Genomic DNA, 57671 nt, shown 5'->3' on the forward strand with positions numbered 1-57671 from the left:
TTGGCATACATTTTGCAATATAGAAGAGCGGTTACAAAAAATACCCTTACTTGAAATTAGTGGAGCGGAATAAGCGAAGGGAAAGTTTGCGGTAGGACAGATGTAACCAAGAAGTACTTAAGGAGGGGAAAGCATGTCAGAAGAGTTTAACAAGGAGCTTTACAAAACAGCAGCCCGTTGGCAAGAAGGGGAATATGAAGTAACACGTACTGCGGTATGGACTGCACCCGGGTGCCATTGCAGCTGCGGCGTACTTTTGTACACTAAAGATGGCAAGCTGGAAAAGATTGAGGGTGACCCCAATTCACCGGTTAATCGTGGCAGATTGTGCTTGCGTTGCATCAACATGGTTGAGCAGGTGTACAGCCCTGAACGTCTAAAATGGCCGCTCAAAAGAGTTGGTGAAAGAGGCGAAAATAAGTGGGAACGTATAACTTGGGATGAAGCCTATAAGCTAATCGAAGAAAAATACTACGAACTCAAGAAAAACTATGGTGAGCAAACCATCGTTACCCTAGTTGGTACAGGCCGCAATGCTATGTGGCAGCCAGCTGTCATTACCCGTACTATTTTTGGCAGCCCGAACGTTTCCTTCGGATTCCTCAGTGCGGACTCTTGCTACCAGCCCCGGATGACTGCCAATCTGATCAAAGCCGGTGACTGCCTGATTGCAGACTGTTCACAGACCCACCCGCTGCGTGAAGCTCGTCCTGAATGGCAAAAACCAGAGGTAATTCTTGTTTGGGGCAATAACCCGCTTGTATCCAATGGAGACGGGTTCCTTGGCCACTGGATTGTTGACATGATGAAATTAGGGACAAAATTGATCGTTGTTGACCCTGCTTTGACCTGGTTGGCAGCCAGAGCCGAGTTATGGCTTAAGATTCGTCCGGGAACCGATGCTGCCCTTGCTCTTGGAATTCTCAATGTAGTAATTAACGAAAAACTTTATGATAAAGAGTTTGTTGAAAATTGGACATACGGTTTTGATGAGCTAGTTGAAAGAGTACAAGAATATCCGGTAGAAAAAGTGTCGGAAATTACCTGGATTCCGAAAGAACAGATTATCCAAGCCGCCCGTATGTATGCAAACGCCAAAAACGGCGCTATTCAATGGGGGCTGGCCATTGATATGCAAATGGCGGCAATGGAAGCTTCCTGCTTGATCACCGACCTGATGGCGATCACTGGCAACATTGACGTTCCCGGTGGTATGGTTTTACAACGCTATGCCTACAATCGTGGTAAAAAGTATGGCAGTGGCTTGGAAAACATCCCCGAAGAAATGCTTTTGAAACGGATCGGAACTTATGAGTCCCCCATCCATGAATCTGGTTATACACCGTTTATCCCGCCGGATAAACTTTTAGAAACACTGGAAAGCGGCAAGCCATACCCGGTGCAAATGCTGTGGATGCAAGGGACCAACCCCATTACCAATATGGCTGGTGAAGCTCCTCGTGTATATGCCGCTATGAAAAAAGTTCCTTTCAACGTAGTAGTCGACCTATTCATGACGCCGACAGCGGTTGCCTGTGCCGACTTGGTATTGCCGGTTGCCATGAGTGTTGAGCGTAATAGCTTCAGATCGTGGTGGACACCGTTACGCGCACTGACGAAAGCCGCTGACAGATACGAAGATACTAAAACGGATGAAGAGATTGTTCTTGATCTTGGTAAACGGATTCGGCCCGACCGGTTCGAACAATACAATACCGCCGAAGACTTCCTGGATGACTTCCTGAAAGATGACGAAGGCGTCGATTATGACTTTAAGGACCTTGTGGAGAAGGTACAAGACTGGTGGGACTGGGATTACACCTATAAGAAATACGAAAAAGGCCTGCTGCGTGCAGACGGTCAGCCTGGTTTCGTAACCCCGACCGGCAAATATGAAATTACGTCAACGTTATTTGATGTTTGGGGCTTTGATTCTCTCGGATTCCATATCGAACCGGCAGAAGGGCCCAATACCACGCCCGAGCTTATGAAAGAATATCCGCTCATTCTTACAACCGGTAATCGTCTCTGGGGCTGCTTCCACTCCGAGCATAGACAATTTCCCACGATGCGTGAAATTCATCAACAACCTATGATGGATATTCATCCGGAAACGGCGAAAGCGCTCGGAATTATCGAAGGAGATTGGGTATGGCTGGAAAACCGTCGCGGCAAATGTAAGCAAATAGCACGATTTAATGAAGGTCTTGATCCGAAAGTAGTTCGTGGTGAACATGGCTGGTGGTTCCCTGAAAAAGAAGGTGCCGAACCGGTACTGTTTGGCGTATTCGATAGCAATATCAATAACTTAACAACCATGGGGGTACATGGACCTACGCACTATGGCGCTCCCTATAAATCAACAATTTGTAAGGTATATAAAGTTACTCCGGAGAACGACAAAGTAACACCGTCGGCAATTGTGACCAAGATGGGAGGATTTGGCTATGTCAAAAAGTAAAGAGCGCTATGGATTATTAATTGATTATGAATATTGCACGAATTGCCATAGCTGCGAAGTGGCATGTAAGAAAGAATTGGGATTAGAGCCGGGGCAGTACGGGATTAAGGTTTTGGAAGAAGGCCCCCGTCAAAATCCTGATGGCAGTTGGGAATTAAACTACATTCCTGTACCCACTTCACTTTGCGATCTTTGCGCAAAACGGGTGCAAGAAGGCCGAAAACCGACCTGCGTACATCATTGCCAGAGCGGTGCTGTGTACTATGGTACCTTGGAAGAACTGGCTGAGAAAGCGGCTGAAAAACCTAGAATGGTTTTGTTCTCTAAATAAATATAAAAAATTGATAATTACTAAAAGGGGGGAACTTTTATGTGTTTTAGACCACCAGCATTAAACAAAATGATGACGCAGTGTCCAGCTTGTAAACAATTTAATCCACCCAAGCTTACCAAATGTAAAAAATGCGGTGCGGATTTGCCCAAGCCGGAAGAAACTGAAGAAAAAGCAAAATAAAAAAGTAGGCCGCGTGCGGGCTAGATGGACAGAAGGTTCGCCATTTCAAAAGAAAGGCGAACTTTCTTGTTAACCATAATATAAAAGAAATGTAGAGACGGAATCCATAAAAACCTCTATTCGCAACTATCTCTAGCTAAGCTAAAAGTTAAAAAGAGGGATGATATATGGCTTTGTTGAGCTTGTTAACATTGTTGCCGATTATTATAATTTTCTTACTGTTAACGTGGAAAAATGTCACGACCCACACGAGTGCCATTATTGGATGGGTGTTATGCGTTCTGGTTGGTTTTCTGTTTTTTCATACCCCGTTAGAAATGAGTATGCGTGCGAGTGCCGCAGGGATAATAGCTTCTTTCCCTATTAGTCTTATGGCGGTTACGTCCATTTTACAAATTAGTTTTATGGAGTCTACCGGTGCGCTAAGACGTATTGCTGTTTTTTTGAAAACATTAGCGCCTACTGATAAGCCCACACAGATTATGACTGTGAATCTTGGTTCAGGAATGATGTTGGTATCAGCAGGAGCGACACCGGTAACAGTTTTACCGCCTATTATGATGGCGATGGGTTATTCTAAATTTATGTCAATAGCCTTACCGGCCTTAGGCTTCGATGCGCTGTGTACTTATTCTATGTTAGGGGCTCCGTTGGTAACCTACTCAGATTTTACCGGCGTTCCATTAGCTGAGGCGGCCAAAGTATTTGCCCAATATCTGCCCTTGATATCCACGTTAATTGCATTTGCTATGATGTGGCTTGTAGGCGGCGTAAAGCTGATGAAAGAAGGTTTTTTCCCTTGCTTGCTAGCGGGACTCACCGCAGGATGTACTGCTGTTGCAATTGCCCACATCCCGGCCCTTAGCTCAGGTGTTGTGCTAACCGGAATCATTGCTGGTATTCTAGTTATGCTGGTAATGATGCTTTATCTTAAAATAATAGGCAAACCGATCATTGACAAAAGCCGATTGACATCGGAAGAGCAACAGATAGAACAGGAGATGTCATTGCTTACGGCGTTTTCCCCCTGGATCATTTTGATTGCATCCTTACTTATTGTCAACTTTTATAAACCATTAAATGACGTTCTCTTTAAAGATTTAGCCATGCCGGTTTCCGTAATACCAGGACAAGTGATCAAAATCAGGCCAATTTGGAACGCCTATACCTGGGTGTTAATTAGCACAATATTATCAGCCGTCTTTCTTAAACCCAAGCGTAAGACTGTTCAAGAAGCGGTAGCTAGCTGGTTGAGAAGGGCACCTAAACCGGTATTATCACTAGCCGTTTTCTTTATGTTAGGTTTGTTGATGAACAATACCGGTTTGGAAAATGTCGGCGGTATCTGGAAAGTTGTTGATCCCACCCATAACATGGTTTCTGTTTTGGCGTTAGAATCCGCCGAACTATTTGGTACTCTCTACCCACTCATTACTGCTCCGCTTGGCTTATTTGGCGGGTTTGTCACTTCAAGCGAGGCTTCGGCCTTGGCTATGTTTGCGAAATACAATGTAATGACTTCTGAATTAATAAAGGTAGATCCCCGGATAGTAACTGCTGCCACAGGTATTGGCGCAGGTCTAGCCAGCGTATGTTCTCCGGGAAAACTGCAAAATGCGGCCTACGTTATAGAAGCTTTTGGAGAAGAAAATAAAGTTATGAAAGCAACCTTTCCGATCTCCCTAGTGTTAGTAGTAATAACTTCTGTGATGTGTTACTTGTTGGCTTAAAAAACTATAACTCCGTTTAAAGGATAGGTAGCCAACCAAGATATTACCTAGTTCATTATTTCGTATATAACATAGTAAAGATCTCAACTTACGTCGACATGCCCATAAACAGCCTTTTTGCCCGAGATCTTTCGTATGTTATATATTCGAACTGCTTTCCGGACAGAACACAATGTTATTTCAGCAACAAACAATAAAGAATCATGAATAGAGGAGTGAGGGAATATTGTGTTGGGTCTGTAATCCAGCTTGCGGTAAATGTAAACCGCCACTAAAAATAGTCAAATGCTTAACATGCCAAACCCATAATATAGCCACCAACACAAAGTGCAAAAAATGTGGCGCAGATCTACCGGTATTAGTTAAGCAACCGCCTGTTTTGTGTTCGTATAGCGGATTGATGTGTGCTAATCCTTGCAACCGCCACAAAACAGTCCCCCAAAATGGTGTTACAAAACCCTGCAAGCGGAATACTCCCCCGGAAAAAATATAGGGCTTATGTAACCCAACAGAGTTTTGTAGCGGCAAAGGAGATAGTGATGAACAGTATCAAGACGAAACTGATGATTCTCGTTATTACGCTGGTTATAGTGGCTCTTGCTATATTGGCTGGTCTAAATTATTGGCAGGCAAAAAAATTGCTATCACAAGATATTGAAACAGAAATTGTTTCCCGAGTGCAGGATAATAGTAAAGACATCGGTGCTTGGCTGAATGTAACCATGACGGAAATGCAGACTATCGCGCGCTCGCCGGTCTTAATCAGCGGCGACCGGGAAGTCATTGCATCTTACCTTGGCGTAGAGTTAAAAAGAAACAAGATATATGAAAACATACTGTGGATTGATGATAAAGGAAATTATTTTGATTCTAAAGGTGAAACAGGAAACTTGGCCAATCGTGAATATTTTACATGTGGGATTAAAGGAGAAAGCGTAATTTCCGATCCGGTAATTTCCAAGGGTACCGGTAAAACGATTGTCGTTATGGCTAGCCCGATTCGCATCAATAACCGGATAATCGGTGTTCTGGCCGGACCTGTTAATATAGAGGAATTGGAGAAGCGCATCCTTAGTATCAAAGTTGGTAAGACAGGCTATGCTTTTTTACTGCGCTCTGATGGACTTACAATCGTTCATCCCAACAAAGAAGTTGAGAATAAGGTAAATCTGCTTACCGATCCTAACGCCAACCCTGCCTTACAGGCAGCAGAAGCAAAGATGGTTCAAGGTCAAGAAGGAATTGCCAGTTATGAGTATGCAGGTGAGAGCAAATACCTTGCTTACGCGCCAGTGCTGGGTACTAAGTGGTCCATCGGGATAAACGTACCGATGAGTGAGGTAAACGACAGATTAACCGTTTTCACGCAGACAGCAGTCATTACGATTATTGCTGTGCTTATGGTCACAAGTTTTATTGTGCTGCAAATTTCCAATCGTTTTGCTAGACCTATAAAAATACTGGAGTCAGCCGCAATCAATATTTCTAGCGGAGATTTAAGCGTAAGAAACATTGCCGTAACTTCACGGGACGAACTGGGACATTTAGCCAGAGCTTTTGAAATGATGGTTGAAAATTTACGTAATATGGTTTTGAAAATAAACGCTACCTCAAAACAAGTAGCCGCTGCTTCTGAGGAATTAAACGCTAATTCTGAACAATCGGCTCAAGCTGCCGGTCAAGTGGCTGGATCTATTGGTGAAACAGCTCAGGGAGCAATGCGGCAAGTGGATGCTGTTACTAAATCCGTGGATTTCATGACGCGGATCACCAGTGAGGCCCTATTACAGTCCGATAAAACCAGGAGTGTTGTGGATATCGCCGCTAAAGCGGTTGACGCAGCCAGTGCGGGTAACGCGGCGGTACATACCGCTGTTAGTCAAATGGATAACATTCGGCAAACTGTTGATCAATCATCGCAGGTAATTACTGAGCTAGGTGAGCGGTCCCAAAAAATCGGACAAATTATTGAAACGATATCAGGAATTGCCAGTCAGACAAATTTATTGGCATTAAACGCCGCCATTGAGGCGGCAAGGGCCGGTGAGCAAGGCCGAGGATTTGCCGTAGTAGCGGAAGAAGTACGTAAGTTAGCGGAACAGTCGCGGGACGCAACCAAGGAAATCTCTGAACTTATAGGTGATATTCAGGTTAATACGGATAAAGCCGTTGATGCAATGATTACTGGTATTCAGGAGGTTAAACGGGGATCGGATATCGTCGATGAGGCTGGCATAGCCTTCCGGAAGATCGATGAGTACGTCAAAGAAGTTGCAGCTATTGCTAAAGGGACTGATAGCGGGATGAATAGGCTGGCTGCCAATAGTAAGCAGGTACTTGAAGGGGTTAAAGAAATTGAGAAAATCAGTCGGGAGATTTCTAGTCAGGCGCAAACCATTTCCGCAGCAACTGAGGAACAGACGGCATCTGTAGAAGAAATTGCATCTTCAAGTCAAAGTTTAGCAGAATTCGCGGAACAGTTACAAAACGAAATTAATAAGTTTAGGATGTCAACATGAGTTAGTGTGCGCAAACTAGCAGATAAAAGAGGAGCGGTAGCATGGGCGGCAAAAATAAAATTACATTACCCAGACTGTTGGAATTGCTTGAAATTGAAGAACTTCCGGGTGGAAGACTGCTGGAAGCTTTTGTACTAAGTACTGCAACTAGGCTTATAGAAGAACACGGTGAAGATTGGATTCGGGAACAGCGGGTCAGATTAGTAGAGGAATTAGAATATATTATCAAACAGAATACCGGTGAAAAACAAATAATCCTATAATCCTATCAAACCAAGAGGCAAGAAGTAACCTGCTTCTGCCTTTATCATTTTGACAATATGCCGAGAAATCCCGTCTCGTCGGAAGGTTGTGGCGTAGGCAAACAGTTGACGAAAAAGGAACATTCCCCATTTGTCTAAACAAAGCAGGTTTTTTTGTAAGAGTATAGAATTATATTAAAATTAAAAGGTTGACTAAAAATTAAAATAAGTTTAACGTCAATTTGCATCTTTTCCTGTTTCTTTATCAAACAGGAAAAGATGCTTTTTAATTTACATGAACTTGTAAAAGTCGGGCTTATACAAGGTTTTAGCATCATAGAAAAATGTTTAAGATTGGTTGATGGACTTTTCCGTGGCGTGACAAAGCTACTTATTAAATTGCTAATGATTATATCGTTGTATAGTTGACTGTCTGCCAATCCGAATAGTCTATTGAGCTAAAGGTACACTCAGTTTGTAAAATTTATAAAGAAAGGTTGCGGTAATATAAATACACAAGATGATTGAAAATGCTATGTGATAATGTAGAGTAGACAGACAACAGCAGGAAGTCAAATTTAATTAAAGAATTGCTCGTGCTAGGGCGCCCAGCAAGACATGGGGACGGCGGATTTCTTGGATTCGCTCATGGATGAAATTTAAACGTTTTGTCCGTTTATGAGAAGGAGAACATTTCCTCTTGACGAAATATATTTGCAAACATCTATATACAAATAGAGGAGGATTGAGTTTAATATGGCAGTTACAAAGATTGGAGTTCTTATAGGCAGTTTACGCAAAGATTCGTTTAATAGAAAAATATATATGGCATTAAAATCTATGGTACCTGCATCTTTCGAAATGGAAGAAATAAAAATTGGTGATTTGCCAATTTACAACCAAGATTTTGATGATGAGGGTAACCCGCCTGAGGCCTGGTCAACTTTTCGAAAAAATGCGAAGGCTTTTGATGCGTTTCTTTTTGTAACGCCAGAATACAACAGATCAATTCCTGCTGTAATCAAGAATGCGATAGACGTCGGGTCACGGCCTTATGGCAAAAGTGTATGGGACGGAAAACCAGGTGCTGTTGTAAGCGTATCGCCAGGAAGATTAAGTGCCTTTGGCGCAAATCATCATCTAAGGCAGTCGTTGGTATTTTTGAATATACCAGTGATGCAGCAGCCTGAAGCCTATATTGGCGACGTTGCATCAATTTTTGATGATCGCGGTGCTATTACTGATGAGAGAACACGTGAATTTTTACAAAAGTTTGTCGATGCGTTTATTAACTGGATAAAAATAATTGCCTCTAAATAAATCGTGAAATTATTTTTGATGTGTAACCGTCCGAATAGGGCGGTTATATTTTGCAGGAATTAGTTTCTTTTCCCAAAAAATTAAAGCCGACTAAATTAGACGGTGCGTGTTAACACGGCATCCAAATGGAAAACAAACACGTTCACTATCTCTGTGAGGATAGCAGGATCTACGAAAATGGCACAAACGAGCGGCTCTTTTATTATCAGACACCTAATTAAAACCTGGGCAGTAAGCCCAGGCTAAAGAGGTTAGTCTCGGTGATAGATTTGATAGTGATGAAAAGCTTTTAACCCAACATACACTAGGGCACCTACAGCCAAGACTTTTAATAATGGTGAATCGCCACAGCAGCAATCGCGATGCAAATGATGATGATGACACATTATTAATCACCTCCTGGCTTAGCTTGCCACTAATATATAATAATTATTTCCGGAGATGTCCCAATTGACACTATGATGTATAGATAGGGCCATTAGGCGGATAATGACCCACGTCACAACGGCATGGGCCATTTTTTATGCTTTTTCATTCGTCTGTTTAATGAACTGTTTTTCGAAGTATATAGAAAGACTATTTTTTGCTGAGGGTCGGTATATTTTTGATTTGTTTTTTTTCAGAAGTACTTTTATATTATATTCCCTGGTATACGTACTTTTTCTTTGCTTTCATTCTGTAAATGTGTTATATTGTTAAACGGTATGAAAGCCATTTCGTGTCTTAGAATGAGTTCTAAAATATGCCACCATTAACCTCACTAGAAAAGAAGGTACTTACATGAATTTTTTTCGCACAAAATCCCTTTCCTCTTTGTCGGGGAATTGCCAGCAGCAAAACCTGAAGAAAAACCTTGGAGCCTTGGATATGGTATTGCTGGGTGTTGGCTGCATTGTCGGCACAGGTATTTTCGTTTTTACAGGTGTCGTTGCCGCTAAATACGCCGGCCCTGGTATTATTATATCTTTACTTTTGTCTGCTATTGCCTGCGCTTTCTGCGCGTTATGCTACTCCGAGATGGCCTCTACCGTACCTGTTGCCGGAAGCTCCTATACGTATGCTTATACAACAATGGGGGAAGTTTTTGCCTGGCTTGTAGGCTGGAGCCTTGTTCTGGAATATTCTCTGGCTGCCAGTCTGGTAGCTGCCGGTTGGTCAGCCTATACGGTCGGACTCTTTAAGTCAGCAGGTTTCGAGATTCCTAAAGCCTTTACCGCTGTTGCCGCTGATGGCGGCATGGTTGACGTACCGGCCATGCTAATTCTATTGTTCTTGAGTGTACTCTTAGTACGGGGTACAAAAGAAAGCGCCACTATCAATAAAATCCTCGTAGGTGTAAAACTAACGGCTGTGTTTATTTTTTTATTTCTGGCAGGTCCCAAAGTCAATCCAGTCAATTGGTCTCCTTTTTTGCCCTTTGGTTTTTCCGGAGTAATGACTGGCGCGGCAACTATCTTTCTGGCATATATTGGTTTTGACTGTGTAGCGACAGCCGCCGAAGAATGCAAACGCCCCAATCGTGACTTGCCTATCGGTATTATCGGTTCTCTTATCGTCTGCGCCATATTATATATGTTGGTGGCAGCAGTGCTTACAGGGGTAATCCCCTATCAAGAATTGAATAATGCTGAACCTGTAGCATTTGCTTTGCGCCAGATAGGGTACAACATCGGGTCGGCCCTTGTTGGCACCGGAGCCATTGCCGGTCTTACTACCGTGTTAATGGCTGTTATGTACGGTCAAACCCGTGTTTTTTTTGCCATGTCGCGTGACGGTTTGATCCCCGCCAGCATCTGTAAAGTTCATCCGAAATATGGAACTCCTCATATTATAACCATCGTATCCGGTATTAGTGTTGCTGTTATTGCCGGCCTGACTCCTGTCGATATTCTTGCTGAGCTAGTTAATATCGGTACTCTTCTTGCCTTTTTAACAACCGCAATTGGTGTGCTAATTCTGCGTAAAATCGCGCCGGGTGCCCATCGTCCCTTCCGCTGCCCGGCCGTCAATTTCGTAGCGCCGGCGGCTATTCTCTGCTGCGTCTATCTCATGTATAGCCTGCCTATTCAGACCTGGATTCGGTATTCAATATGGACAGCCGTCGGTCTAGTTATTTATTTTGGTTATGGCTATCGGCACAGTACCTTAGGACAAACAGAAAAAGATTCCGCAAAAGAGGAGACGTACTTAATTAGAGGGTAGAAAGGCATACAACTAAATAGTATTTTCAAATACAATTAAAACAAATTTGCCAGATAATAAAGAAAATGGAATAAGGGGGGATTTTAATGTCGATTTCGGCTGTTTCTTCAGCAACAAGTTTATATCAGAATTTATATTCTACCGGCACTAGTTCTGTAGGAGAACAAAGCGGTGTTGCCAATACTTCGGGTGTAGATACCGTGGAATTGAGTGCTGCAGGGAAAAGTGCCAGTGCGTCATCAGGTACCGGTGCATCCTCCAGTACGTCATCTTGCCCGTTAGGCAATGAAACTTGTACCGGCTGTGGGGTCTGTAAACAGATAGCGGCTAACGGCGCTCTTGCCGGCGTGAGTGGCACAAGCGGGATAAGCAGTATTACTGGTATAAGCAACACCAAAAACATAACTGACCAAGCAGATTATACAACTGATACGAATACGTTGCAGGCAATTAATTCTTATGAAAGCCAAATCAAATATCTGTAATCTTAAAAAACATCATATTTTCAGTTATAAAATTAGCAGGTTATTTGGCCAATGTCATTAAGTTAAGGAATTAATCAGGTCTCGCAAAAAGAACCGAGTACGAAAAAGCGTACCCGGTTCTTTTTTTACAAAAATGCAAAAAAAAAAGGTTGACAAGCAACCAAAAAAATGCGGCGAAGCCCCTTGAATGAATACATTTTTGGAGGCTTCGCTCATGAATTTTTTTGAAAACGTAAAAAAGGTACTGCTGGAAAAATACAGACAATGGCATCCTGTCCCGAGCCGTTTGTACGTAATCCTGGCAGCGATTTCACAAGAACGCGAAAGCTGGATTTTGAAACAACCATTCGATGTCTGATTGCCATGGAAAGCGGCAGCTTGAAAAAAGAACTGTTGGAACTTTTTCATTACCATCCTGACACCGCAACTGCCTCGGCCTTTAACCAGCAACGTAAAAAGATACTGCCGGAAGCGTTGGAATTTCTCTTCCAGGAGTTCAACAAAGCCTTTGCACAATTTCAAACATACCATGGATATCGATTGCTCGCCTGTGATGGCACCGACTTGAACATCGCACGAAATCCAAGGGATCAGGAAAATTATTTTCAGTCAAACCCCGGAGAAAAGGGGTTTAATCAACTCCATTTGAACGCACTGTACGATCTATGTAGCAGGCGGTATACGGATGCCGTCATACAGCCGGGAAGAAAAAACAATGAGTGCCGCGCCCTAGCGGACATGATCGACCGATGCGATGCCGGGCACAAGACGATATTTATAGCGGATCGCGGCTATGAATCTTACAACATCTTTGCCCACGCTGAACAACGGGATATGTATTATCTGGTGCGGGTAAAGGATATAGGACGCAACAATAGCATGACTTCCAGCTTTGGGCTGCCACAAACAGAGCAATTTGATACAGACGTGCATCTAACTCTGACCCGCAAACAGTCAAAACAAGCAAAGGCTTGTTCTGGGGTATATAAATTCCTCCCGAATAACAGTATAATCTCCCCTTTACTATAGCCTTTTTATTGGCAGATGGCAATCTGTCTTTTTGTGGTGCTCAAAAATAGACAGAAAAGACAGGGAGACTATTATTTCTCAATCTCGCTGTCTTTTCCGGGGCTTCTTTTCGTTTTGTTTTTCCTAACTTAATGACATTGGTTATTTGGCCTGCTTTTTTGTTTTCCTTTTTAGCAGCCTCTTGGCAAGACGGATTCCGGTTTGCATCAGCTTCTTTTTCAGCAGCTTTAGGAAGGGAAGAATTAAACAACTGTAGTTGTATGAAGTGAGTTAGTTTAGGTGGCTGTCATATGACGGAGGCGCTAGGGCGTTATGCAGGAACTTATTGTCAGTAACAGGGTTAATACTTACGATCAGTTCTAGGCATAATAGATTTGGGAGGGAATATTTTGTCTGAACGGATTTTCGAATTATTAAGCATCCTTGGTTTGCCCGGGGTATTTGTCGGCGTTTTTTTAGAAGCACTGGGACTGCCCTTTCCAGGCAGCATGCTGGTAGCTTTGGCAGGTTTTTTGTCAAAGCAGGGGCAGTTTAACATTATGCTGGCTTGCCTGGTATCTTTGCTTGGTTATTTGCTGGGATCAACTTCTGCCTTTATGCTGGGGCGTAATATTGGTGAACCTTTTATAAAGAAGTGGGGAAAATATATCAGTCTAACCCCTAAGCGTATGGAAAAAGCACAGGAACTTTTGGAGAAATCTGCTCCTGCTTATATTATTGGTGGGCGTTTTTTACCGACAGTAGGTAATGTTACGCCCTATATAGCTGGTATTAGTGGTATTTCGATTGTCAGATTTCTTTGCTATGATATGGTACATGCTTTTTTGTGGATAACAATCTTTTTGGGTGTTGGGGCCATACTGGGCAATGAATGGCCTAAGATAGTTACATATTCATGGTTTAAATGGGGGGCTATTGGCGGTGGTCTATTGATATTGCTTTATGTATTCAGAGATTTGCTTTTGCTTCACGGCAAAAAATAAGATTGTTTTTTAGCTCCTTCATGGAAGTTAAGAGTAAACTTGTAGGAAGGAAAGAAGAGAAGAGGGGCTAATGAAAGGAGTATTGTACAAGGAATTACCAGCAGGAAGAAAGAATAAATAGTACAGTGGCAATAAATGCCCATTAAGGAATAATGGATAGTAGTTTAGGAGGATATTGTGCGAAAAATAATAATAATTCTATGTTTGACGTTATTGGTTTGTCTACCTGTTCAGGCTAACCCTGTGACAATCCTGGAAGTCGGTGAAGTGGATCTGCCCAGGGATATTACGGTAACACAAGGTCAGGATAACAAGGGGAATACTAACTACTTTTTTAAGGCAAAAGATGGGGGAGTATGGAGAGCCGCTATGCTTATGCCCATTTCTCGGATTGTTTCCAACGAATACAATGATTTTTTAAAGATGGATACGCTACTAGATAAGGTTATACAAGATAAATTAAGTAATAAAAATACATTAGATATTGAAAAAGCAAAACAAATTACTATCGGGGGAAAAGCATGCACTATGGCTGCGCTTAAAATGGAAGCGTCTACCGGAGGCATTATTGCCAATATGGATATAATGATGATTCCTGGGAGTGACGGACTGAAAATGTTTGGGTTTGTATGCGCTGATGGCGATACACACTACTGGCGACCTATTATGCAAAAGATTGCATCCAATATTCGCTGAGCGGTTTTGGGTGTTTAATATTGCCAATAAAATTAAGCCATTGTCAGACAGCGGATGCTTCTCTGATGGTGGCTTTTTTCTGTTTGGAAATTAGCAAATCTCCATTTTTTGGACTTGACTGTTTTCCCTAATAGTTGGATTTTGTACTTTGGGCATGTGTCAGGGCAGTTCTATAGATAGTAGTGAAAAGCATTTTTTCAACGATAGTTTGGCAAAAAAGAAGATCTATGTTGCTAAAGAATGAAAAGAGTGGAAATTCTGAATGATTTCTTTCTAGGTATGATATATAATAAAACAAGGCTGGTTGCAAATTTTTTGCCAGTCTTGTTTCTGCATTACCAAGGTCCTGAGAGAAATGGAAGATTGAGGCAGTAAATAAGGCTTGCCGAAATTAGTGAGAAATTATGTGAGTTGGAATGAGGGGAGAGGATAAACAGCATGTTAGTACGAGACTTTATGACGCCCAATCCTCATGTTTTAGATAAAAAAGTTCAATTAAAAGAAGTTGTCAATCTATTTTATAAGTATAAACTAGAAGCTGCGCCGGTTGTGAATGAAGATAGACGGCTATGTGGCCTTGTTACGCGAACCGATATTATTGATACCATGATGAATCATCTACCGACATCTATTAGTGTGGAATCTTTTATGACCAAAAGTGTCGTGACAATCCATTCGGATAATACGCTGGAAGAAGCCTGGCAGATACCAATCACACATTTACCGGTTGTTGATTACGAAGATAAAATTATTGGTTTATTAAATCGACAGGACTTTGTAAAAATTTTTTATGACAGTTTAAGTCAATATAAATGCACGGTAGAACAATTAAGTGAATTGTCCTATAGCGGGGTCATTTGCATTAATCTTTATGGGATTATCACGCAGATTAATGATGTTGCCGCCCGGTTGGTCGGTGTAACAAAAGACGCGGCGCTGGGAAGGGTCGTTTCTGATATTATTCCCAATACACGTCTTATGAAAGTGATAACTACCGGCAAGAAAGATCTGAATGCAACGATAGAGATAAACGGGCAGCAGCTAACAGTGAACCGCACACCGATTTGCGAAGGCTACAAAATTGTCGGGGCTTTGGCAATTATTCAGGATATCCCGGCGAACGACAACTATGAAAAGGAAAAGGTCACAATGATGGCGGCGAAGCTGGAAATACTGGAACAGGTGTTTAGCAGTTTGCGGCAAGGCTTGATTGTCGTAGATACGAATAATGTGATTCGTTTAGTTAACAGTGCCTATGAAGAGATTATGGGGATTCCACGGAAAGATTTACTAAACCATAAAGCGCAAGACGCTGTTGAAAATTCAAGAATGCATATTGTATTAAAAACCGGAGTACCGGAGATTGACGACATGCAGTCGGTTAACGGGCGTCATATTATAGCCCAGCGGCTGCCGTTTTTTAAGAATGGCAAAGTGGTTGGCGCTATTGGGGAGGCGGTATTTAAGGATATTAGTCAGGTGGAGCAATTGCTGGAACGCAATAAAAACATTATCGAGCAAAACCCTGCCAAGAAACGGATAAAAAGCGATAATCTGCAGCCGCATTTAATGACCTTTGAAAATATTATTGGTCAATCCAGTAAGATGATTCGCGTAAAAAATTTAGCGGCGAAAATTGCGGCGACAGATACCACGGTTCTCATTCAGGGAGAAAGCGGGACAGGAAAAGATCTTTTTGCGCAAGCAATCCATAATGCGAGCAATCGCAGCAACAAGCCATTAGTAGCCATTAATTGTGCAGCCATTCCGGCTGAACTGTTGGAAGCGGAATTATTCGGGTATGATGAAGGCGCTTTTACAGGTGCCAGAAAAGGTGGAAAAAAGGGTAAGTTTGAAGTGGCGGAAGGCGGCACGTTATTTTTAGATGAAATCGGCGATATGCCGCTGGTTATGCAGGCTAAATTGCTGAGAGTTATGCAGAATAAGACCTTTGAGCATGTCGGCGGGGAAAATGTCCGCGTTTGCAATGTCCGGTTCATTGCCGCGACCAATAAGAATTTGCAGGAACTGGTAGCCAAGGGGTCATTTAGAGAAGATTTGTATTACCGCCTAAATGTTGTTTGTTTAGAGGTTCCCCCGCTTAGAGAACGCAAGGAAGACATCCGCGAGATTATTGAGATGATGATGCCGGTTATTTGCAATAACTTAAACATATCGATTAAACAGTTTTCCGGAGAGGCAATTGAAAAGATGATTGCCTATCAATGGCCTGGCAATATAAGAGAATTGATTAACGCACTTGAGCAATTGGCAGCAACTGTCGAGGGCATGACGATTGTTCCCAAACAGTTGCCTGGGTCTGTTTTGCAGTTGGAGGGCCAAGGAGGACGGCTGGAGAACGAAACTATGGATGAATCTTCAAAAATATGGGCGGCACTAAAGGCAGCGCATGGAAATAAAGCAGCGGCAGCTAAAATTTTGGGTATTCATAGGTCGACACTGTATGAAAAATTAAAAAAATATTCGATACAATCATAAATCCGACAATTTGTAATGTCGGAGCAAAATCGATGTGTCGGGACAGATGGTTCCTGCTTGTAGGGAAAGTTCTCTTTGATCCGTAAGTTCTGAAGTCTCGGGCTAATTTACGAAGGGTTGGTAGCGATTGGGCAGAGAAAATCCGACACTCGCTAATGTCGGAAAATTTAAAGTGTTGGGACAGACGGCTAGTGTCTGCTGTTCCGACACTTTTTTTGTATGTCGGATGTCGGTCATTCTGTATTTACATAGAAGTTTATTCAATGAATTAGAAATAAATTTCCCAAAGAAAATTGTCGCTATTCTAGTAAAATCAATGGCCTTTGATGTTTAAAAATTTGTAATGATAGGAAGGTTAAGCCGGTTTCAGTGAATATGGCATGGAAATTGCATTACTAGAAAGTGAGAAAAAATTAAGGCAATAGACACAATTCAGAAACTAGCCCGGAGATGTGTCTATTAATAAAACGATTCGTTTATAAGGGGGATGTTAGTATGGACTTTCAACTGACAGAGGAGCAAAGGTTATTACAACAAAATGCACGAGAGTTTGCGCAGGAATATTGTCAGCCAATTGCAGCCGAAATCGATCAGACAGGCAGGTATCCGGCAGAAACGATCAAGCAGATGGCGGCACATGATTTTATGGGAATGCCTTATCCTGAAGAATATGGCGGAGCAGGTACCGATTATGTAAGCTACATTTTGGCTGTTGAAGAAATTTCCCGAGTATGTGCATCAACCGGAATCATTTATTCAGCGCATTGTTCTTTGGGCTTATGGCCGATTTATAAATGGGGATCGGAAGAGTTGAAGAAAAAATATCTTGTTCCATTATGTAAAGGTGAAAAATTAGGAGCATTTGCTTTGACAGAACCCGGCGCAGGAACTGATGCTGCATCAGGCACTTGTACAGCCACCTTAGAAAATGATTCGTATGTGCTTAATGGCACAAAATGCTTTATTACCAATGGCGGCGTAGCCGATGTTTATCTAGTTTTTGCCTTGACAGATCCCACCAAAGGCGTAAAAGGCTTAAGTGCCTTTGTTGTCGAGAAAGATTTGCCCGGCTTTGAAATCGGCAAGCATGAAGACAAAATGGGAATTCGCGGTTCGCAGACAACAGAACTGATTTTCAAAAATTGCCGTGTACCAAAAGGAAACTTAATTGGCGAGGAAGGTAAAGGCTTTAAATATGCAATGCAAACGTTAGATGGCGGACGTGTCGGTGTTGCCGCACAAGCGTTGGGAATTGCACAAGGTGCTTTGGATGAAGCAATTAAGTTTGCTAAAGAAAGAGTACAGTTTGGTAAACCAATCGCCACGAAGCAAGCCATTCAATGGATGCTGGCAGATATGGAAACACATATTCAAGCCGCACGGTTCCTGGTGTATAATGCCGCAGCCGCGAAGGATAGAGGAGAAGCATTTAGTAAAGAGGCGGCTATGGCAAAATTATTTGCTGCAGAAACCGCTGATTATGTTTGTACAAAAGCTATTCAGGTACATGGTGGTTACGGCTATATTAAACAGTTTAAGGTAGAACGCTGCTATCGCGACGCTAAAATCTGCTCCATCTATGAAGGGACAAGCGAAGTGCAGCGCATGGTTATTGCCGGTGCATTATTACGATAATTATCGCAAAAAGAAACTAGGAGGCGCGGTATAGATGAAAATCGTTACAAAAGAAGAAGCTGTGGAACTGATCAAAGATGATGCCTTCGTCGGCTTGGTTGGATTTGTTGGCTGTGCACATCCGGAAACGTTGACAGCCGCTTGTGAAGAAAGTTTTTTACAGAGTGGTCATCCAAGAAATTTAACCATTCAATTTAGTGCCGGTCTTGGTGATAGTAAAACGAAAGGAACAAACCATTTTGGCAATCCCGGGATGGTTAAGCGCATTATTGGCGGCCACTTGGCCCTCGCACCTCGTTTAGGTGAACTTATTTTGAACAATCAAACAGAAGCTTATAATCTTCCCCAAGGCATTATTACCCATCTTTGGCGGGCGGCTGCGGGAAATAAGCCAGGTGTACTGAGCAAAGTGGGTTTAAAAACTTTTATTGATCCACGCCTGGAAGGCGGGAAACTGAATGCAAAAACAACCGAAGATATTGTGAAACTCATGGAAGTTGATGGCGAAGAGTACCTGTATTACAAAGCGTGTAAGCCGGATGTGGCTTTAATCCGTGCAAGTACCGTGGATGAGAACGGAAATCTGACAATGGAGCGTGAATCTGTTATTCCGGAAGTTTATGCTGTTGCCTGTGCGGCGAAAGCAAACGGCGGTATTGTTATTGCCGAGGTAGAACGGCTTGCATTAAAGGGTTCTTTAAAACCGATGGATATTAAAGTTCCCGGCGTATTGGTTGATTATGTAGTAATTGGTGATAAGGATAAATTTTTGCAAACAAACGGCGAGTACTATAATCCCGCCTATACGGGCGAAGTAAAATTACCGCTTGGTGCGGTAAAACCATTGCCATTAACGGAACGTAAAGTTATTGCGAGACGGGCAGCCATGGAATTGAAGCCGCATGATATAGCAAACCTCGGTATTGGCATGCCAGAGGGAATTGCGGCAGTGGCAGCGGAGGAGGGGTTTGGCGATACACTGACAATGACTGTTGAATCCGGCGGGTTTGGTGGTGTTCCGGCTGCCGGGGCAAGTTTTGGTGCAACCGTAGATCCCGAAGTGATTGTTTGTCAGCCAGATATGTTCGATTTTTATGACGGCGGTAATCTGGATGTTACCTGTCTGGGAATTGCGCAAGTTGACAGTGCCGGAAACTTGAATGTTAGTAAATTCGGGCCGAAAGTTCCGGGCTGTGGCGGGTTTATTAATATTTCGCAAAATGCCAAGAAGATTATTTTCTGCGGAACTTTGACAGCAGGCGGTCTAAAAGTCAAAGTGGAAGACGGTAAGCTTGTTATTGAAAAAGAAGGCAAGGCCAAGAAATTTATTCCTAAAGTAGAACAGATTACGTTTAGTGCGGAATACGCCAAATCAATTCACCAGCCGGTTTTGTTTATTACCGAAAGAGCGGTATTTGAATTGCACGATGAAGGTCTTGTATTGACGGAAATTGCTCCGGGGATCGATTTGCAACAGGATGTATTGGCGCAGATTGACGCCAAAGTTAACGTATCGCCAAATCTTAAAGTCATGGATGAAAGAATTTTTAAAGATGAAATTATGGGGTTATCCGCCAATAGCATAAATGCGTAAAGGAGTCGATAAACATGGGGGAATATAATAATTTACTGGTACAAGAAGAACAGGGCATTGCCGTCGTGACGCTTAACCGTCCGAAAGCTTTGAATGCGTTAAATGATGCATTGATGTCGGAAATTGGTGATGTTTTTACAGAATTGAATAATAAGGATAGTGTAAAAGTGATTATTCTTACCGGTGCCGGAGAAAAATCTTTTGTTGCCGGTGCAGATATCAAGGAAATGAAAGATTTAAATGCCGATGAGGCCAAACGCTGGGCAGAAAAGGGTGAAGGCACATTCCTGAAAATTGAGCAGTGTGAGAAGCCGGTTATTGCGGCAATTAACGGCTTTGCTCTTGGTGGTGGTTGTGAAATTGCGATGGCCTGTGATATTCGGATTGCTTCAGAAAATGCAAAATTTGGTCAGCCTGAAGTTGGCCTTGGAATTATCCCCGGCTTTGGCGGTACACAACGCTTAAGCCGGTTGGTGGGACGCGGCATGGCGAAATATCTGATTTATACGGCCGATATGATCAAAGCCGATGAAGCGTATCGCATTGGGCTGGTCCAAAAAGTGGTTGCTTTAGAAAATTTATTAGACGAAGCTAAGAAGATAGCCCAATCCATCAGCGCGAAGAGTCAGACTGCTGTTCGTTTGGCCAAGGATGCCATTAATCGCGGGGCAGAAATGTCGATGGCCAATGCCATGCAATATGAAGCCTATATTTTCGGTCTGTGTTTCAGCGGCGAAGATCAGGCTAACGGCATGAGTGCGTTTGTGAATAAAGAAAAACCCCAGTTTACGGGTAATTTTACCAAAGGGTAAAGCAGATACGGACAAACTTCTCTAGTGAGGTCGATAGCATGAATATTATTGCCTGTTACAAATGGGTTTTGGACGAACAAGATATAAAGATCACGGCAGGAAGTCTGACGTTGGACACAAGTCGTGCCAAGGGAAAAATCAGTGAGTATGATAAGAATGCCATAGAAGAAGCGGTTGTGCAGGCCGAGGGCTGTGGAGTGGAAGTCATTAGTCTGACTTTTGGCGGCAGCAAAGCAAAGCAATCCTTAAAAGACGCTTTGTCGCGCGGCCCGGCAAAAGGTTATTGGGTGAATGACGCCGCCGCAGACCGGGCGGACGGTTATGTCACGGCCAATGTGCTTGCGGCCGCAATAAGAAAAATCGGCGACTATGGTTTGGTACTGTTCGGCGAAGGGTCTGCCGATACCTATGGTCAGCAAGTGGGCCCGAGAGTTGCCACTTTGCTGGAAATTCCGGCCATCACGTTTGTGTCACAATTTAAGATCGAGGGCGATACGGTAACCGCCATCAGAAAACTCGAAAATTGTACAGAGCAAATTAGCGCAAAATTACCGGTCGTGATTACTGTTTTGCCTGAAATCAATAAACCCCGGATTCCCAGCCTGAAACAAGTTCTTGGCGCAGCCAAGAAATCAGCGCAAGAATGGAAGGTTACTGATCTAGGTTTGGATACACAGGCCCTTGAGCCCAAAACTAAAGTAAAATCAATACAAGGTTTTGTTATGAAACGCAAAAATCAAATTTATAAAGCCGGCACAGTAGAAGAAAAAGTCGAAGCTTTTGTTACGGCATTGAATAAAGATGGTGTGTTGTAAAGGAGGAAATAGACATGGCCGGAATTTGGATCTATTCTGAAGACTGTGCAGTAGCTTTACAGCTTTTAACAGCAGGGCAGAACCTCGCTTACAAGCTGAATGAAAAAATAACCGCCATTACGACAAACCAGGAAGGGGCAGCAGACTTGATTGCATGCGGCGCAGATAAAGTAATGGTATTGGCGGGGCAGACCGACTGGGTAGAAAATTATGCGCAGCCGATTGCCGCCGTATTGCGTGACGAAAATCCGAAAGTTGTCTTGCTTGGCGGTACGTTGCGCGGCAAGGCTGTTGCTGCAAACCTTGCGGCGCAGCTAAAAAGTGGGCTGGTTAACAGCGCCTTCAGTATTGATGGGCAAGAGGGCAGCATCGAAACAAAACGAATGATGTACGGCGGTCTAGCCGTATGTACAGAAGTGCTTAGCGATGGCTGCATTGTGACGATAGAGCCACGTACCTATGAAAAGGCAAATACGGATGCGTCAAACAGCGGGGAAGTGGTAACGTCAGATGTTTCCCTCGCTAGTGAAGTTCACGTAGACAGAATTGAACCAATTGTAAGACAAGGCGCGGATATTACGGCAGCCAAGACGGTTATCTGCGTTGGTCGTGGACTGAGTGCCCAAGAAGATATGAAGTTAGCTGAGATGTTAGTGCAAAAAACAGGTGGCGTAATTGGCTGTACGCGCAGTATTGCGGAAGACTATCATTGGCTGCCGGCCGAGGCCTATATTGGTTTATCCGGACAGAAAGTAAAACCGGACCTCTATCTGGCGTTCGGTGTATCCGGACAAATCCAGCATGTGGCGGGCATTCGCGATGCCAAAATTATTGCCGCTATCGATAAAAATGAAAATGCCCCTATTTTTGCCGCCGCTGATTATGGCATTGTTGGCGATCTGCATGAAATTGTACCCGCGTTAATAGAAAAACTAGGGTAAACCATTATGACTGACCGGGAGGTGAACATCGTGGAAGACGAAGAAAAATTTGATGTGATCATTATTGGTGCCGGGCCTGCCGGTTCAGCGTGTGCTTATATTTTAGCGCGAGAAGGAAAAAATGTCCTGATTATTGAACGTGGAGATATAGCTGGCAACAAAAACGTTACCGGTGGACGCTTATATACCTATGCCCTGGAACTACTGGAACCGGGGCTGTATAAGGAAGCCGTCCTGGAACGTAAAGTTGTAAGTGAACAAATCATGCTGCTCACAGAAAAAACAGGGTTAACGATCGACTATTTTGACGAATCAGAACCAAGTGGAGCATTGCCGCCACAATCCTATACAGTACTTCGAGCGCCTTTTGACGAATGGCTTGCCGGCAAAGCGGAAGAACAGGGGGCCATGCTTGCCACCGGAATTCTAGTGAATGATTTAATCATGAAAGATGGTAAAGTTGTTGGCGTTAAAGCCGGCGAAGATGAGATGTATGCTGATATTGTTATTGCCGCCGATGGCGTAAATTCTTTTATGGCCCAAAAAGCCGGCCTAAAAAAAGAGTGGAATAGTCATGAAGTCGGAGTTGGGGTAAAGGAAATCATTGAATTGCCGGCAGAGGTTATCAGCAATCGTTTTCAGGTTTGTGAAGACGAGGGAGTAGCAAGAACACTGCTCGGTAACACTGACGGTGTGCAGGGAGGTGGTTTTCTCTATACCAATAAAAACAGCATATCGCTTGGGCTTGTGCTCAGTCCAGAAGCATTAGCCCGGCAAAAACGCTCAATTGCCGACATTTATCAGGATTTCAAAATGCACCCAGCCATATATCGTGCGATAGAAGGCGGGACGACAATCGAGTACAGTGCTCATCTGGTGCCGGAAAATGGCTGGAACAGTGTGCCGGAAAAATTGTATAGAGATGGTTTTCTGGTAATTGGTGATGCAGCGGGGTTTGTGATCAATACCGGGACAATGATCCGCGGTATTGATTTGGCCATTGTCAGCGGGGTAGCTGCCGCCCGCGCAGTTTTGGCAGCAACAGCGCCAAGTGAAGTCGGACCGGAATATGTAAGGACTTTAGAAGAATTGCATGTGCCGGCAACCATGAAATTGTTTGCCGGTTGGCCGCAAATCACGGGAATGGAACGCATGGCGGCTACCTACCCCGCAATGGCAAATGAAATGCTGCGTTTTATGTTTAAAGTAGATGGCACTGTCCCGGAAAAAATGCCGAAGGCCATGTATCAGATTATGAAGAAATACGTAAGCCTGGGACAGTTGCTCTCAGATGCATGGAAGGGGTTTAAAGCCATATGACAGTAAAACGACAAGGAGTTGATGAATTACTTGGGCTGGATAAATTCACTATCGACGAAGAAAATGCCCATATTCGTTTGAATAAAGAGATTTGTGCAAACTGCAAAGATAAACCATGCTTAGTTGTTTGCCCGGCAAAATTATATAAATTAAATGACAATGGGGAAGTTAGCTTTGATTATGCCGGGTGTCTGGAATGCGGAACCTGCCGGATCATGTGTAAAGATAAGGGAATTGTTCTCTGGAAATATCCTGCGGGAACATTAGGTGTGGCTTTTCGTTGTGGCTGACTGGTAAATGAAACTAGATAGCAGAGGAGAGAATCTTATATGAATGGTCATGAGGCAAATTCGCAAAGCAAGAAAAAATTGACCGATTATTTTACCGAATTCGCTGAGCGTTGGGTGCCTGATTCCTATGTCATAGCCCTGGTACTAAGCATCGTAGCTTTTCTGCTGGCAGCAATTTTTACGCCTAATAATCCATATAAAATTGTTCAGGCATGGGGAAAAGGATTTTGGACGTTACTGGAATTCTCAATGCAAATGGCGCTGATTGTTATTACCGGTTATGCTTTGGCGACAACACCGCTTTGTAAAAATTTAATCGTCACCGTGTGCAGTAAGCCGAAGTCCGCGCCGCAAGTATATCTTTGGGCGGTAATCATTTCGGCGATTGGTTACTATCTTAACTGGGGATTTGGCTTGGTGTTTGCCGCCCTGATCACCAAAGAATTAGCACGGCAAGCGGCTAAAAAGGGCATACTGGTGGATTACCGCTTTTTATGCGGCGCCAGTTGGACAACGTTTTATATCTGGCATATGGGATTGTCGGGGTCAGCCCCGTTGCTGGTTGCAACCGCCAATCACTTTATGGTAAAAGAAATCGGCGTTATTTCGATTACGCAAACTATTTTTCATCCCTATAACTTAATTCTGACAGGTGTGTCGGTGTTGGCCATTATCCTGCTGTTTTGGAAAATTTTATTACCGACAGATGCAGCAAAGATTAAAACGTTTGCAGATCTAAGGCCGGATTTAGCCAAAGATGAAAAAATTGAAACCGTTCAAAACGTCAAAATTACCACGCCCAGCGAATGGTTTACGTACTCACCCTGGTTTTCTTATCTGATAGGGATCATGTTTCTTGTCTATCTCTATTATCATTTCGTGGAACTCGGCAAATCCCTGGATATTAACGTGCTCAATTTTATTTTCCTGATGTTGATTATCTTTTTGTACAAACGGCCGGCAGACCTGATAAAGGCCATTAAGTCGTCAACGTCCGCTTCCTGGGGCGTTATCCTGCAATTTCCGTTCTATGCCGGGATTTTTGGTATTATGAAATTTACGGGGTTGGTGGATACGCTTTCAAAATGGGTGATCAGCTTTAGTACGGAATTTACATTTCCCGCCATTGCGGCCATGCTTACCGCAGTAATCGGCTACTTTATCCCCTCTGGCGGCAGCAAATGGGTTATTGAGGCCCCGTTTTTAATTCCGGCGGGACATGCTTTAGGCGTAGCGGATGCCAAAACCATTATCGCCTATATGTTTGGCGGCGACCTGGTAGCCCTAGTGCAGCCGTTTTTCGCGGTACCGTTTATGGCCGTTACCGGACTTGAATTCAAAGATTTTGTCGGTTATTCCTTTGTAGCCTTTATCGTTTTGGGAATTATTATGTTCTTAGGGTTAACCTTTATACCGTTCGCGGTATAACTGAAATAAAGAAAGAAGAAGGGAAGGGTAGGCATGAAGGCAGAAGACATTAAAAATATTTGCAATTTAGGAACAGGAACAATGGGGTTCGGCACAGCATTGCTATTTGCCAAAAAGGGCTATAATGTACGCATGTATGGCCGCTCGGCGGCAAGTATTGAACGTGGTTTTAACAGTATCAAAGCAACGTTGACAACGTATAAAGAGAATCAATTGGTGACAGAAGCGGAAATTCCGCAAATTATAGCAAGAATTAAAGGGTGCACAACATTAGAAGAAGCCACCAAGGAAGCAGATTTTGTCATTGAATCGATTGCCGAGGATCTAACCGTAAAAAAAGATGTTTGGGCAAAAGTTGAAGCACTTACCGGGCCGCATACAATTTTTGCAACTAATACTTCAGGGCTTAGTCCAACCGCTATTGCCGAAGCATTGCAAAGAAAAGAAAAATTTGTTGTCGCTCATTTCTGGAATCCGCCGCATCTGGTCCCCTTAGTTGAGATTGTTCCCGGAAAACACACATCCCAGGAAACGGTTGATGTTACGTGGAAATTGATTGAAAAAATTGATAAAAAACCGGTGCCGTTGAAGCGGGAAGCATTAGGTTTTATTGGCAATCGTTTGCAGCTGGCGCTGCTGCGGGAAGCTCTATATATTGTGGAATCCGGCATTGCTACGCAAGAGGCGGTTGATACAGCGGTAAAATACAGCATTGGCCGTCGCCTTTCCACAACAGGTCCATTAGAAACAGCCGATTTAGGCGGGTTGGATATTTTTCACAACATTGCAGCCTACTTATATGCCGACTTGTGTGACGCCAAAGAACCATCCGAACTGCTAAAAAAAGCAATGCGGGAAGGCAATCTTGGTGCGAAAACCGGTACAGGGCTATATGATTGGACACCGGAGGCCTTGCAGAAAATCAAAAAAACCCGGGAAAATATTTTAATTGAATGGCTACAAAAAGATAAAAGCATGACGTTTTAATTAACGCAACAAAAAGTCGTTTTTTAGTTTAAAAGACAGTATGTCACATCCTTTTAAGTCAAAGGACGATGTACTGTCTTTTTGTATGATTTAGAGGCTGTATCGATTATTTTGATACAGCCTCTCTGACAGTTAACAAAATAATACAGATAATAATTATGAAGTGAGGATAAATAATGAGAAGTATAAAAACGGTTTTAGTTACCCTGATATCCATAATTATTGTAATAGCATTTGGTATTTTAACCGCCGTCAATTACGTAAATACAGAAAAAACGATCAAGGCAGAACTGGAAAAATCGATAGCCGCTACAGCCCAGTCCAATGCTAAAGAAATATCTTTATGGATTGATTTAAGGCGAACAGAAATAGAAGGACTGGCAAATTCGCCGATCATTGCGAGTGGCAACCAACAGGCAATTGTCAGCTATTTGGCGGCTGAAAGTAAACGCCTTACCTTTTTCAGCGCTTTTTGGGTAGCGGATTTATATGGGATTTGGTATTCGCCGCTTGGTACAACAGGAAGTATCAGCGAGAGACCTTATTTTAAAGAAATTCTCTCAACCGGTAAAACCGTTGTATCAGATCCATTGATTGGGAAAGCGGATGGTAAAATGGCCTGCGTAGTTGCCGTACCAATTACAGTTGATGGGAAGACGATTGGTATTTTAGGCGGCAATATTAAAATGGATGAACTGATTCAGCATATTGGATCAATAACAGTCGGTCAGACAGGATATGCCACTTTGGCGCAAATGGATGGTTTAATCATTGCTCATCCTGTAAAGGATTATATTATGCAATATAATCCTTTACAGGATGATGGGCTCAACTCCCGGTTGAGAGAAATTTATAAACAGCAAAGTAGCGGCAATACGGGAGTTGCTCATTATGCGGCAGGTGATGCAAACCGGTATATTGCGTATGCGCCCATTCCCGGACTTAAATGGACTTTAAATATTAATGCCATTGTCGACGAATTTACGGGACCATTGCGGTCATTACTATTTTCTTCGCTGATGACAACGGGAATGATATTAATTATTGCAGTTTTTCTAATCCTTGTGGCAGTTAAAAAGATAACGCAGCCTATCGCCTTATTGCAGAAAGCTGCAGAAAACATTGCTAAAGGCGATTTAAGCACTACTGACTTTACGATAACTACCCAAAATGAATTAGGCCAGTTAGCAAAATCATTTAGTGATATGGTACAAAATCTTCGCGGGCTCATCCGGCAGGTTATTGAGACTGCCGAACAAGTTTTGGCTGCGTCTGAAGAACTTGCGGCCGGCGCCGAACAGTCCTCGCGGTCGGTAACGCAGGTAGCGGATGCGATTAGTGATGTAGCAAACGGCGCGGAGCAGCAAGTTAAAGCTAGCGATGATACCTGCGGCCTAACAGAACAAATGTCTTTACAAATTGAGCAGGCAACGGCCATTGTCTGTCAGGCGACTGACTATTCCATACAGGCTGCCAAGGTATCTGAAACAGGCGGGCAATCGGTCGATGAAGCCGTCAGCCAAATCACCGCTATTGAAGAAACCGTAAATAATTCGGCGCAAGTTGTTGCCCAGTTGGGTGAAAAATCGAAAGAAATCGGGCAAATCGTTGATATGATATCCCGGATTGCCGGACAGACAAACTTGTTGGCGCTCAATGCCGCTATAGAGGCCGCCAGAGCCGGCAAGCAGGGCAGGGGGTTTACCGTTGTGGCGGAAGAAGTCCGTAAACTGGCTGAGCAGTCGCAGGATGCAGCCAAGCAAATTGCCACCTTGATTAATGAAATTCAGCGTGAGACAGATAAAGCCGTCGATGCTATGGCCGAAGGCACTCGTGAAGTGAAAGTCGGCACAGAGGTCGTCGCTGCGGCCGGCCGGGCTTTCAAAAAAATAAATGCATTAATCACGCAAGTATCGGAGCAGGCTAGGGCAAGCACAACGGATATGCAGGAGTTGACCGGTGCCAGTCAGCAAATTGCGGAAACGGTAAAGGAATTTGACAAGCAGAGCAAAAGAGCGGCTGGACAAGTTCAGAAAGTATCCGCCGCCACACAAGAGCAGTCAGCTTCTATAGAAGAGATTGTTTCAGCCAGCCAAAATCTTGCCAAGCTGGCCCAGAATCTTCAGACGGCTGTAGGTAAATTTAGGATTAGTAGTTTCTAATGATGAAACAGATTAGCCGCAAACAGATGACATGCATAAATAAAAAAACGGACGCTTATAAACGCCCGTTTTGCACTTCCTTATTTTAAATAGAATTCATTGTCCCGGGGATGCCAGCCGTCTTGGCCGATAAATATACTTTTGCGAGGCATTTCCTGACCGTCTTTATAGAGCTTAAATTTTAGTTCATTTCCGTCTTTTACCCGGAAACTCATTTCATCGATTCCACGGCCGGTAAAACGAAACCGGATTGTTTTATGGCGCCAGTCTACTTTTACGTAATCCCCGTTTTCCAGTTTTTTTTCCTCAATGTCATAAAACCGTCCGTCAGTATGGATGACACCGGAGAATACGTGCTGGTCTCGCAAATTCGTTGATTTTATATGGAATTCATTATGACGGTTATGCCAGATCGACAAACTGGGAATATACATCATTTGTCGCAATGTCTGATCAGGCCGTCCTTCCGAGCGGTCATTCCAGGCAAACGCGGTTCCAGATAGGGTGACGAGAAAGCAGGTAATTACGATCAGGTAAGATAGTTTTTTCAAGATATCATCTCCTTAATGGGATTTGATACCATTATGTAACAAAAATTTGACAAGAATATGACAATGAAAAAAATAGAAAAATTTTGGCTAGTATGTCCAAAACATATCCTGAATTTTTTGCGGGTCACTTGTTTTCGTCAAGGCCAGCATAAGTAAAATTCTGGCTTTTTGCGGGCTGAGAGTATCGGCTGCCACAAACCTATCATGGTCTTCAGCCAGGACGCTGTTTTTGGTAACAACGCCGTTCCCGGCCCGGGTGCTGCGCACAACGATAACGCCCCGGGCCTGAATTTTCCGGAAGGTATTTTTCATGGTTTCCGACATATTGCCATTGCCAAGCCCCGCATAGATAAGCCCTTTAGCCCCGGAGGCTACGGCTGCCTGGGCTAAAATCCCGGTATCATTGACATGACCGTAAATGATATCAACCTGGGGCAGTTCATTGATTCCGGAAATATCAAAATCGGTCATATAGGTGTGTTTGCGTGTGGGCATACGGTAAAAATGTGGACAGCCGTCAATAATGTAACCTAAATAGCCGAGTTCCGGCGCCTTAAAAGTGTCCTGGAGGGCCGTATTGGTCTTGGTTACTTCCCGGCTGCTGTTAATTGTATCATTAAGGGAAACAAGAACTCCTTTACCCCGGGCTGTTCGGCTCACAGCCAGAATGATTGCGTTATATAGATTCATAGGGCCGTCAGGGCTGATCGCGGTTGCTGGCCGCATCGCGCCGACCAGCACCACCGGTTTTTCGCTTTTTACTACCAGATTTAAAAAATAAGCGGTTTCTTCTAGGGTATCTGTCCCATGAGTTACCACAATTCCATCCACGTCCGGCTGCTTTAACAAGGCATTAATGCGTTCTGTCAGGTAAAACCAGATTTTGTGATTCATGTCGGCACTGTCAATCTGAGCGATTTGTTCTGTGGCAATGTCGGCAATGGCTGTCAGTGGTTCAATGGCCTTTACTATCTTTTCTATAGGTACTATGCCTGCGTGATAACTTACTGTGTCGGTGGGGTCATGTGATACTCCGGCGATAGTTCCCCCTGTGGCGAGTATGACTACTTTTTTCATATATTCAATCCTTCCCATAATCCATCTATCCTATCGTATAGTTTTTATATTTTTGAATGGTACGTTAGTGATCCGCCTCTCTGTAATTCAATCAATAGCCACGCATACATATTCTAGACAATTCACTTGGATATGGTATTCTCCAGGCGGGCAGGATATCCTTTTGACAGTACGGTTAGTTTGCGGGCAGGAAAGAAAAAAGCGCCGTCCATAGAGACGGCACTTTAAAGAGAGAGAAAAAATAATGCTTAGTATACCCATGACGGGTGGATTATGGGCACTGGTATTTTAGTTTAGGGGATGCTCTGAAATTAGCTGTTATTAGCCATATGTATGTCGTTGGCGCTTTCCTTTTTATAATTTTCAACAATTATATGTAATTGTTGAAACAGTTCATTTTTTGGCATGGTATTATTTTCTTTAACATATGAGACGATATCGTACAAACAGTCGTGCGGCAACCCGGCGTTGGTTACTTCTTTTGCCAACTCAACTAACTCTTGAAACATGTAAATCACGCTCCCTTCTGCACATAGGTATATTCTACAATAGACTCACTAACATATAATGTAACTTTAACTAGGCTGTTTAACAAAAATTTTTCAACAAAATTTTATCAAAATTACGCCATATTGCATTTTTGGGCGCGCATGGTTTGTTGGGGATGAATAAAAAATGGCGCCGCCCATAATGGTCGGCGCTTAAAGGAGAGAGAAAAAGAATTATCCTTAGTATATCCAGTATTCACCGGATTATACACCTTACATTGTTTATTTATCATTTCAGAAAGCCCCAGCTACGAAAAACAGCTAAGGCCAGAGAATGATGTGCGGATTACAACAGTCAAACGGGCGGCATAGCCGATACGGACGACAGTAATAAGGGCGGCAGTGAAACGGACTGCAATTGAATGGGACGCAGCATTGGCGGTGCTTCCGATGTTTCTGCCATTCGATTATTTCCGGATATTCTTTGAGAAAATGGTTATTGTTATTTTTCATTTGGATAAACCTCCACTACTCTGATATTCCATAATATGCAATATAGCAGGAATGGAGAAATTAAATAGAATAAATAAAGCGCTGCAGCGGATTGCAAGCGCTTTGGAAACAAAGCAAAATAAAGATTGATTTATCTGTAATTCAGTCAATAATTGCGGATACAGGGGCTGTAGTCTGGATTCCTAATTCCTCTAAATAATGCAGGGTTCTTGTTGGCAATGTAATGGTAGAGTCGTATTGTTTGGCAATTTTTAGTGTGTTTAATACAGGAATTAAGCTGGCCAAGTCGGCCGGCAAGTCAATATCGGGAATCATTTCAACGATGCCAACAGGAATAGTCTGCTCGGCTGCCTTAAAAGCGATCATGTCCAGAGCGGTTATGCCGTCCTGATTATAAAAAACACCATTAAACGAAAAGGGCGTAGCATACGTATAGCCGATTAAATTAAAGCCGCCTTCCTGATCGACAGATTCAATGATTCCGGCACCAATTGCAGGACTGACGATGTTAGTTTTTTTAGCGCAGGTAAATGCCTGGGGAGTGGATGCAATCGCTTCAAGTTTTTTTACAGCTTCTTTAAGGGTTGCCGGTTGCAGTGTAGGAGTATCTCCGCCTAAAATGAAAACACTGTCGGCCAGCCTGTTATCGGAACCATTCTTAAATATGTAATCAACAGCGTATTGCATGCCTTGGTCAAATGATTTTCCTTCGTCGGGGAAGATGTCTTTCAGCGCTTGAGCACCAAAGGTGGATTTAACAAGTTGATGTAAGTAGTCCCTGTCGCCGTTCAGGTTATAACAAATATATACATCGCCGCAATCCGCCGCAATACAGCTGTCGATTACATCCAGCAGTGAAGCCTCGTAAAACTCTTTAGCTTCTTCCACTGTAAAAATGCCGCCGCGTTCGGCTGTTAGTCTGGTTTTATTGTCGCCGGCTTTGGGGACTTTTGCAAATAGAACAATCGCATTTTTCAAATTTCTGTGCCTCCTGTTGTTTGTAAAGTTATCACGGCAAGACTGGCGCCATTCAGTCAATACAAAAATCGCTAAACGCCAAAGAGGTATTGGCCAATCGCTTCAGTAGCTGAACAGACTCCGGCGGACCGACCACAATTAAAATATCTTCAGCTAATATTATCTCTTTTTTTATGGCTGTAGACAGAAATTGATGATTCCGGTTGATAGCGACAATCAGTAAATTAAGCCCTTTATTCGCCCAGATTTCCTGAGCCGTTTTTCCTACAAGTTCAGATCCTTTGCCAACACGGATTTCGGCCAGATCAACATGAAGCTCCTGATTATAAAACATATTTTGCAGGAAATCGTAAGATGCCGGATGAGTAATGGCCGCCAATATCTGCCTGCCGCCGGAAATAGAGGGGGATATAATGGTCGTTGCACCGGCCTGTTTTAATTTCGATTCAGCTTCTTCTTCTTCGGCTCTGGCCACAACCATAATGCTTGTATTCTGGCTTTTGGCCGATAAGGTTACATAGACGTTATCCGCATCATTCGATAAGGCGGCAACGAGGACTCTTGCCTGTTTGACGCCTGCTGCCTGCAAAATTTTATCCTGTTTGGCATCACCGCAGATGACCAAGACCTTATCTTCAAGCAATGACTCCACGCTATCAAGGTTTTCTTCGATAACGACACAAGCTATATTACTGTTGCGTAAACCGGAAATAACTTGTTGTCCTACTCGGCCGGCACCACAGACGATCACATGATGTTTAAGCTGGGCGATTTGTTGCAGCATGGTACGCCTCCCAAAGAGATTTTTGATATGTCCCTCGACCAGCACGCTCACCAGTAGAGTAAGCGTATAGCCGGCGGTGCCAACGCCAAACACGATCAGCAAAATAGCAAAGGCTTTTCCCAGTGGTGTTACCGGTACTACATCGCCATAACCGACTGTAGCCACGGTTGCAACTGTCAGATAAATGGCATCCAGCCACGGTAAGTGTTCAATTAATACAAAACCTGTGATTCCGGCAGATACAACTAAAGCAAAGTAAGCCACAGCCATCCGTAGCTGCTTAAACAAACTATCGCATCCCAACATTTCCCAATTCTGTTGCTGAATATATGGCTATTGGATTCATTTATCCGTGTGAACGGGTGAATGAGCAATATCTCAATAATTTATTCCATGCTTTTATCTTGAATCCTTGTTACGTTTTTATTGATTATAAAATTTATCGTATTTTCCGATGGGAGGCCGTAAAAGAAGATTCCCCGTCAGTTGCGGTATTAGAACAACTGGTGGGGAATCTTCTTATCATACGTTATGATTCATCAGCGGGCGTCTCATTCGGTAAGAATTTAGCACTCTAAAATCTCTTGTTTTCTATCAAGGATTTCGGCTGATAATACTTCCGCCTCTACGTTTTTAAAACCAAGTCTTTCGATGGTTTGCGAAAAGCGTTCACCGGCTTTGCCCTTTTCTTTATAAAAGAGAATAGCTTTTTCAATTACTGTTAAAACTTCTCCTTTATCGGCAAAGGTTTTGTTTAACGCTTTACCCTGAGCTACGTTTTTGCCCCATCTCCCGCCAAAACAGATCTTATAACCCTGTTTACCGTCTTGAATCGCATCAAAGCGGCATTTTCCAATACAGCGTCCACACTTTTTACACTTGTGAGGGTCAATTTCCAAAACACCGTCTACAACAGTGGCAGCATTGACGGGACAAGCTTCAGCGACAGCACATTTATTGCAGCCTTTACAGACAGCTTTATCAAAAATAGGGGCCATTTGACCAATAATGCCTATATCATTCAAGTCAGGCTTTACACAGTTGTTCGGACAACCGCCTACTGCAATTTTAAATTTATGGGGTAGTTTTACGCCGGCAAAGCCGTTATAAAACCTTTCGTGAATTTCTCTGGACAAAGCGAAGGTATCAATGCGTCCATATTGACATGTCGTTCCTTTGCAGGAGACAACAGGACGTATTTTAGCGCCTGTGCCACCGGTAACGAGTCCTTCTTTGGCAATATAGGATCGAAAGTCTTCAATTTTTTCATAGGGAATACCCTGGCATTCTATGCTAAGTCTTGTTGTAAAGGTAAGCATACCATTGCCGAATAATTCAGCGGCCTCGGCAATACATTTGGCCTGAGCACCCGTAATGACACCATTTACGGTTACAACTCTCGCTGAAAAGTTGTCTGTTCCCTTGTTGCTTAAAAAACCAAGTGCTTTTACCCTTTTTTCATCTTCAGCACTAATTGTTAACGCAGACATTTTTTACCCTCCAATTCTATTCTCTCATAGACCTTTTGTAGTAATTTATCAATTTCTATATCAACAATATACCACTTGTTAATTAATAATAAAAGTGATATTATTTTATGATAATTATAGGTAAAACCTATTAATATAAAAAGGTCTTTAAGGAGAAAGAAATGACGATAAGACACTTAAAAATCTTTATTGCTGTGGCTGAAACCGGTAAAATGAGTGCCGCGGCAGCTAAATATTTTATTTCTCAGCCTACTGTAAGTCAGGCAATCAGAGAGTTGGAGACCCATTATGGAGTCTTATTGTTTGAAAGAATTTCAAAAAAGCTATATATAACGGAAGCCGGAAAAAATCTGCTGACTTATGCCAGAGTCGCCGTAAAGCAATTTGATGAGTTGAATACGTACATGCTGATAGAAGGCCATGCCGAAAAAATACGGGTTGGCGTTACAGTAACGGTCGGATCATGTATGTTGCCGTCTATGTTAAATCGTTTTCAGGAACGGATGCCGCAGGTGGAACCTTTTGCGTATATGAATAATACCAAATCCATTGAAGATAAAATTTTGCAAGCGGAATTGGATATCGGGATTGTGGAAGGACAGGTCAAAAGCCATGATTTAGTCAATTCTCCTGCCGTAAAAGATTATCTTGTTATCGTATGTGCTAATACCCACCGCCTTGCGGGACGCAAGCGAATTTCGGTAAAGGAACTCGAAAATGAGCGCTTTGTAATGCGGGAAGAAGGAAGCGGTACCAGAGAATTATTTGAAAATTACATGCAAAATAACGGTGTAAAACTGAAAATAGGCTGGGAAATAACCTGTCCAGGGGTTATAAAAAATGTTGTATTAGAGAATGACTGCCTGGCGGCAATATCCATAAGGCTGGTGACCGAAGAAATAAAAGCTGGCCGGATGTACGTCATAAAGAGTCGGGAAAACGCCTGGGACAGATCGTTTAATATCGTTTATTATAAGAATAAGTATATAACCGAAAGTATGAAGGCTATTATGGAGATTGCCAGGGAATATGACAACGCAGATTTCTTAAAGGGGATACCAACGGGAATTCTGGTGAATGAGTAAAGGTATATATATATACATAAGTTTTTCATATCGTCTTCATAAGTTCTTCATAATCTCCTGTTACAATTGTTTTCAACAAACGCCCGCAAAGGCGGAAAGGAGAATGAAGAATGAACATGACCCATTATATGGAACTTCTGGCTGTCAATCAGCCGTGGAATCTCATTATCTACATGGTGATCCCGGTTGCGTTGGCGGAATCCCTGGTAGCCACTGAGTTTTTCGTGGTTTTTAACAGGGGGAAAGCCGCTGGGGCTATGCGTACATTAAACAAATACATTGGCATTGTCCTTGGTTTTTATTTCCTGGGCATATTTCTCAACCTGATGATTACCGCAGTGCCGGGTATGCCTTGGCGCGGTACGGCAGACGTACTGGCTGTTGGTTCGTATCTAAGCGGTGTTATTCCGCTCATGGGTATTGCGCTGTTGGAATTGGGCCTTATTGGCCGCGGCAAAACCGAGGACGAGAAGCTTAAACTGCATTTTATTTTGCTCACGGTGTTTCTTGTGGTTGCTCATGTTGCCATGGTATTTGGTATGGTAGACCCCACTATTATGGGCTGGACGCCAAATGGTTCAACCATGAACCACAACATGCCCATGAATCACAATATGCATTAAGCAGTATAAAAAAGATGTTTGTTCACAATCTTTGCAGGATTATAAGGGAAAAAATAGAATAAAGTATGTGTAAAAAACAACGTACTCCTTAAAGAAAATAACCTACGGCCGGAGCCGGGACTTGGTAATGCCCTATTGTCTGGAGAAGCGACTTTGTATGCCGGTGAAATCATTGAGGCGTTACGTTATGTAGATGACGCAAAACCTGATGAGCCTCCTTATACCGGTTTTTTGCCTGAACGTATTTTGCGCAAATTCGGCGTACCGCTGGTTGACGGCACGATTCCCGGTGTTGCTGTTATTACCGGCAAAGCAAAAGACGCCAAAGCCGGTGCGGCGCTGGTTAAGGATTTACAGGCCAAGGGCATTCTTGTCATGCTGGTTAACGATATTATTGAACAATGTATAGAGGAAAATATTAAAGTTGGCGTTGATTATCTGACTTTCCCACTGGGAAAATTTACCCAGATTATTCATGCGGTTAACTTCGCTGCCCGTGCCGGTTTAGCCTTTGGCGGTGTTCCTAAAGGCGAACGTGCCCGGATGCTGGAGTATCAAAAGAACCGTGTTCCTGCTTTCGTAATTGCACTAGGCGAGCTGGATGCCGTTACGGTGGCAATTGGCGCCGGTGCGCTGTTCATGGGTTTCCCGATTGTTACCGATCAGGCTTTGCCGCCTGAATTGACAATTTCGGGCCTGTTGGAGCCTGAACCCGATTATGGAAAAATTGTCAAACTGGCCTTGGAACTTCGCAACATCAAGCTCAAAATAGTGGATATTCCTGTGCCTATTACTGTGGGCCCGGCTTTTGAAGGGGAAACCATCCGCAAAAAAGAGGCCTGAGTTGAATTTGGCGGTGGCCGTGCTCCTGGCTTTGAGCTTGTTCGCATGTGCAGCGCCGATGCGGTAGAGGATGGCAAGATCGAGGTTATTGGGCCGGAGATTGACGAAATGCCCGAGGGCAGTGTGTTTCCCTTGGGAATTATGGTGGATATCTATGGCCGCAAAATGCAGGAAGACTTTGAAGGCGTACTGGAACGCCGTATTCATTATTTTATCAACTACGGCGAAGGACTGTGGCATGTGGCGCAGCGGGATTTGTGCTGGCTGCGAATTAGCAAGGCGGCTAAAGCTGCCGGTTTTAAAATCCGTCATTACGGGGAACTTTTAATTGCTAAGTTTAAATCCGATTACCCGGCCATTGTTGACAGGGTACAGATTACTTTAATTACCGATGCCAAAGTGATTGAAGAAAAAATTGTCATCGCCCGTGAAAGGTACCAAGCCCGTGACGCCAGATTGAAGGGCCTTACCGATGAATCGGTGGACACATTCTATTCCTGCACACTATGCCAGTCCTTCGCGCCTAACCATGTTTGCATTGTTTCGCCTGAACGCGTTGGTTTGTGCGGGGCGGTGAGCTGGCTTGATGCCAAGGCTTCGAATGAAATTACACCGACCGGGCCTAATCAGCCAATTGTTAAGGGCGAATGCCTTGATGAGCAAAAAGGCATGTGGAAAAATTTGAATACCTTCCTCTACGGTGCCTCCCACCAGACACTGGAAGAAGTTAACCTATATACTCTGATGGACAGGCCGATGACTTCCTGCGGCTGCTTTGAAGCTATCATTGCCGTACTGCCGATGACGAATGGGGTGATGCTTACCACCCGTGAACATGCCGGGGAAACGCCCTGCGGCATGACCTTCTCCACGTTGGCAGGGACTTGCGGCGGCGGGGTACAGACCCTGGGTTTCATGGGAGTTGGCCGTCGTTATATAATAAGTTCCAAGTTTATTCCGGCCGATGGTGGTTTAGGACGTATTGTCTGGATGCCGAAAGAATTAAAAGATTATCTGAGAGAGGAATTGACCGAACGGGCTGTCGCTCTTGGTCTGGGAACCGACTTTATCGACAAAATTGCCGATGAGACAGTAGGAACTACGGAAGAGAGTATCTTGCCCTTCCTGGAGGAAAAGAAACATCCGGCGCTGACAATGACACCCTTAATGTAAAAAAATAGTAAAGCAAAGATAGATTACCCCCGCAGTTTACTTGACTGCGGGGGTAATCTGTTATGGATGGCAAGTATTGCAAGGATTTTTGCCACTCTGGCTTTTCCCCTTTAATGAAGCTGCGGGTTAGCTGGTTTGCATTCAATTTGCTCAGCAGGAACATATCTTCCTTGCGTTTTGTGCAACCTATAGTATATATGAGCTCACAAAGGGAGGAACAGAATATGGAATGGCACGAAATAATGCGCGATACCTGGCAGACCTCACTGGTATTCATAGGTCTGCTTATATTTACCCGTGTACTTGGCAAAACACAGGTTGGTCAATTGACTTATTATGAATATATTAGCGGGATTACCATTGGTTCACTTGCCGCCAACATCGCAGCGGCTGATGCCGATAAAGTGTGGAACCATTATTATGATCTTATTTTATTTGTTGCCCTGACGTATGCAGTATCAGTTGTTACGATTAAAAGCCGGCCCTTAAGAAAATTAATTGACGGTTCTCCGACCGTTATAATCGAGAACGGCAAGATTATTGAAGAAAGTATGCACGGCCTGCGCTATGATCTGGACGAATTGCATAGCCAACTGCGCGAGCAGGGGATATTTGATCCCGCCGAAGTGCAATATGCTGTTTTAGAAACGACCGGAAAATTGAGCGTGATAAAGAAGTCGGACTATCAGCCTATGACTAAAAGTGATTTTAATATTCACTTGCCTGATCCTATGTTCCCGGTGGAATTGATTATGGATGGGGTTGTTATTGAACGCAATTTACAAAAACAAAACTATTCCAAGGAATGGCTGGAAGAACAATTGGCAGCCAGAGGCATTTCTGCTATAGCGGAAGTGACTTATGCAGGGATTGATTCTAAAGGACAATTATTTGTTAATCCCAAAGTCCACTCAAAATTGAGTATAAGTCAGGCCAGTAAATAGAAGCAAGTTTGGGCAGTAATGAAAATATGGAGCATTATTGGCTGTATGGTGTAAAAATGGCAATAGTGCGCAAACTAATCATACGGAGGTGTCAGGTATGTTGCTAAGTTGGATGATGATGAAAATGATGGATCCGGCCATGGATGAGATAATGGCCAAGATGCTGACCGAGGATTATCCGGATAACCCTTTTCTATTAGTGACAGTTGCCGAAAAACTTTCTCCCCGGGCAGTTATGGAGGCGGCTATCCGGGCCGAACTTGGCAAGGAATTAACGCGACCGCTGGGCAGTCCGGTGGTATTGTCACCTTGGGATAAAATTCTGTTAAATCCCAAACAATTATTCCAGCTACCCACGGAAGATTATACGAAGGTAACTACGAAAACGGTCATTGGGCCAAATGCCAAAAGACCTTTAACACTGGAGACGCCTATTATGATTACGGGGATGTCCTACGGAGGATCGTTAAGTCTGCCCATGAAGGTTGCGCTGGCAAAAGGTGCATCTATGGCCGGTACAGCCACCAATACAGGTGAATCGGCGGTTACGGATGAAGAGCGGCAAGCCGCCAGGCTGTTGGTAGGGCAATACCACCGTGGGGGAATGTTAAGCGGCCAGGAGCAATTGGGCATGCTCGATGCTATTGAGATTCAACTTGGGCAGGGTGCCTGGGGCGGAGCCGTAGACGAGCCTATGCGCTCTGAACAGATTGGCCGGCACTTACAAAAAGCCTGGAAGCTGGAAAAAGGCCAGGATGCCACCGTATATTCCCGTATGCCCGGCAAGAGTACGTCGCAGGATTATATTCAAATGATTAATAAAATGAAAGCTCAGTATGATGTTCCGATAGGAGTAAAAATTGCCGGAACTGATTATATTGAGTATGAATTAGCCGTTATTGCCCAAACACAGGCTGATTATATTGTTGTAGACGGCTCGGAAGGCGGGACGGCAGTAGCCAACCCGACGCTGCAGGATAATGTTGGGTTACCGACTTTTCACACATTAGTGCGTACCGTTGACTGGCTTACCCAGCAAAACCTTAGAGACCGCTTTAGCGTTATTGTGACAGGCGGCATGACAACGCCGGGGCATTTTCTTAAAGCATTGGCACTTGGTGCTGATGCCATCTATATTGGCACGATTGCCTTAATGGCTGCCATGCATACCCAGGTGGCCAAAACTTTGCCACAGGCACCGCCTTCGCAAATGGCACTTTATACCGGGAAAATGACCGACAAGCTGGATGTAGATAAAGCTGCCAGACACCTGACTAATTTCCTGACATCCTGTATGATTGAAATGCAGCTGGCCGTTCAGGCGGTTGGCAAAACCGCTTTTAAAGAACTCGACCGCACGGATCTGGTAACAGTTGATAAAAATCTGGCGGAATTTGCCGGTATCCGTTATGCCGGCAGCCAGCGTGAAGTGCAATTGCCGGGCATTGGCCAGGTGAATGAACAATATCAGTCACCTAGCCTGCAGCTACAATAATAGACGCAGGTAGCAGACCTCTCCGGAAATTTTTTGGGAGAGGTTTGTCTGTATGTTCGCCGTATAGAAGCTGGCAGGCATAGGCGGGTGTCAATATCTTTAGTACGCTGGATATATATGGTATTTTTAGCGGCTGAGATAATAAGATTAAATAGAGATATAGTCTCCTAATTGCGGCATGGTAATGGACAAGGTAATTTCAGGAAAAGGCTGGTGATTCAATGAAGGGAGTCAAAATCCGGTCTGTTGGGACGGCAGTTCCACCGCATGCGTTATGCCAGAAGGATATCAAGAAAACAGCTGCTGCTTTATTTAACTCACATATCCAGCATCTTGACCGGCTGCTGCCGGTGTTCGAAAACAGCTTAATTCAAACCCGCTACCTTTCTCAACCGCTTGCTTGGTATAGCGATATCCATCCTTTTGCCGAAGCAAACCGAATTTATGAAGAAGTGGCTTTAGCTTTGGCTGAGCAAGCGTCCAGGCAGGCTATTGACCGGGCCGGAATCGCCGAGCGGGATGTGGGGATGGTGGTTTTTGTATCGTCAACCGGTATTGCAACGCCTACGCTGGATGCCAAACTGATTCAGCGGTTGGGTTTATCGCCCCATACGTACCGGTTGCCGGTTTGGGGACTGGGCTGTGCGGGCGGAGTGGCGGGGCTTGCCAGAGCGGCGGAATTAGCCAAAAATTATACCCGGAGTGCGGTATTACTGGTTACGGTAGAATTATGCAGTCTTACTTTTCAGCGAAATGATTTTTCCAAGGCTAATTTGATTGGAACCAGTATTTTTGCCGACGGGGCGGCAGCCGCTATCATCGCGGCCGAGGGAAACGGGCCTGAGGTTTTGGGCAGCTACAGTACGCTGTTTCCCAATTCAGAAGATATTATGGGATGGGAACTGATAGACACCGGATTAAAAGTGCGATTTTCCCGCGATATTCCGAGTATTGTCAGAAAAGAACTGCCGGCGTTGGTTGCCCAGGCCTGTGACTTGTGGGGCATTACCCACACTGACATTCAGCATTATGTAGTCCATCCCGGCGGTGCGAAGGTATTGCAAGCCTATACCGAATGTTTTGGATTACATAATAACGATTTGGTAAGCGGCTATGAAGTCCTTGCCAATTATGGCAATATGTCAAGTTCATCAGTATTTTTTGTCCTTGAGCGGTTTCTGGCGTCTACGCCGCCGGCGAATGAATATGGCATTATGCTGAGTCTAGGTCCGGGATTCAGTGCGGAACAGGTGTTATTCCGATGGTAAAGACAGTAATTTGGTTTATGTTTGCTGTTATTGTCACGCAGCGCCTGGTGGAATTGGCTGTTGCCCGGCGCAACAGACTTTGGGCATGTAGAGCCGGAGCCAGGGAATTTGGCGCCGGCCATTATCGTTGTTTTTTTTTGCTGCATGCTATCTGGCTGGCGGGTTGGGTTGTTGAGGGAAGTTTGTATAATAATTTGTCGGCGGTATGGTATGTATGGCTGGGAGTGTTTTTGAGCGCGCAGATTGTAAGGTATTGGTGTATTGCCAGTCTGGGAAGGCATTGGAATACACGCATTTTGATCATACCCGGCAGCACGCTAATCCGGCGCGGGCCCTACCGAATGCTCAAACACCCCAACTATTTGGCGGTTGCAGTAGAATTAATGAGTGTGCCAATGATTTTTGGGGCAACGATCACGGCGGTTCTGGCTACCATGGCCAATGCGGTGCTGCTTTTGTACGTTCGCATTCCGGCAGAAGAGCAAGCATTCCAGGTACTTGCCGCTACGGAAACAGAGAAAGAGTTGTAATATATTTCCACTAATAAATAAAAGGCAGTCTGTACATTAATAATAAATGGAGCATTAAGATACTTTTAGGAGGTATATACTGTGACTGTAAAAAAGGACTTAGAGAAAGCGTTAGCTGCTGCCCAAGCTGCCAAAGGCACGTACGCAACTTTTGCCACATCCACGGACGACCAAGGTGCTCAGACAATGTTTGAGCAAATGGCCCAGGACATGGATCGGCATATTGCCCAGCTTAACAGCCGCGTAAGTGAAACGTCGGAAACTAAATTAAGCAATCGGCAACAGGAGTAATAAGGAGGTAGATACCTACCTCCTTACTCCAGATGAAAAGTATAACTTTTCCTGGATAGAACGACTAAAGCTTCTACCTGCAGCCTAAAGGACTTGGTACAAGCCAAGTCTTTTTTAACTAAGATACAAAAGGTGAAACAAATGAGTGTTAAGGTCGGCATTCCCCAAGCATTACTATATCACGAGTTTGGCGGTTTCTGGCTGGAGTTTTTTCAGAACATTAGAGTACCGGTGACTCTTTCCGGTAATACCAATAAACAAATATTAGACCGGGGGATGTCGCTTGCTATTGACGAGTCTTGTATACCATTGAAGGTTTACTTAGGTCATGTAGAATCCTTATTAAACACATGCAGTCATATCTTCATACCTCGCATCGCCCAGTATTATCCGGACAATCATTTTTGTGCAAAGCTTGCCGGTTTACCGGATATTGTGCAAAATACGTTTAGATTGACTGGTAAAGAATTACTTAGTCCCAATATTGAAAATAGTTCCCAGGCTACAGTAGTAAAGGCCGTTCGTACGATATGTCAGCCGTTAGGTTTGTCTGCCATTAGCGGACAGCGGGCATACTACCAAGCCCGAAAAGCCTGGAAGGATAATATCCCGCTTCAATCTGACCACACGGCAAAGGCTAAAATCGCGGTGATTGGTCATAGTTACATAATAAAGGATGTTTTCTTCAATAATGATATTGAAAAATTTTTTAAGTCTCAAGCTGTAGAGATTATCACTCCGAACGATTTGCCAAACAAAACAATTTATGAGGAAGCCAAAGCATTTCGACAGGATATTTATTGGCAACTGTCAATGAAAATTGCCGGTGCTACCCGGTATTTTTGCCGACAAAGCGATATAGCAGGTATTATTATGGTATCAAGTTTTGGCTGTGGTCCCGATTCACTTGTTAACGAATACTTGGAGCATCATATTCTCAAACCAAGTAATAAGCCACATATGGTGATTACTATTGATGAGCATACCGGCAATGCCGGGCTTATTACGCGGGTTGAAGCCTTTTGGGATATGGTATCAAGGAGGTTAAAGCTTGAAGATAAGTTATCCTCATATGGGCTATCTTAGTATACCGGTCTACAACATGCTGACAAACCTTGGTGCTGAAGTTATTGAAGCTCCGTCAATTTCCGCGAAAACGGTTGAGTTGGGTTCAATGTATTCACCGGAAGGTGTATGTTTGCCCTACAAAATAAACATGGGTAATTTTTTGGAGAGTATGGATAAGGGTGCAGATACATTTGTAACCGTGTGTGGTGCCGGAAAATGCCGCTTAGGATTTTACGGTGCTGTGCAAAAAATTCAGCTTTCTAAGACTAAAAATGTGAAATTTTATACGATTGATACCAACCATCTCTTCAACGGGTTATATCACTTTTTACAAAGTGTGGCGCCTCAAGTCAGTCGCTTGAAGATCGTAAAGCAGCTTACTATGGCAATTAAGATACTAAAAGCTCTTGATTCTATCAACAATGCCAAGAATTTTTATGGATCGCGGTCTAATAAGCCGGATATTATCATTGATATAGCGAATAAATCAACGAGAGAGTTTCGTAATTGCCAAACTTTTAGAGATATTAAGGACAAGCAAGATCAGATTATTCAATTGATAAGGACAATGAGTGAACCTAGCGCTTGTCAAAAGCCGAAGGTTGGCTTAGTTGGAGAATTCTATTTGTTGGTCGAACCTTATGTCAATTATAGAGTGGAAGACATATTGCTTCAACAAGGTATAGAGGTCAAAAAGTTTGTTAATACAGGGGAATGGGTTTATTCAAATACGTTATTAAGCTCACTGGGGCTATACAACGAGGAGAAGGTATTTCAGAAGCAGGCTAGGCCCTATCTTAATCATCATATTGGCGGTGACGGGCTAAAATCAGTAGGGAGTATGTTATGGTGCGCGCGGAACGGTTATGACGGAATTGTCCATATATATCCATTTGGCTGTATGCCCGAAATAGTAGCTCAATACGCACTCAGGAATATTGCTCAAGACTTCAATTTGCCCTTATTGTCCTTAAGTGTTGACGAACACTCCAGCGATGTGGGGGTTCTCACTAGATTGGAGGCATTTGTCGATTGTATCAGACGAAGAAAAAAATAGTGTACGCAAAGTGGTATCATATTCTTCGTAAAGGAATATGATACCGTTTTTTAGTGTTTTCTGTCCATATTGGTTGGCAAGGTAAACAGTAACCGAAATATACTTTACTACATATACGAAACTCTAAAAGTGTCAATGGGCTTCCCTTATCCATATTATGTAATAACCGTAACTTTTTTTATTGCGGTAATTTCATAGGAAGGGATGAGTGAAGTGCCAAGAGATGAATGGGAATCTCCTGAAATTGATGAATGGGATGAAGAGAATGAAGAGGATGAATCCTACGATTTTCGTCAATGTTTCCCGATAGGCTGTTCTCCAAATTTTTGTAACCCACGCCGGTTTTGTTTTCCGCGTCAATGTTTTCCCAGATTCTGTTTTCCACGTCAATGCTTTCCTCGATTTTGTTTTCCAAGACAGTGTTTTCCAAGACAGTGTTTTCCAAGACTGTGTTTTCCAAGGCAGTGTTTTCCAAGACTGTGTTTCCCGCGGCAATGTTTTCCAAGACAGTGCTTTCCACGTCGATAAGAAAGGAAAGAGGCCAGTATTTCGACTGGCCTCTTTCCTTTGAGCAGGGTTACAGAACGTTTTATTGATTTTCATTGCTTCCGCCAGCGCAGCAGGTAACCGGTAAAACGCTGGTATATGGTCATTAATGTGAGCACAACGGCACCAATAACAATGATCCCGGCAACCACCCGGGGATAATCGGCAAAATCGGAAAAGTATTTTACATACCAGCCCAGACCGCTGGTGGCGCCAATCATTTCGGCTGCTGTTAACAGGATAAACGCCAGTACCAGACTGATGGCGCCGCCGCTGATAATATGCGGCATAGCTCCGGGCAAGAGGATATGGATAAGCATGGATTTCCTGCTGACCCCGATGGTTCTGGCAGAGTCGACAATGCCTTTTTCCAATGACTCTACACCCGCTACCGTATTCATAAATAAGGGCCAAAACGCACCGACGAAGATGATAAAGACGGAGGACTGGGTAAAAGTGGGTAGTATGGCGATGGCATAGGGAATATAGACAATGGGCGGGATTGGCCCCAGCACATTGGTGGCCGGTTCAATCGCCAGTCTTAACCGTCGGTTCCAGCCAACAATTAGCCCTAGCGGAATAGCAAGCAGCGTAGCCAGGGAGCAACCCCAGAATAACAAATTAAAGGAACTGAGCAGACTTTTCAAGAATACCTCGCGGTCTTCGAAAAGCAGGTGAAGAACTTGCAACGGTTGTGGGAAGAGCTGGGAATCAAGCAGTTTTAACCAGGCGGTACTTAACTGCCAAAGGAGTAAGATGGCAATTCCTAAGAGCAGGCGGTCGCGGCTGGTTTGGCTCATATGCCTGCGCCTCCTTCCACCTGTTGGAGCTCTTCTAAAATTTCTTGTTGCAGCAAAGAAAGAATTTCGTTGCGCAATTCAATATAACGGGGATCTTTTACTAGGAAAAAACGCCGCCGGGGGCGGGGAAAAGGAACCTCGACTGTCTTTACTACCCGGCCGGGACCGGGAGTAAAAACGGCAATGCGGTCAGCCAGATATAAAGCTTCATCAATATCATGGGTGACCAGGAATACGGTTTTTTTGTTGCCATCGCCGGTCCACAGCTTGAGCAGCAGATCCTGCAGACTTACCCGGTTTTTGGCATCTACCGCGCCAAAGGGTTCATCCAGCAGGTAGACAGGCGCATCAAGAGCAAAGGCTCTGGCGATCGCTACCCGCTGACGCATGCCGCCTGACAGTTCACCCGGGTATTTATGGCTGTAGCTGCTGAGACCGACCAGTTCCAGTAATTTTTTTGCTTTTTCTTCAGCCGGTTTACCTTTGGAGCGACCTGACTCCCGGAGAGCAAAGCTAATATTATCAAGGGCAGTCATCCAGGGAAATAACGAGTAATCTTGAAAGACGACGGCCCTATCCGGGCCGGGGGCAAGAATCGGCCTATCTTGTAAGGTAATACGGCCACTTGTGGCGGCTGTTAATCCAGCGAGCAACCCGATGGTTGAACTTTTGCCGCAACCGCTGGGACCGACCACTGCCAGAAATTCTCCCTGGTCAATGGACAGCGACAGATTGGCTACAGCCGGACACTCGTCGCCCGGATACGTAAGGGATATGGATTCAAGCTTTAGTAAGGCCACAAGCATCCTCCTTGTTCTTAGAGATCATTAACCTGATAGTCATTAGCCAGTTTTTGATAGGTAGCGTTTTGCGGCTCGCGCTGCAGTAACTGGTCGAGCGCTGTTTTGTATATTTCCGTGTTAACATGCTTGGCGATATCAATATCACTTTGGATGTAACCAGCCGCTTTCATCGCTTCCCAAAAAGCAATAAAGCGTTTCTTGTCAGGGTCGGGAATGCTATGGATGCGGCCGCCGTAAAGTCCTTTCTTGAGCAGCTCTTTGTCCAGTTTGACATATTTCCCGGCAATAGCCAAAGTTTCTTCCTGGTTGTTGATATAAAAGTCATAGGCGCGGATGCTGGCGCGGGCATAGCGGATATAGGCTTCTTTATTGCTTTGCAGCTTATCTTCCAGCGCGACTACCCGGCAGCATACATGACCGTCCATATATTCAGAAGACCAGGTAACAATTTTTAGCCCTTGTTGTTCAGCCATTTCTGAGAAGGGAACCCAGACCAGACCGGCATCTGCCGCGCCTTTTTTTACTGCTTCCAGCACGGCGGTAGGGGAGTCTAATTCTTGAATGGTAACCTGGTTTTTCCAGTCAATACCGGCTTTGCTCATGGCTGATCGCCATACAGCATCACCGGTTGCCAGACGAACAGTGGCTACTTTTTTGCCAATAAAGCCTTGGGGAGTGGAAAATTGTCCGGCATTTTCCGGTTTGGCCACAACGGCGTGGCCTTCGCTTTGCATGCCGCCAATATCAACAAAAGGTGTACCTTTGGCAATGAAAACCTGCGGGGCGGCTGTACCGAAGGAACCGGCATCCAGTTTACCCGCTTTAATGGCATTTAGCCCTTCACCGGAGTTGGTAAACTGGAATAATTCGACATCCAGCCCCTCTTGCTCGTAAAAACCTTTCTCTTTGGCAACAAAATAAAGGATATGGCCAACAGCCGGCAAATAACCAATTTTAAATTTGATTTTGTCAGCGGGCGGGGATGCTTGGCCGGACGATGGTTTTGCTGACTGATCAGCTTTTTGCTGGCCGCAGCCGGCAAGCAGTAAACTAAAGATTAGGATAATAGCGACGCTGGCAATAATGAGACGGTGCTTGTGCACAGATAATCACTCCTTTTCTTTCGGTAAGAGGTTTTTATAAAAGAGATTAGAGCATCCGCGATTGTGATCTGCCCCGATAACAAAGTAAGTGAGAAAACTGCCGGTATGGAGCTTAGACTCAGAAATTTAGGCAGCTTACAAAGGTTTTATCAAAATCACTGTAGGTAGCCAGTTCTAAAACCTCGACTTGCTTTACCAGATCGGCCGCTGTTTGCCGGGAACGACGATTTAGGAGCATGGCCTGCCCGCCTGTTTTAGCCGTATTGCCGAGAAAATCAATTTTGCCTGTAAAAGCTTCAGGCAGCATACCAATGTTAATCAGACTGTCGGCATTGAGATGAAAACCAAAAGATCCGGCAATCAATACACGGTCAACCTGGGCGGTGCTTAAGCCGTTGGCAGCAAGCAGGCATTCCATACCGGCACGAATGGCTCCTTTGGCAAGCTGCACCTGGCGGATATCCTTTTGCGATACATAGACGGATTGCTGAATGGTAAAAATGGTTTTACTGTTTTCTTTTTTTAATCGCCGTTGTAAAGGATGCGTATGATTCAGTTCCAGCCCGGTAAACTTCCCGCTTTTGTTGATCAGTTTGGTTCTGACAAGTTCACCGACAATATCCAGCAGTCCACTGCCGCAAATGCCGACAGCCGGGCTATCGGCAATGGTTTTTACCGCTACGTCGCCGGTAGGGGCTACTTTGAATTTTTCGATGGCGCCAGGGGCGGCCCTCATGCCGCAGGCAATATTCATGCCTTCAAAAGCCGGGCCGGCCGCCGTGGAGGTTGCCGACAGACGGCCGTCAACCGCTAAAGCCATTTCACCATTGGTACCAATATCGACAAACAGGGTAGTTCCTTTCAGATTGGCCAAATCTGCGGCCAGAATGCCGGCAGTGATATCGGCCCCCACATAGGCCGACATAACCGGCGGCAGGTAGATTTGGGCAAAAGGAGCAACCGTAAGGCCAATAGCGGCTGCCGCATGATAGCTACCACCCCAGAGAACAGGCATGTAGGGGAATTTACCCAGAGAGGCGGGATTGGTATTCAGCGCCAGGTGCAGCATGCAGGTATTGCCGCTGAAGATGACTTCATAAATGCTTTGGGGCCGTATGCCGGCATTGTGCGACAGTTCATTGATCATTTTATTGATAGCCTGAACAATCTCTGTGTGCAGGGTGGCTAAGCCGGCGGCAGAATTGGCCATTTTTATCCGGGATAAAACATCCTGGGCATGCAGGCTCTGCGGATTGAGAGCCGATACGGTAGCCAGCTCATGGCCGGTGATCAGGTCAAAGAGCGCGGCTACCAGGGTGGTTGTGCCAATATCAACAACAAGACCATGAGCGGTTTTGGCCGTATTGCCTGGTTCTGTTCCCAATGGCGAATCACCGGATAATACTAAGGTTTTATCCTCAACTGGTGCGTATTCTTTAGTTATCACTGGATCAAGTGTTACTGCCAAGTGGTGTCCTTCGCTTAAGATTTGCACATCATGTTTATCCTGCCGGTCAAGAACAAAAATATCAATAACGGTATTGTCAGCGGGTTGCGCCTGAATCTCAGCCGTACACCCGAGAACAATGCCCTGACTCATTTCTTCTGGGGTCAGGGTATGAAGGCAACCCGGCAATACGCGAATTGTCTCAGGGGGAGAGGAAGGAATGCGAACTTTGCATTTGCCGCAGGTGCCGGCACCGTTGCAGGGGGATTCAACCAGAACCCCGGCAGCTCTGGCGGCAGCAAGAACGGTGATATTGTCATGGGCGACAAAGACAGTTGACTGGTTGGTGTCCTGCCAAAAGCGTAATAGCGTCACCGGTTATTACCCCCCCTCTTTTGTGCGAATCGCTTTGACTGTTTGGGTCAGGGATTGGATGTTGATTAACGGGCTGGAGGTACTTAAGCCGCAGGCTGGGGCAATGATGTTGATGCCTTGCTCCAGCAAGTTTTTCGTTTGTATAGTGACTTTTTCCGCTGATCCCAGTTCTAAGAGATACGTGCTGACATTTCCCATTGTCGTAAGTTCGGGAAACTCATCCTTAAGAAGTTTTAGATTGACAATCGCATCGGTACTGACCGCATCGGCTTTAAGTTTCGGAAGTAAAGATTTTACGCTGTTTACGTTGCCGCAGATATGAATAATAACCGGAACACCTCTTTGGTGAATGGCGGTGACAAGCTTGTTAATGTAGGTGACGGCATAATTGGCAAACATCTTCGGCCCCAGAATCTCACCGGTTGCGGTCGGGTCGGCAATCGCGATGGCCGCAGCGCCATGGTCAATCAATTTGTAGGCAAAACCGCTCAGCAGTTCGGTTACATAGTCAAACACGTGGTGCGCATTCGCGGCATCGCGATACAAGTCTTTTAAGAACCGTACCGGATCTACGATGGAAGCGGCTGTGCTTACCGGACCGGTCAGACTGCCGACGACCGGAATATCGGGATATTGGGCGGATAAAATCGAAGTCGCCTCGCAAACAACGGGTATCCGTCCGGAAGTGAGCATGGCCCGGATATCCTTAAACTCCACTTGCGCTGCGGAAGCATAGGCTTCCCGGCTTATTTTGGGTTCACATTCCCGTGTGCCCAAATCAATTTCACTTCCCAGCACTTCGGCTTCCACCGTCATGCAAAAAGGAAGTCCAAAGTTCTCAAAGCCGGTGTGATGGTGTACGGCAGCAGCCAACTTGGCCATTAAAGCAGCGTCCGCGTGGGCGGCGGGCAGGAATTGGCCACTGCTGGTCGTCACATCGACGATGGCGGCGTTCATCATGCCGCCGGGGCAGATGACAGGCGGCCGGTCATGCGGCTGTTTATTCAATACTGCCAGTAAACGCGCTTTTTCGGTTACTACTGTCATTGGGACCACCTCTGCTCCAGGCGACTGAGTTTTTCCGCGGTGATGGGATAACCAATTTCCCGGACGGCGTCAAGCATAGCATCGATATTGCTGAAAGGAGTCTCGGTCGGCAGGCTGCAGCCGGAAGCCACAATATAGCCTTTAGGATTGTCATAAGCTTCGCGGACACCGCTTAAAACAGCCAGACGGATATCTGCCGGCGTGCCTTGCAGCATCGTTTCTGAGGGCTTAACATTTCCCATTAGTCTGAGGCGGTTGCCAACTTTGTTTTTGGCTTCTGTGAGGCTGGCAGCGTTGTCAATACTGATGCAGTCAGCGCCGGCATCAGCCATTTGTTCCCATACCTTGGCGGTTTTGCCGCAAATATGCAAGGTTACCGATTTGCCGCGAGCATGAATATAATCAATGAGTTGTTGCAGATAGGAGAAGGAAAACTCTTTAAATTTCTGGGGGCTGATGATGGTTGCTGAGGACATCGGGTCAGTCAGGCTAGGGGTACAGCCAATATCAATAATTGCTTTCGCATAGTTAAGGCAGGTTTCCAACGACAGACGGCATAACCGGTGAACAGCCTCCGGATTCTTGGCAACAAGCCGGGCCAAATTTTCGGCGCCGATTAAAAAGGAAGCGTTAGTAAAAGGGCCGGTAAGCGCCCCGGTTACGGCGACTTCGTTGCCTACCTCATCAACGGCGATTTTCATGGCTTCCAGATGAATGGGCAGATGACCGTCCTTATAGGGGTCTGCCGGCTTAAGGCTGTCAATCTGACTGATATCGTCCAGCGCCGGTTTGGCTAAATAGGCTGTTTCGTCCTCAGGATAGTAAACCACCGAACCCATAGCTTCGGCCTGGCCGTAGAGGTCGGTAAATATCCGGATGATATCATAGCCAAACCGGCGGTAAGCGGCAATCTGCGCCTGAGCCAGCAATTTTCCGCTATTAGGCAGCTCACTGACTTTGACACCGATTACTCTTGCCGCTGTGTTGCCCACAATGGGAACGCATGGCAGACGGTCAATTGGTTTTCCCTGGCTATAAGCAGTCAAGCGTTGAAGCGGTGTCATTAGGTCTTTAGCCATTTGACGCCACCACCTTTTGGATGTTCATTTTTCATTGCTCCTTTCATGGATTGATGATAAAGTAGACTTAGCCGCTCGCCTGTGCCCTTTAGAGTATATTGGGAGTCTTAGAGCGGGTTAGTCTCAGGATAAAAAACAAAAGAAGGCCAAAAGGAACGTTGCCATTCCTTTTGGCCTTCAGTAGTCTGATCAGCCTCAAAATAAATAATATTGTGTGTTGTGGAAATTATATGCCAAAATGCAAAAAAGTGTCAAGGGTTAATTTCACAAAACAAAAAAATATCTTTCGGGGTTGACACTCATTTGGCTGTGTGCTAATATTAAGCCTAATATTTGGTAATATTCGTGCTGACCGGAACACCGGAGGCAATCATTGGCTGTTTGCGCAGCCTGTGATTGCCTCTTTTTAGTTAGGCACCCTGCTGAGAAGTACATTTTTCGGCTGGCAGGTTGGCAGGAAAAAAGATGAAATAAAGCTTGAAAATTGCTGACTGGAAAATACCGGAGGCAACCGAAATCCTGTTTTGTGGAAAATTCGGTTGCCTTTTATTTTTCCATGGAATTGCTTATTTTTAGTGAGTGAAGGAGATGAGAATATGACGGCTTTGGTTATCGGCGCAGATTATTTAGGCGCTATTGAATACAAAATGCGGGAGAAGGGAGTAACCGAAATCGCTCATATTACTGGAAGAAATCCAGGTGAACTAAAAAGAATGAATATACCTAAAACAACGGCATTTGTCTTAGTGTTTACCGATTATGTCAACCATAATATGGCAAGAATGGTCAAAAATCATGCAAAAGCCCAGTCAGTTCCGCTGGTTTATGCCAAAAGGTCCTGGTGCGCCGTTGAACGCAAACTGGCTGGAATTGGTCTGTAATACAACAATCCGTTTACTATCCGGGTGCGGGTGTACCGGACACGGGATTACATAATGATAAAGGAGAAGATGCGACAGTGAGTTATTTCGAGCTAAAAGAACCGCCTCGCCGGGAAGACAGGTTAAATGCCTGCATTGCTCACGGGGCGGCATTGGGTGACGTAGCCGGCCGCGGTATGCGGTGCTGCCAGCCGGGCAACGAACGCAGCTTTACGCAAAATTCCATTTGTTTATTATTACCGGCTTTAGGGACAATGAACAGTATCCCCAATAGTGTGGTACTCATGCATGGCGGCTTGGGCTGCGGTTCTTCCAGCCATTGCGGCAACGCCGCTGTCCGCGGCGGCAATAACCAGCGCTGGGGTGTGGTAAAGGACGGCCGCTGGCTGTCTACGGGTCTGACCGAATCTGATGTTATCAGCGGCGGTGAATCTAAGCTGGCCCAGGCCATTATCGAAGCCGACCGGCGTTACCGGCCTGCCGTAATTTTTATTGTTGCCAGTTGTGTACCCGGTATCATCGGCGACGATGTGGAAAGTGTGGTTGAACAGACGCAGCCGGAAGTCGTAGCAAAGTTATTGCCGGTACATTGCGAAGGCTTCAAGACGAAAATTTGGGCTACCTCTTATGATGCCATCTATCATTCGATTGGCCGTAATCTGTTAACAGATCATAAGCAACCGGCGGTCAATAAAGAAAAAAACGGGATAACCGTTAATTTAATGAATGTGTCGTCCATGGGGCGGGTTGACGAGTTGGAGCTGGAACGCTTACTAAACCAACTGGGGATTTCCGTCAATATTTTTCCGGTTTTTGCCGATCCCGACGGGATGCAGCGCATGACGGAAGCCGATTTATCCATAAGTACTTGTCCGACCCATGATGATTATATGTTCACCTACCTTAAGGAAAAGTACCAGGTACCGTTTATTATCCGGCATATGCCGATCGGCATCGACAATACGGGCAAGTGGCTGTTGGATGTGGCTGATTTTTTTGGCCTTACGGAACAGGCCCTCGCGTTGATTGCCCGGGAGGAGGCCGAGCTGAACGCTGCACTGGAGCCGCTCAAGCCGATATTTACAGGCAAAAAGGCCTTTAGCAGCGCCGGTGAATTTCGGGCGCTTTCAACAGCCATATTGCTAGCTGAATTAGGGTTTGAGGTCGTAGGTATCCGGGCGTATCATCACGATGAATTCGCCGAAGTAGAATACGAAAAGCTGATACGGCTTATCGGCAAGGACCTGCCACTCAATATTGCGAATTGCCAGCCTTTTGAAGAAGCCAATTTGCTGCGCAAACTAAAGCCTGATATTTTCCTTGGGCATATGAATGCCAACAGCACAGCCGCTAAACTAGGTATCTCAACCCATGTTATTTATAATTCCGGTTTGCATTATATCGGCTACCAAGGTGCCTATGAACTGGCCAGACGCTTGTACCGCCAATTGAAAAACCCCCGGTTTAATTTAAATCTCAGTCAATATGCCGCCTTGCCTTATCAAGAGGCCTGGTATCAGCAGAATCCGTTTAAATATATTAAGCTGGCGGAAGGTGACAATGAATGAGCAATTATCAATTTATTGAACGACCCCGTTATACCTGCGCCCTGGGCGGGGCGATCGCTACCGTCAGCGCGCTGCCCAAAGCGATACCCATATTGCATGCACCGCCAGGCTGTGCCAGTAATTTTACCTGGACATAGGCTGGCGGTTCCGGACTGCAGGTTGGCGGCTATTGCGGCGGGTTAAGTATGCCCGGTTCGAATGTTCAGGAACGGGAGGTCGTTTTCGGCGGCATTGAGCGCTTGGAAGAGGAAGTCAGAAATACATTTGAAGTTATGCAGGGAGACTTGTATGTCGTTCTCACCAGTTGTGTGACCGAGGTAATCGGTGATGATGTCGGTTCTGTAGTCAGGCCGTTACAGGAAGAAGGGGTTCCCATTTTCTTTGCGGAAACCGGCGGTTTTCGCGGCAACTCCTATCAAGGGTATGATCTGGTGCTGCAAAGTTTATTTAAAGACTTTGTAAGGCGAACCAATGAAAAACAACCGCTGGCGGTTAATTTATGGGGAATTACGCCGTTCATTGATGTTTTCTGGCGTGGCAATATAGCCGAAATCCGGCGCCTGCTGGAAAAATTGGGTGTAACGGTAAACAGTTTCTTTACCGTGGATGACAGTGTGGATAAAATCCGGGAAGCCGGCAGTGCCGCCTTAAATATTGTGGTATCGGAAGTTGTTGGCCAGGGAGCTGCCCAGGTGGCAGAGGAGGTTCACGGTACGCCGTACTTGTCCACAACCCTGCCGGTGGGACCTGCCGCTACCGGCGCGTTTTTGCGCGAGGTGGGAAAGGCGCTCAATTTGGACCCGGCTTTGGTGGAAACGGTAATTCAGGATGAAACCAAACGGTATTATCATTTATTGGAGCCGCTGGCCGATTGTTTTAATGATAAAGATTTGCAGCGCTATGCCGTGATTATCGGCGATACCAATTATGCCGTAAACCTTACCCGCTTCTTGGCTGACGATTTGGGTTGGTTGCCGGAAGTTGTGGGTATTACCGATATTTTGGATGAAGAGCAGCAAGCGCATATTGCCGGCCGGTTAAACAAGTTGGCAAGCGGGCTGACCCCGGAAGTGATTTTTCATACAGACGGCAGTGTGATTGCGGCGGCGGTGCGCGCACACTGGCGCAAGCAGCAGCCGCCAACCGGCAAATACACGAATCCCTTGAATCCGGCCTTTGTTATTGGCCTGCTTGCTCATATTTTTGGCGGCAAAATCAAGTTTCGGCCCCAGGGAAATATTGATGTCATTGCGCCTGCGTTTGACCGCATAGCAGAGGTCGACCGGATTGATGTAAGCCAAATTGACAAGCATGAATGGATTCATGCCCTCCGCTTGATCATTTCACAAGTAAATAAGCAAATTGGGCAGGATTTCCTGGTGGGAACCTCCAGCTGGGGTCCGTTTACGCTGGCTGGACAGTTTTATGGCGTGGAAAAGCTGATGTCAGGCTTATATAAAGATAAAGCCGGCGTGCATGCCTTGCTGGAAGTTATGACAGAGGTCTGCCTAGCCTACCTGGTGCCTGCTATACAGAGCGGTGCCAGCATATTGTCGATTGCGGAACCGACTGCCTCCGGTGACCTGATCTCCTACACGCATTTTGAAGAATTTGTTGCACCCTATATCAGAAAAGCGAACGAAAAACTGAAAGAAAAAGGAGCTTATACCACCTTGCATATTTGCGGTAATATCCGGGACCGCGTACACTTGGCTCCTCAACTCCGGGTGGATTTATTGTCAGTTGATTATAAGGTGGATTTAAGCAGGGCCCAGCAAGAACTGTCAGGGAAAATTGCCTTGGCCGGCAACGTAAATCCGGTGCTGCTTAAAGACGGAACCGTGGAGGATGTCGTGCAAACCGCGAAAGAAAGCATGCGGCAGGCCGGACATGGGGCCAATTATGTGTTAATGCCCGGCTGCGATATTCCGCCGGCCGTGCCGCTCGCTAATGTTGAGGCTTTTTTGCAGGTTGCCCGGGAAAATACGGTGAAGGCTTCATAACAATTAGTTGATTCTCAAGTATTTAAACATTGTGGGAGGGCTGGAAATGCCGGTAAATAAGGAAGAATTATTTAAAAAACTGTCAGACGCCGTTGTGGATATGAACGAGGATGAGGCTGTAGACTTGTCCAAGGAAATTGTAGACAAAAAAGTGGATGCTTATGAAGCGGTTGAGAAAGGGCTGTCTGACGGCATGGAACGGGCCGGAAAGCTATTTGAGGAAGAAGAATATTTTATTCCTGAATTGCTGTTATGCTCTGACGCCATGTATGCCGGGCTTGATATATTAAAAGGGCATATCAGGTCGTCAGAAGAAGGGGAAAAACGCAAAGTAGTTATCGGGGTTGTAGAAGGGGATACCCATGATATCGGGAAAAATCTGGTGAAAATTATGCTGGAAACATCAGGGTTTGATGTTTTTGATTTGGGCAGGGATATTCCCCCCGCAGCTTTTGTCGAAAAGGCCAAGGAGGTGAATGCCGATATCATTGCCCTGGCAACCTTGATGACTACCACTATGGATGGGATGTCGGCAGTTGTGGAAATCTTGAAAGAGCAAAATATTAAAGATAACTATAAAGTGATTATCGGTGGCGGGCCGATCTCTCAGAGTTTTGCCGATAAGATCGGGGCTGATGGCTATGCCGTCAATGCCGCCGATGCGGTCAGACTGTCTAAACGGCTTTTAGCGGCGGCCGGATAAATATATATATTCCGCATTACAGAAGTTTGCAGGCACAGGTGGCTAATGTATGAAGAGCGCTCCACCACTAGCGTTTGACTTCCGCTTTTGCCAACACACCACCCGCCTGCAAAAATCTTTAGCACGTTGTATATATATAAAGTACCGCAAAAAGAAAATGGCTGATTGGTATTGACTAAAGGCCGGGGAGTCCTGCGGGGCGCTCCGGTTTTTTACGTCAAACAGAATTTATAATTGAATTCTGTTGGCATAAGTGCAAACAACGGCTAGCGCTTTCGCCACAGGCTCGGCGTTAGCCGGGCTTTCTAAAACGAGGGGGATGAAAAATGAGTTTTGACAGATTTTTAATTGGGGCACTTGTTGTATTTTTACTAGGTATCGGCGTGTTGTACAG

At 44.8% G+C, this 57671-nt stretch carries 53 protein-coding genes and 1 pseudogene; 40 read left to right on the forward strand and 14 right to left on the reverse strand.

The window, feature by feature from the left end:
* Positions 1–133: 133 nt before the first annotated feature.
* The 11 genes from BLR65_RS21295 (at position 134) to BLR65_RS21340 (ending at position 12502) form a co-directional block, all read left to right on the forward strand.
* Entirely contained in the window at positions 134–2461 is a 2328-nt protein-coding gene (locus tag BLR65_RS21295) for a molybdopterin-dependent oxidoreductase (RefSeq protein ID WP_093796200.1), read from the forward strand.
* The gene (locus BLR65_RS21300) at positions 2448–2792 is read left to right on the forward strand and encodes a 4Fe-4S dicluster domain-containing protein (protein ID WP_093796201.1); all 345 of its coding nucleotides are present in this window, start codon (positions 2448–2450) and stop codon (positions 2790–2792) included. Before BLR65_RS21295 ends, BLR65_RS21300 begins: the two co-directional genes overlap by 14 nt.
* A gap of 39 nt (positions 2793–2831) precedes the next feature.
* The gene (locus tag BLR65_RS29975; protein WP_169716959.1) at positions 2832–2975 is read left to right on the forward strand and encodes a hypothetical protein; all 144 of its coding nucleotides are present in this window, start codon (positions 2832–2834) and stop codon (positions 2973–2975) included.
* A 167-nt stretch (positions 2976–3142) separates the two neighbouring features.
* Positions 3143–4705 (forward strand): L-lactate permease, encoded by a 1563-nt coding sequence (locus tag BLR65_RS21305; RefSeq protein WP_093796202.1) that lies wholly within the window; start codon positions 3143–3145, stop codon positions 4703–4705.
* Positions 4706–5244: 539 nt separating this feature from the next.
* Positions 5245–7224: a methyl-accepting chemotaxis protein gene (locus BLR65_RS21315; protein ID WP_169716960.1), complete on the forward strand. Its 1980-nt coding sequence runs from the start codon at positions 5245–5247 to the stop codon at positions 7222–7224.
* Between the two features lie 41 nt (positions 7225–7265).
* Positions 7266–7487, forward strand: coding sequence for a hypothetical protein (locus BLR65_RS21320; protein ID WP_093796205.1), 222 nt, complete (start codon positions 7266–7268; stop codon positions 7485–7487).
* 735 nt (positions 7488–8222) lie between these two features.
* Positions 8223–8786: an NADPH-dependent FMN reductase gene (locus tag BLR65_RS21325; RefSeq protein ID WP_093796206.1), complete on the forward strand. Its 564-nt coding sequence runs from the start codon at positions 8223–8225 to the stop codon at positions 8784–8786.
* A gap of 780 nt (positions 8787–9566) precedes the next feature.
* Complete coding sequence (locus BLR65_RS21330; RefSeq protein WP_093796207.1) at positions 9567–10988, forward strand: amino acid permease; 1422 nt, start codon at positions 9567–9569, stop codon at positions 10986–10988.
* A gap of 86 nt (positions 10989–11074) precedes the next feature.
* Complete coding sequence (locus BLR65_RS21335) at positions 11075–11473, forward strand: hypothetical protein (protein WP_093796208.1); 399 nt, start codon at positions 11075–11077, stop codon at positions 11471–11473.
* Between the two features lie 214 nt (positions 11474–11687).
* Positions 11688–11831 carry a hypothetical protein gene (locus BLR65_RS29980; protein WP_169716961.1) on the forward strand — a complete coding sequence of 48 codons (144 nt, stop codon included), beginning with the start codon at positions 11688–11690 and terminating at the stop codon, positions 11829–11831.
* 5 nt (positions 11832–11836) lie between these two features.
* Positions 11837–12502, forward strand: coding sequence for a transposase (locus BLR65_RS21340; RefSeq protein ID WP_176772783.1), 666 nt, complete (start codon positions 11837–11839; stop codon positions 12500–12502).
* Between the two features lie 40 nt (positions 12503–12542).
* On the opposite strand, the gene BLR65_RS29200 is transcribed toward BLR65_RS21340, so the two are convergent.
* Complete coding sequence (locus tag BLR65_RS29200) at positions 12543–12752, reverse strand: hypothetical protein (RefSeq protein WP_143122626.1); 210 nt, start codon at positions 12750–12752, stop codon at positions 12543–12545.
* A 139-nt stretch (positions 12753–12891) separates the two neighbouring features.
* Here BLR65_RS29200 and BLR65_RS21345 point away from each other — a divergent pair, with 139 nt between their 5' ends.
* The 13 genes from BLR65_RS21345 (at position 12892) to BLR65_RS21405 (ending at position 28664) form a co-directional block, all read left to right on the forward strand.
* Entirely contained in the window at positions 12892–13485 is a 594-nt protein-coding gene (locus BLR65_RS21345; protein WP_093796210.1) for a DedA family protein, read from the forward strand.
* Positions 13486–13662: 177 nt separating this feature from the next.
* A complete protein-coding gene (locus BLR65_RS21350; RefSeq protein ID WP_093796211.1) occupies positions 13663–14181 on the forward strand; it encodes a hypothetical protein in 519 nt (172 codons plus the stop codon).
* 438 nt (positions 14182–14619) lie between these two features.
* Positions 14620–16680, forward strand: a complete 2061-nt coding sequence (locus tag BLR65_RS21355) for a sigma-54-dependent Fis family transcriptional regulator (RefSeq protein ID WP_093796212.1) — start codon at positions 14620–14622, stop codon at positions 16678–16680.
* 495 nt (positions 16681–17175) lie between these two features.
* Complete coding sequence (locus tag BLR65_RS21360) at positions 17176–18315, forward strand: acyl-CoA dehydrogenase (RefSeq protein WP_093796213.1); 1140 nt, start codon at positions 17176–17178, stop codon at positions 18313–18315.
* A 34-nt stretch (positions 18316–18349) separates the two neighbouring features.
* Positions 18350–19909 (forward strand): acyl CoA:acetate/3-ketoacid CoA transferase, encoded by a 1560-nt coding sequence (locus BLR65_RS21365; protein ID WP_093796214.1) that lies wholly within the window; start codon positions 18350–18352, stop codon positions 19907–19909.
* A 14-nt stretch (positions 19910–19923) separates the two neighbouring features.
* A complete protein-coding gene (locus BLR65_RS21370) occupies positions 19924–20721 on the forward strand; it encodes a short-chain-enoyl-CoA hydratase (RefSeq protein WP_093796215.1) in 798 nt (265 codons plus the stop codon).
* 38 nt (positions 20722–20759) lie between these two features.
* Positions 20760–21536, forward strand: a complete 777-nt coding sequence (locus BLR65_RS21375; RefSeq protein WP_093796216.1) for an electron transfer flavoprotein subunit beta/FixA family protein — start codon at positions 20760–20762, stop codon at positions 21534–21536.
* Between the two features lie 14 nt (positions 21537–21550).
* Complete coding sequence (locus BLR65_RS21380; protein WP_093796217.1) at positions 21551–22477, forward strand: electron transfer flavoprotein subunit alpha/FixB family protein; 927 nt, start codon at positions 21551–21553, stop codon at positions 22475–22477.
* A gap of 6 nt (positions 22478–22483) precedes the next feature.
* Entirely contained in the window at positions 22484–23797 is a 1314-nt protein-coding gene (locus BLR65_RS21385; protein ID WP_093796218.1) for an FAD-dependent oxidoreductase, read from the forward strand.
* Positions 23794–24087: a ferredoxin family protein gene (locus BLR65_RS21390; protein WP_093796219.1), complete on the forward strand. Its 294-nt coding sequence runs from the start codon at positions 23794–23796 to the stop codon at positions 24085–24087. The genes BLR65_RS21385 and BLR65_RS21390 overlap by 4 nt, the downstream gene beginning before the upstream one ends.
* A 39-nt stretch (positions 24088–24126) precedes the next feature.
* Positions 24127–25515, forward strand: a complete 1389-nt coding sequence (locus BLR65_RS21395; protein WP_093796220.1) for a short-chain fatty acid transporter — start codon at positions 24127–24129, stop codon at positions 25513–25515.
* Positions 25516–25548: 33 nt separating this feature from the next.
* Complete coding sequence (locus tag BLR65_RS21400) at positions 25549–26502, forward strand: 3-hydroxyacyl-CoA dehydrogenase family protein (protein ID WP_093796221.1); 954 nt, start codon at positions 25549–25551, stop codon at positions 26500–26502.
* A gap of 176 nt (positions 26503–26678) precedes the next feature.
* Positions 26679–28664, forward strand: coding sequence for a methyl-accepting chemotaxis protein (locus tag BLR65_RS21405; protein WP_093796222.1), 1986 nt, complete (start codon positions 26679–26681; stop codon positions 28662–28664).
* Between the two features lie 80 nt (positions 28665–28744).
* Here BLR65_RS21405 and BLR65_RS21410 read toward each other — a convergent pair whose 3' ends face one another.
* The 6 genes from BLR65_RS21410 to BLR65_RS21435 all read right to left on the reverse strand — a co-directional run bounded on the left by BLR65_RS21410 (position 28745) and on the right by BLR65_RS21435 (position 34545).
* The gene (locus BLR65_RS21410) at positions 28745–29215 is read right to left on the reverse strand and encodes a hypothetical protein (protein ID WP_093796223.1); all 471 of its coding nucleotides are present in this window, start codon (positions 29213–29215) and stop codon (positions 28745–28747) included.
* An 87-nt stretch (positions 29216–29302) separates the two neighbouring features.
* Positions 29303–30292 (reverse strand): asparaginase, encoded by a 990-nt coding sequence (locus tag BLR65_RS21415; protein ID WP_093796248.1) that lies wholly within the window; start codon positions 30290–30292, stop codon positions 29303–29305.
* A 311-nt stretch (positions 30293–30603) separates the two neighbouring features.
* Positions 30604–30801 (reverse strand): hypothetical protein, encoded by a 198-nt coding sequence (locus tag BLR65_RS21420; RefSeq protein ID WP_093796224.1) that lies wholly within the window; start codon positions 30799–30801, stop codon positions 30604–30606.
* A 633-nt stretch (positions 30802–31434) separates the two neighbouring features.
* A complete protein-coding gene (locus BLR65_RS21425; RefSeq protein ID WP_093796225.1) occupies positions 31435–32271 on the reverse strand; it encodes a TIGR04282 family arsenosugar biosynthesis glycosyltransferase in 837 nt (278 codons plus the stop codon).
* Between the two features lie 52 nt (positions 32272–32323).
* Positions 32324–33343 carry a potassium channel family protein gene (locus tag BLR65_RS21430; RefSeq protein WP_169716963.1) on the reverse strand — a complete coding sequence of 340 codons (1020 nt, stop codon included), beginning with the start codon at positions 33341–33343 and terminating at the stop codon, positions 32324–32326.
* Positions 33344–33621: 278 nt separating this feature from the next.
* Positions 33622–34545, reverse strand: coding sequence for a 4Fe-4S binding protein (locus tag BLR65_RS21435; RefSeq protein ID WP_093796227.1), 924 nt, complete (start codon positions 34543–34545; stop codon positions 33622–33624).
* Positions 34546–34706: 161 nt separating this feature from the next.
* Here BLR65_RS21435 and BLR65_RS21440 point away from each other — a divergent pair, with 161 nt between their 5' ends.
* From BLR65_RS21440 to BLR65_RS21485, 11 genes and pseudogenes are all read left to right on the forward strand, one after another.
* Positions 34707–35630 (forward strand): LysR family transcriptional regulator, encoded by a 924-nt coding sequence (locus BLR65_RS21440; RefSeq protein WP_093796228.1) that lies wholly within the window; start codon positions 34707–34709, stop codon positions 35628–35630.
* A gap of 110 nt (positions 35631–35740) precedes the next feature.
* Complete coding sequence (locus tag BLR65_RS21445; RefSeq protein ID WP_093796229.1) at positions 35741–36253, forward strand: DUF6803 family protein; 513 nt, start codon at positions 35741–35743, stop codon at positions 36251–36253.
* A gap of 135 nt (positions 36254–36388) precedes the next feature.
* Positions 36389–37096 (forward strand): hypothetical protein, encoded by a 708-nt coding sequence (locus tag BLR65_RS30555; RefSeq protein WP_218130654.1) that lies wholly within the window; start codon positions 36389–36391, stop codon positions 37094–37096.
* 12 nt (positions 37097–37108) lie between these two features.
* A pseudogene (gene cdhC / locus BLR65_RS30560) lies at positions 37109–38269 on the forward strand (CO dehydrogenase/CO-methylating acetyl-CoA synthase complex subunit beta); the annotation flags it as partial.
* 224 nt (positions 38270–38493) lie between these two features.
* On the forward strand, positions 38494–39213 hold the full coding sequence (locus BLR65_RS21455) for a DUF421 domain-containing protein (RefSeq protein ID WP_093796230.1): 720 nt from the start codon (positions 38494–38496) through the stop codon (positions 39211–39213).
* Positions 39214–39310: 97 nt separating this feature from the next.
* Entirely contained in the window at positions 39311–40708 is a 1398-nt protein-coding gene (locus BLR65_RS21460; RefSeq protein ID WP_093796231.1) for an FMN-binding glutamate synthase family protein, read from the forward strand.
* A 221-nt stretch (positions 40709–40929) separates the two neighbouring features.
* Positions 40930–41976, forward strand: a complete 1047-nt coding sequence (locus BLR65_RS21465) for a type III polyketide synthase (protein WP_093796232.1) — start codon at positions 40930–40932, stop codon at positions 41974–41976.
* The gene (locus tag BLR65_RS21470) at positions 41970–42506 is read left to right on the forward strand and encodes an isoprenylcysteine carboxyl methyltransferase family protein (RefSeq protein ID WP_093796233.1); all 537 of its coding nucleotides are present in this window, start codon (positions 41970–41972) and stop codon (positions 42504–42506) included. Before BLR65_RS21465 ends, BLR65_RS21470 begins: the two co-directional genes overlap by 7 nt.
* An 81-nt stretch (positions 42507–42587) precedes the next feature.
* Complete coding sequence (locus BLR65_RS21475) at positions 42588–42797, forward strand: DUF1657 domain-containing protein (RefSeq protein WP_093796234.1); 210 nt, start codon at positions 42588–42590, stop codon at positions 42795–42797.
* A 141-nt stretch (positions 42798–42938) separates the two neighbouring features.
* Complete coding sequence (locus BLR65_RS21480; RefSeq protein ID WP_093796235.1) at positions 42939–43883, forward strand: acyl-CoA dehydratase activase-related protein; 945 nt, start codon at positions 42939–42941, stop codon at positions 43881–43883.
* The gene (locus BLR65_RS21485) at positions 43849–44922 is read left to right on the forward strand and encodes a hypothetical protein (protein WP_093796236.1); all 1074 of its coding nucleotides are present in this window, start codon (positions 43849–43851) and stop codon (positions 44920–44922) included. Before BLR65_RS21480 ends, BLR65_RS21485 begins: the two co-directional genes overlap by 35 nt.
* 178 nt (positions 44923–45100) lie before the next feature.
* Here the strand turns inward: BLR65_RS21485 and BLR65_RS29985 are convergent, their stop codons facing one another.
* From BLR65_RS29985 to BLR65_RS21520, 7 genes are all read right to left on the reverse strand, one after another.
* Complete coding sequence (locus BLR65_RS29985) at positions 45101–45442, reverse strand: hypothetical protein (protein ID WP_176772784.1); 342 nt, start codon at positions 45440–45442, stop codon at positions 45101–45103.
* Positions 45443–45521: 79 nt separating this feature from the next.
* The gene (locus BLR65_RS21495) at positions 45522–46268 is read right to left on the reverse strand and encodes an ABC transporter permease (protein ID WP_093796238.1); all 747 of its coding nucleotides are present in this window, start codon (positions 46266–46268) and stop codon (positions 45522–45524) included.
* Positions 46265–47068 (reverse strand): ABC transporter ATP-binding protein, encoded by an 804-nt coding sequence (locus BLR65_RS21500; RefSeq protein WP_093796239.1) that lies wholly within the window; start codon positions 47066–47068, stop codon positions 46265–46267. The genes BLR65_RS21495 and BLR65_RS21500 overlap by 4 nt, the downstream gene beginning before the upstream one ends.
* A 17-nt stretch (positions 47069–47085) precedes the next feature.
* Entirely contained in the window at positions 47086–48174 is a 1089-nt protein-coding gene (locus BLR65_RS21505) for an ABC transporter substrate-binding protein (protein ID WP_093796240.1), read from the reverse strand.
* Between the two features lie 118 nt (positions 48175–48292).
* Positions 48293–49996, reverse strand: coding sequence for an ASKHA domain-containing protein (locus tag BLR65_RS21510; protein ID WP_143122628.1), 1704 nt, complete (start codon positions 49994–49996; stop codon positions 48293–48295).
* A gap of 6 nt (positions 49997–50002) precedes the next feature.
* Complete coding sequence (locus tag BLR65_RS21515; RefSeq protein WP_093796241.1) at positions 50003–51043, reverse strand: uroporphyrinogen decarboxylase family protein; 1041 nt, start codon at positions 51041–51043, stop codon at positions 50003–50005.
* A complete protein-coding gene (locus BLR65_RS21520) occupies positions 51040–52122 on the reverse strand; it encodes a uroporphyrinogen decarboxylase family protein (protein ID WP_093796242.1) in 1083 nt (360 codons plus the stop codon). Before BLR65_RS21520 ends, BLR65_RS21515 begins: the two co-directional genes overlap by 4 nt.
* A gap of 575 nt (positions 52123–52697) precedes the next feature.
* On the opposite strand from BLR65_RS21520, the gene BLR65_RS21525 reads away from it, so the two are divergent.
* From BLR65_RS21525 to BLR65_RS21540, 5 genes are all read left to right on the forward strand, one after another.
* Positions 52698–53003, forward strand: a complete 306-nt coding sequence (locus tag BLR65_RS21525; RefSeq protein WP_245692971.1) for a DUF2325 domain-containing protein — start codon at positions 52698–52700, stop codon at positions 53001–53003.
* A 77-nt stretch (positions 53004–53080) separates the two neighbouring features.
* Positions 53081–54571: a nitrogenase component 1 gene (locus BLR65_RS21530; RefSeq protein WP_093796244.1), complete on the forward strand. Its 1491-nt coding sequence runs from the start codon at positions 53081–53083 to the stop codon at positions 54569–54571.
* Positions 54568–54708 (forward strand): hypothetical protein, encoded by a 141-nt coding sequence (locus BLR65_RS29990; protein WP_169716965.1) that lies wholly within the window; start codon positions 54568–54570, stop codon positions 54706–54708. The genes BLR65_RS21530 and BLR65_RS29990 overlap by 4 nt, the downstream gene beginning before the upstream one ends.
* 48 nt (positions 54709–54756) lie before the next feature.
* Positions 54757–56574, forward strand: coding sequence for a uroporphyrinogen decarboxylase family protein (locus BLR65_RS31040; protein ID WP_093796245.1), 1818 nt, complete (start codon positions 54757–54759; stop codon positions 56572–56574).
* Between the two features lie 46 nt (positions 56575–56620).
* Positions 56621–57277, forward strand: coding sequence for a corrinoid protein (locus BLR65_RS21540; protein WP_093796246.1), 657 nt, complete (start codon positions 56621–56623; stop codon positions 57275–57277).
* The last annotated feature ends 394 nt before the right edge of the window (positions 57278–57671 follow it).

Origin of the sequence: Sporomusa acidovorans, assembly GCF_900101845.1 — a bacterium.
Lineage (GTDB): Bacteria > Bacillota > Negativicutes > Sporomusales > Sporomusaceae > Sporomusa > Sporomusa acidovorans.

Excerpts from the sequence above, each read along its gene's own strand:
- BLR65_RS21295 (WP_093796200.1), top strand. The coding sequence starts at position 134 with ATGTCAGAAGAGTTTAACAAGGAGCTTTACAAAACAGCAGCCCGTTGG.
- BLR65_RS21300 (WP_093796201.1), top strand. The coding sequence starts at position 2,448 with ATGTCAAAAAGTAAAGAGCGCTATGGATTATTAATTGATTATGAATAT.
- BLR65_RS29975 (WP_169716959.1), top strand. The coding sequence starts at position 2,832 with ATGTGTTTTAGACCACCAGCATTAAACAAAATGATGACGCAGTGTCCA.
- BLR65_RS21305 (WP_093796202.1), top strand. The coding sequence starts at position 3,143 with ATGGCTTTGTTGAGCTTGTTAACATTGTTGCCGATTATTATAATTTTC.
- BLR65_RS21315 (WP_169716960.1), top strand. The coding sequence starts at position 5,245 with ATGAACAGTATCAAGACGAAACTGATGATTCTCGTTATTACGCTGGTT.
- BLR65_RS21320 (WP_093796205.1), top strand. The coding sequence starts at position 7,266 with ATGGGCGGCAAAAATAAAATTACATTACCCAGACTGTTGGAATTGCTT.
- BLR65_RS21325 (WP_093796206.1), top strand. The coding sequence starts at position 8,223 with ATGGCAGTTACAAAGATTGGAGTTCTTATAGGCAGTTTACGCAAAGAT.
- BLR65_RS21330 (WP_093796207.1), top strand. The coding sequence starts at position 9,567 with ATGAATTTTTTTCGCACAAAATCCCTTTCCTCTTTGTCGGGGAATTGC.
- BLR65_RS21335 (WP_093796208.1), top strand. The coding sequence starts at position 11,075 with ATGTCGATTTCGGCTGTTTCTTCAGCAACAAGTTTATATCAGAATTTA.
- BLR65_RS29980 (WP_169716961.1), top strand. The coding sequence starts at position 11,688 with ATGAATTTTTTTGAAAACGTAAAAAAGGTACTGCTGGAAAAATACAGA.
- BLR65_RS21340 (WP_176772783.1), top strand. The coding sequence starts at position 11,837 with ATGGAAAGCGGCAGCTTGAAAAAAGAACTGTTGGAACTTTTTCATTAC.
- BLR65_RS21355 (WP_093796212.1), top strand. The coding sequence starts at position 14,620 with ATGTTAGTACGAGACTTTATGACGCCCAATCCTCATGTTTTAGATAAA.
- BLR65_RS21360 (WP_093796213.1), top strand. The coding sequence starts at position 17,176 with ATGGACTTTCAACTGACAGAGGAGCAAAGGTTATTACAACAAAATGCA.
- BLR65_RS21365 (WP_093796214.1), top strand. The coding sequence starts at position 18,350 with ATGAAAATCGTTACAAAAGAAGAAGCTGTGGAACTGATCAAAGATGAT.
- BLR65_RS21370 (WP_093796215.1), top strand. The coding sequence starts at position 19,924 with ATGGGGGAATATAATAATTTACTGGTACAAGAAGAACAGGGCATTGCC.
- BLR65_RS21375 (WP_093796216.1), top strand. The coding sequence starts at position 20,760 with ATGAATATTATTGCCTGTTACAAATGGGTTTTGGACGAACAAGATATA.
- BLR65_RS21380 (WP_093796217.1), top strand. The coding sequence starts at position 21,551 with ATGGCCGGAATTTGGATCTATTCTGAAGACTGTGCAGTAGCTTTACAG.
- BLR65_RS21385 (WP_093796218.1), top strand. The coding sequence starts at position 22,484 with ATGACTGACCGGGAGGTGAACATCGTGGAAGACGAAGAAAAATTTGAT.
- BLR65_RS21390 (WP_093796219.1), top strand. The coding sequence starts at position 23,794 with ATGACAGTAAAACGACAAGGAGTTGATGAATTACTTGGGCTGGATAAA.
- BLR65_RS21395 (WP_093796220.1), top strand. The coding sequence starts at position 24,127 with ATGAATGGTCATGAGGCAAATTCGCAAAGCAAGAAAAAATTGACCGAT.
- BLR65_RS21400 (WP_093796221.1), top strand. The coding sequence starts at position 25,549 with ATGAAGGCAGAAGACATTAAAAATATTTGCAATTTAGGAACAGGAACA.
- BLR65_RS21405 (WP_093796222.1), top strand. The coding sequence starts at position 26,679 with ATGAGAAGTATAAAAACGGTTTTAGTTACCCTGATATCCATAATTATT.
- BLR65_RS21415 (WP_093796248.1), bottom strand. The coding sequence starts at position 30,292 with ATGAAAAAAGTAGTCATACTCGCCACAGGGGGAACTATCGCCGGAGTA.
- BLR65_RS21420 (WP_093796224.1), bottom strand. The coding sequence starts at position 30,801 with ATGTTTCAAGAGTTAGTTGAGTTGGCAAAAGAAGTAACCAACGCCGGG.
- BLR65_RS21435 (WP_093796227.1), bottom strand. The coding sequence starts at position 34,545 with ATGTCTGCGTTAACAATTAGTGCTGAAGATGAAAAAAGGGTAAAAGCA.
- BLR65_RS21440 (WP_093796228.1), top strand. The coding sequence starts at position 34,707 with ATGACGATAAGACACTTAAAAATCTTTATTGCTGTGGCTGAAACCGGT.
- BLR65_RS21445 (WP_093796229.1), top strand. The coding sequence starts at position 35,741 with ATGAACATGACCCATTATATGGAACTTCTGGCTGTCAATCAGCCGTGG.
- BLR65_RS21455 (WP_093796230.1), top strand. The coding sequence starts at position 38,494 with ATGGAATGGCACGAAATAATGCGCGATACCTGGCAGACCTCACTGGTA.
- BLR65_RS21460 (WP_093796231.1), top strand. The coding sequence starts at position 39,311 with ATGTTGCTAAGTTGGATGATGATGAAAATGATGGATCCGGCCATGGAT.
- BLR65_RS21465 (WP_093796232.1), top strand. The coding sequence starts at position 40,930 with ATGAAGGGAGTCAAAATCCGGTCTGTTGGGACGGCAGTTCCACCGCAT.
- BLR65_RS21470 (WP_093796233.1), top strand. The coding sequence starts at position 41,970 with ATGGTAAAGACAGTAATTTGGTTTATGTTTGCTGTTATTGTCACGCAG.
- BLR65_RS21480 (WP_093796235.1), top strand. The coding sequence starts at position 42,939 with ATGAGTGTTAAGGTCGGCATTCCCCAAGCATTACTATATCACGAGTTT.
- BLR65_RS21495 (WP_093796238.1), bottom strand. The coding sequence starts at position 46,268 with ATGAGCCAAACCAGCCGCGACCGCCTGCTCTTAGGAATTGCCATCTTA.
- BLR65_RS21515 (WP_093796241.1), bottom strand. The coding sequence starts at position 51,043 with ATGACAGTAGTAACCGAAAAAGCGCGTTTACTGGCAGTATTGAATAAA.
- BLR65_RS21520 (WP_093796242.1), bottom strand. The coding sequence starts at position 52,122 with ATGGCTAAAGACCTAATGACACCGCTTCAACGCTTGACTGCTTATAGC.
- BLR65_RS29990 (WP_169716965.1), top strand. The coding sequence starts at position 54,568 with ATGAGCAATTATCAATTTATTGAACGACCCCGTTATACCTGCGCCCTG.
- BLR65_RS31040 (WP_093796245.1), top strand. The coding sequence starts at position 54,757 with ATGCCCGGTTCGAATGTTCAGGAACGGGAGGTCGTTTTCGGCGGCATT.
- BLR65_RS21540 (WP_093796246.1), top strand. The coding sequence starts at position 56,621 with ATGCCGGTAAATAAGGAAGAATTATTTAAAAAACTGTCAGACGCCGTT.